This is a genomic window from Micromonospora mirobrigensis, assembly GCF_900091555.1.
GTDB lineage: Bacteria > Actinomycetota > Actinomycetes > Mycobacteriales > Micromonosporaceae > Micromonospora > Micromonospora mirobrigensis.
The window spans coordinates 114,342-156,854 of record NZ_FMCX01000010.1; the positions used below are offsets into that span (position 1 = coordinate 114,342).

Genomic DNA, 42,513 nt, shown 5'->3' on the forward strand with positions numbered 1-42,513 from the left:
GGCCGGTCGATCGGCTTCGAGCCGTGCCGGTTGAACCACTCGGTTTGCGCCCCACTGGTGTGCAGCACGATCTCGAAGGCCCGCTCCCCCAACGCCAGCTCCGGTGGGTTGGCGCAGGTCAAGTCCTCGTCGATCAGCCCGTAGAGCCGGTAGACCTCCCAGTCCAACTCCTCCTGAAGCGCGATCATCCGCGCCCGCACCGAGTGGTACTCCGCCTCGGCCTCCGCGAGCCGCTGCCGGGTCGGCACCCCCGAGGCGGCAACCGCCGCCGGGGTCAAGCTCGCCAGCCGCTGCGCCAGCCCATCCAACTCCCGCGCCCTCTCCAACGGGTACGTCTGCGGCAGCGGAACCCGTTGGACGTTTGATGCATTGAAGGCGAACCGATCATGCCACCGTTCAGCACTGACCCGCGCTCCCTCTTTACCAATCGGATCCCCACCTTTTGGATAACACGTCTGCTTCAGCCAAAAGCATACGGTTGAGCTGTTCAAGACGCCAAGCAACTTTAGGTGGTCATCTACGGATGCACCCGCCGGCAGTTTCATGACAGGCGCGGTACGGTTGAAAACCCTCCCTCCATGGTCCAGCACGAAATGGTTATGTGTCGCCACCTCGCCCATACCAATTCCGAGGGAAACGCGAAAACGTTCGGGGTGCCAGCGGCTCCACTCGAACCAGGTAAGACCTATCTCTTCATGCGTTCCTCCGGGCTCGCGCCGCTGTGCAAGCAGAGCAGCAGTGAGCCAGAGAATCCGCCGAACTGGCTCACTGCGCAACGACGCGCGAAGTTCAGCATCGTAAGGAAACAAGGCTTCCGTTTCAGGCACGATGAGCCAATCCCGAACGGTCTCACCTGCGACGAGGGAAACCGTCGACGAATGATCAACGCCGAAACGCTTCCAAGTCCCAATCGGCGCGAAGTAACTATCATCCATGCCGGTATGCGTTACTCGCCCAATCACCGTGACAACGTCATCAACCATTGCGTGGGCATCGCGTGCAATTTGCTCCAAAAGATCCGCAGCGCCGCCGCCGCTCAAGCTCCACGGGTGGGCGGTGAACTGAACGCGCGGAAGATCGGTAACGCTAACCCAGTCCGACTCCGAACCTGGATACTGGATCTGCTTAATGATTGCCTGCCATACCGATCCACGAGCAGGACTGCGCGGAACAGACGCTTCCCCTCTAATACCGAGGACCGCACGCAGCTTGTGCGATCGTCGGCGCTTATTGGCGCGACCGACCAAGATTACTGTAGGCGTGCCATGTCCGGGTATGTATGCGCCTGAGGTATCGATCACTTCAGTCAACTCGACCTCGTGACTAAAATACCTCTCGATTAGATGTTTGCCGAACTCTCGCTTCATAAAGGCATTGCCGGTAATCTGGCCGACGTGACCAGCGGCCTCGCCGTACTCGTCAGACCATTTGGCGAGGTCAAAAAAGCGCTTGGCGAAAGGCACCGTCAACTGATACTGCCGGTGACACACGGTCGGATAAATGCTGCGGTAGAGCCGACTACGAGCAGGGTCTGACACGGTGATGTAGGGCGGGTTGCCGACCACCACCGTGTACTGATTCTCGGCCAGGTAGTCCTTGAGCAGGTCGGCGTCTTCGCTCTCGTACGCGAAGACTTCCTTGCCCTCAATGGCGGCGAGCAGGTCGCCTTGGGCGCGCGAGCGGAACCGGTCCCACGGCAGCAGCGAGTCGCCGGTTGCCACCCGGATCGGCCACTCCGGCGTGCGTTCCAGCTTGGACAGTCCGCACACCTTCATGGCGGCGATCAGCAGCCGGAAGCGGGCGATCGCCACCGCGAACGGGTTGATGTCGACGCCGGTCACCTGGCCGAGCGCCCGCTCCGCCAGGACCCGCACGTCGGTCCCCGGCTCCCGGTCCTGCCACTTGCGGACCAGCCGGTGGAACGCGCCGAGCAGGAAGTGACCGGAGCCGCAGGTCGGGTCGATGACGCTGGTCGCCGCCAGGCCGAACTCCTTGACCGCAGGCTCGAAGGTCCGGTCGAGGATGAACTCTTCCACGAACTCCGGCGTCTGCAACAGCGCGTACGTCCTCTTCGCGTGCGTTGACAGGTCCTGGTAGAGGTCGCCCAGGAAGCGGGTGTTCAGGTCGTCGCGGCGCAGCGACTCCTTGCCGGCGCCCCGGCGGAAGAAGTCGCTCAGCTCCTCGGCGGCCGGGCCGGAGATGTCGAACCGCCAGACCGGGTTGTGCCGGTCGAAGATCTTGCCGGTGGCCTTCAGCTCGGCCAGGTAGCCGAACGCCTCCCGCAGCCAGTGCCGGTCGTTGTGCCGGGGGTGGGCGATCAGGTACGCCTGCCGGTGCTGCACCGCCCGCTCGGCCGGCGCGGCCGGGTCGGCGCCGCCGATCCACAGCTTGTCGACCAGCTCGTTGTCCTCGCAGAACCGGACGAACACGCAGCCCAGCAACCAGGCCACCGCCGCCTGGTCGAGCACGTCCTCCAGCCACGTCTCGAAGCTCGCCCCGACCCGCTCGGCTGCCTTCGCCTGGGCGTGCTCCTGGCGCAGCTCGGCACGCAGGCCCGGCGCCTCCGCGACCTGGCCGCGCAGATCTTCCACCAGCGTCTTGACCTGCGCCTGAAGCGCCTTCAGCTCGATCACCGCCAGATTCTACGGCTAAGTGCTTCGGTCACTGCTACTCCGCGTCGTCGTCAGTCAAGCCTTCAAGGTTGTCGCCCAGCGACACTCCGATGCCCTCCGCGAACGTTCGCAGCCGCTCCGTCAGGTAGTCGTGTCGGTCAGCAACGAAGAGTTCCTTGTTGCCGTCGCAGAGCCGACGCCACGCCTTTGTGGGGATGCCGTGACTACGCAGCACTTGCTCAGTGGGCGATGGGGGGGCTTCGGTCAGGATCCCCAGCTCTTCTAGCACTGGCCCCCAAGGGTCCGGCTCAGACTCGTTGAACTGGATTCGTCCCACTGACAGATCCAGATTTTTCAAGGCGTCGAGGAGGCGAACATCGGGCCGGGTCGGCATCACGAGCCGGTTGGCGGGGCGCTTGTCGCCCAGTACCACTCGGCGGTAGCTCTGCGCCTCCCCAGAGGCCAGCACCTTGACCACGTCGAACGGCTGACCCATGACATCGAGCCGGCGGGGAAAGGTCAACAACTCCCAGATCACGTACGCCCTGGTCCTGGCGCTGTTCAGATTGAAGTCATCCGGCATCGGCTGCACCAGGCCGGGGCCGATCGGCAGCACCCCGGCCCCCAGGGCATAGGCCCGCATGTCCTGCAGGACCCGCCTCAACTGGGTGGAGGTGGCCCCTCCGAACGCACTGGTCCAGGATGTCACCCAGAACCAGGTACGCAGCGTGTCGACCTGCGCCGCAGTGGGTTCTGGCCGATGGTGGAAGAACATCGCCAACAGTACGAGTTGATGCGAGTAGGGCAGCAGCCTGGCCAGCGGCACGCCGACCTGCTCTTGAAGGAACCGTACTGAGAGCTTCACCGCGCGTGCGGTGTCCGGAAGGGCGTTGTGCAGTTTGTTCTGCACGTCGCGCGCCACTACCTCCCAGCGGGGCGACAGGATGTCCGTCTCACCAGCCATCGCCAGCATCGTCCGGAAGACCGCCAGCCGAGGAAGCTCCCCGAAGCCGGTCTCGGCAATCGACGTGACGATCTCGTCGATACGCTCGGCCACTGACGCTCGCTCACGCCGGTAGGTCAACGCGGAAACCATCTGATCCGGGTCCATGCGGGTACCCGTCCGGTTCAGTCGGGCATAGACGTTGACCGCCTGACTGAGACTGGCCCCCTGAAGGCGGACCATTGTCAGCTTGTATCCCTTGATCCGCTGGGTGACCGCCTCAGCCTCCCGGATCAGCGAATCCACCTGACGAGTGTCCTTGACCTCCACCTCCACCCGTTGGAAGTGCCGGAGAAAGTCCCGGGTCCGCATCACCGCGGCCAGCGGCAGCAGGTGCGGCGTGAACTTGCCCGACCGCTGGTGGCGGTAGCGGTCCGAGCCGAGGGGATCGGGGCGCAGGTCCCGATAGATCTGCCAGATCCACTCGCTCTCCTCGGGCGGTCCCTGGCGCAGCGAATGGTTGAGCACACCGAACAGCGTCGAGACCCGCTGGTGCCCATCGAGCAGGTAGGAAGCCTGGCGATGTTCGGGCGGTGGCGGAACCGGCAGGCCACCGATGCGATCCAGTGAGGGCACGCGTTCGTCCGTCGGCCAGAGCAACAGGCTGCCGATCGGGTAGCCGCGCTCGATGCTGTCGAACAGCTCCAGCATCTGGTTGGGTCGCCAGACGAACGGACGCTGGAATGCCGGCACCCTGATCTCGCCCCGCGCGATATCGACCAGGAGATCGTCGACCAGCGCGATGGTCGGGTCGGGGCGGATCTCGGCCTCGTCGCTGCGCATGACGCCAGTCTCCTACAGGATCCGGTGGATCATCGCGAGCAACTCCCGCAGCTCCGCGACGGCCTCCGGCCCCAACTCGGCGAAATCCTTCTCGGTCAGGCAGGTGTGCTCCGCGATCAGCGGCTTCGGCATGTCGCCGAAGTGCCTCTTGACGTCGAGGTAGCGCCGCTCTTCGATGCTCTTGCTCCGCAGGCCGTCCACCTTCGGCATCCGCGTCGGCAGGCTCTCCTCCCAGGCCCGGCAGGGGATGTAGTTCTCCATCTCCCGGCACTTCCACAGGTGCAGCTCGACCCCGTCGATCGCGCGGATCTTCTCGGCGTACGTGTCGTTGCGGGTCCGTTGCCCGGCGTACTTGCGGTCGCTGTCCATCAACGCCGCCAGGCGGACCAGAACGACGAACGAACGCCGACGGCGCTCGACGAACTGCTGCATGCGGTCCTTGCCGCCAGCATGCCCGATGGTCAGCCAGCCGGCCCGGACGGCGTCCACGATGCGCTGCTCGCCGAACGCCTCGGCGAGCGCGAGCAGGAAGCACTCTTCGGAGATCTCGTCTTCGACGACCAGCACGGCCGGCCGGCTCAGGTCCGCCACCAGGTCCTTCAGCTCAGCGGCGGTGATCCGGGCACGCCGCCCGGACGGTGCGGCAACGGTGTTCGCGGCCTCGGTGAAGGCCGCCTCGACGAACACCTTCACCCCGTCGATCGGAAGGGTGTCGGCGAAGCGAGCCGCACTCGCCGCTGTCTGGCTGTCCGGTCGCCACTCGTGCCGCTCCTGCATTAGCAACGCGAGGAGGTTGACCACCGCCATCTTGTCGCCCTGGACGAACACCTCGGGCCTGATGTCAAGATGCATAACCACTCCGGCTCAACTGCGCGGTGGCCAGCGCCCGGGCCTCCTGGTAGTCCTGCGAGAAGTAGCCGTCCGGCCAGCCGGCGCCGAGGTTGCCCAGCTCGTCGATCGCCACCCGCTGCGCGGTCGATACCCCGTCCTGCTGGTCCACCACGTACACCGCCACGGCGCCGGGCTCGCAGGTCCCCTCGGCGATGCGGCGTCGCAACCGCAGCAACAGCGTCTCGCTGTGACTCTCGATGAGGAAGTGGGTGCCGGTCGCGCGGACGGTGTCCAGGTAGAGGTCCGCCAGCGCGGCGTGGGCGGCGGGATGCAGATGCATCTCCGGCTCCTCGATGATCTGCAATGGCTTGAGGTCGTCCCCACGTAGCTCGTCGAGGACGCACTGCACCAGAATCGGCAGCACCTGCGCCAGCCCCGTGCCGGCGTCGGCCAGGTTGACCCGGACCGAGCTGCCTCGACGGGTGAGCACCGTCGACCACAAGGGACCGGCCTGGATCTCCTCGATCCGCCAGTCGGGCACGATGCCGCTGAGCAGCTCGTTGACCCGCTGGATCAGCTCACCGCTCCGTCGGGCCTCGTCGTCGGCGAGGATGCCGTACACCCCCTGGCCCTGCTCTCCTACCTCGCGCGGGGTGCCGAACGGCAGGCGGTGCTGCCGCTCGGGACGATCGCGGTACGCGCTGAGGAAGCGGATCGGCCCCAGCGACGGTCGCCAGAGGTATCTGCCAGGCGTGGCGCGCCGAGCATCGAAGAAAGCGGGCAGCAGGCCCCGGAAGACGACCGGCTCGGTGCTCTGTTCCGCCCCCCGGCGAATGTCGTAGATCGGTCCCGCCTCGGTGACCTCGATGGTCGGCTGCAACCGGTACTCGACGGACTCCCCCTCCGAGGCGAGGCGAAGGTGGGAGACGTAGGCGGCCCGGTCCTCGTCGACGTATCGGATGCCCGCCTCCATAGCGAAGGCGTCTCGACCATCGACCTCGACTCCCAGCGTGAAGCGACCGTGAGTGCTCTGCTCGAAGATCAGGTCTGGAAAGCCGTCCACCGGCAGCGGATGCAACCGGTCCAGTTCGAGCGGTGCGGTGCTGCTGGTGCCGAAGCCGGTCGCGATGACCAGCGGGGCGCGGGTGAGCACGCTCTTGCCGGAGTTGTTCTTGCCGAGCACTACCGTCACCGGCGCCAGCTCAATCTCTTGGCGGTCCCGGAAGCAGCGGTAGTTCTCAAGCACGATCTTGCGCAGGGGCATTCACACGTTTCTACCAGGACACCCGGGCAGGAATCACCCCCGGAGGTGTCCGCAAAACGACAGTCAGCGCGTGGTCGCTCCACTGAGGTCGCCGGTGATCCAGTCACCGGCGAGCCACAACGACTGACTCGCCGGCGAGGTGAGCGGCAATTGAACTCCGTCCAGCACCGCCGGGTCCGGCCGGCGCGCCGGCACCAGCAGCAGCCGCGCCGCCGGCCGGGGCCGGGTCGGGTCGGCCAGCTCCTGGAGCAACCCGAGCTGCCCGTACCGAGCCAGCGGCGCCGCCTCGGTGAGCAGCACCGGCCCGTCGACGGCGGCGACGGCTTCGCCGACCGCCGGCACCACCTGGTGCCGGACCAGGTCCACCAGGCTGCGGAAGTCGGCGTCCTGCGGGTTGCCGTTGTCGGCGGCGACGATCGCCTCCCACGGGAAGCCGAGCGCGCGCAGCCGGTCGAGCAGGATCGCCGTGACGTCCACCTCGGTCAGCGGCAGCCGGGCCAGCAGCGCCCGCCGGGCCGGGCCGACCCGGCGCCACGGCGCCAGCACCGCGAGGAAGGCCCGCCGCTCGATCGCCGCGGCGAGCCGGTCGCCCACCTCGTCGGCGGCGGTGAGCCCCAGCAGCGGCGTGTGGGTGGTGGCCATCCGGGTGCCGGTCACCGCCGTGTTGATCGTCGGAGGCGCGTACACCTGCTCGTGGGAGTGCCAGGTCAGCGGCACCTCCGCCGCGGCCAGCAGGTCGGTCAGCGCCGGCCGGTCCGGCACCCGCTCCGCCCGGGGGAAGCGGCTGTGCACCCGGTCGCGGATCTGCCGGGGGCCGAGCCGCTGACCGATCAGGGTGCCCACCGACAGTCGCAGCGCACGCTCCGCCGGCATGCCCACCGGATAGAGCTGGCCCTGGGCGTTGACGTCGACCCGGTCGTTGCTGCCGATTGCGGCGAGCTGCAACAGGCGCAGGTCGGCCACGGCCGGCAGCCCGGCCGGCACCGCCACTCGGCGCAGCTCGTCCACCGCCCGTTGCCGAGTCGGCAGCGGGTCCGCGTCCGCCAGCTCGGCCGCCCGGCCGCCCAGCTCCACCACGTACGCGAGGAAGTCGGCGGCCGTGACGTCGGACGCGGGGTCGTCCGGCTCCCGGCCGACCAGGACGACGCCGGAGCTGCGGAAGCGGTACGTGTCGACCCGGGCGTCGCCGCCGGTGCTCAGCTCGGCCTCGACGGCGGCGCGGACCAGGCCCATCGCCTGCGGCAGCCGCTTCGGCTCCGACGTGTAGGAGCCACGGGCGGCGATCAGCGCCTGCGCCAACTCCTCGGCGGACATCACCGCGCCACGGGCGTCGAGCAGCGCCACGATCTCGTTGCGCACCGCCTCCAGCGCCGGATCGGCCAGCCACACCTTGGCCTGGCCGGCGAGCAGCTTGGAGATCTGCGGCTGGCTGCGCTCGGTGACCCGGGCCGCCTCGCTCTGCGCCGGCCAACGCAGGAAGACGCCGCCGTCGGTGGGCGCCTGCCCGAGCAGCACCGCCAGCACCCGGTGGTTGCGGGACGACTTCGCCGGCAGCAGGCTCACGCAGAGCGCCTCCACGCCCTGCGCGACCGGCCGGTCGTCGGCCACGGCCGGTTCGTCGCCGCCGGGCAGCACCGCCCGCAGCGCCCGCCCCTGGGCCAGGATCTCCTTACGCGTGGCGTCCGGCACGCCCTTCGCGCGGGTCAGCGCCGACGGCTCGGCGTCGAGCAGCTCACCGACGGTGTGCATGCCGAGCCGCTCCAGCGCCGAGCGGGCCCGGGCGGTCAGTTCCGTGGCCGCCAACGGGGACTCGCGGGTCAGCCCGACCACCGCCGGCAGCGGGCCGACCGGCGTCACCGCCGGCTGCGGGACCTGCTGGAAGATGGCCCGCCAGGCGTCGGTCATCTCGTCGACCGTGTCGAAGCGGGCCGCCGCCTCGCGGGCCAGTGCCCGGCGGAAGAACTCCACCAGCCGGTCGGCGACCGCCGGGTCGAACGCGGCCGGGTCCAGGGTCACCTCGTCGCTCACCACGGCCGGGTTCGCGTTGTCGCCCCACCGGGGCAGCGTGCCGGTGGCCATCTCGTAGAGCACCACGGCCGCCGCAAAGCGCTCGGCCGCCGCGTCGTACCGCAGCCGGCGTGGCGGACCGAGGAACGGGTCGAGGTAGCCGACGGTGCCCGCGCCCAGCTGGCCGGCGGGCGTCGACGACAGCGAGAAGTCGAAGACGCACAGGTGTGGCTGCTTGTCCTTGGGCCGCGGGCGGGCGGCCAGGTTCGCCGGCTTCAGGTCGCGGTGCCAGACGGCCTGCCCGTCGAGGTAGTTGACGATGTCCAGCAGGTCCCGCCCGTACCGCTCCAGCAGGTCCAGGGCGAGCCGGCCACCGCGCAGCTCCTCGGCGAGGGTCTGCTGCCCGGCACTCTCCATCAGCAGGGCGGTCCGGCCGCCGACCCGTACCGGGCCCTCGACCAGCGCGGCGACCTGATGGTGGTTCAGCTTCCCGAGGGTCTGCGCCTCCGCGGTCAGCCGTTCCTCGTGCTGCTCGTCGCGGGCCACCTTCAGGACCAGGTCACGGGACTCCCCCGCCCGCCTGACCAGCAGCGCTACGGCGGTGGCTCCCGAACCGAGCCGGTCCTTCACCTCCAACCCGCCGTCGAGGAGGTCTCCCCGGTGGGCGGAGAGCGGGTCGGTCACCGGCTCGGGCTCCGGCGCGGTCAGCTCGTCCCAGACCTTCTCCAGGTCGCTGCGGAACCGCGACACGCTGGGCAGCCGCTGCCCCGGGTCGCCGCGAGTCGCGTCGTAGACCAGCTGGACCAGCTCGGACGGCATCCCGTCGACCACGGCGTCCAGGTGCAGCCCGCCGTCGCGCACCGCGCTGGCCAGGTCCTCGGCGGTGGCGGCGGGCGCGGCCCCCGCGAAGATCCGGTAGGCCAGCGCACCGAGCGAGAACACATCGAGCCGATGGCCCGGCATCCCGGCCGCCCGGTCCGCCTCCGGCGCTTGATAACGGCGGACCTCGTCGTCGAAGAACAACTCCAGGCTGGCCGGATCGCTCGACGGCCCGAGCCGGGTGAGTTGCGTCGTGCCCGCGAGCCGGCCACCGGTCTGCCAGTCGGTCACCACCAGCGTCGGGCGTGGGCCGTCGGCGTCACCGACGTAGACCGCGCGGGGCGAGAGCGCCCGGTGGGCCAGCCGTCGGGAGTGGGCGTAGTCAATGATCTCGGCGAGATCCTGCACCAGCTGCAAGCGCTGGGCGAGGGTGAGGGCGTCTCCCCGGCGCAGCAGCCACTGGTCGAGGCGTACCCAGTCCTGCTGGTGGTCGAAGACGACCGCGGGGCCCCACGCGTGCTCGACCAGGTCGTGCGCTCGCGCCACGCCCGGGTGGTGGATGCCCTGGAGGAGCCGGAACTCCCGCTCCGCCGCCTTGCGGATCGTCGGCACCTCGTGCTCGGCGGCCCGACTGGTCAGATAGAACCGGACCCGGCGCACCAGCGACGTGTCGAGCGTGTGCCCGGCCAAGAAGTCCTGCCAGCCCAGTCCCTCGGCGAACGGCTTCGGGTGCAGCAGCAGCTGGCCGACCTTGCGGTCCGCCACCGACGGCCGGATCTTGGCACCGCGGACCAGCTCGACGATCTGCCGGGCCCTCGCCTCGTCGACAAGGTGGCCCGGGTTGCGTGGCAGGGCCAGCAGGAACGTCTTCAGGCTCGCCAGGTTGGCCTCGGGATGCCCGTCCAACCCATAGACGTGCTGGCTGCCGATCGCGTCGAGGTCCGCCCGCATCGCTCTGGCGTGCAGGAACACCCCAGCCCCGATGTACGGCGTGTCGTGCTGCCGTCCCTGCTGCTTGGCGTAGTGGCGGATCAGGCTGGCCAGCCGCTTCGCCTTACGGTTGGCCAAGATGTACGGGTTGTCCTCCGGGATGAGGCGGGAGTTGGGTGCACGGCGCACCCACTGCGTCCCGTCGCCCCGGATCTCGCCCTGCCAATGCTTCAACTCGAGCACGTAGAGACCACTGGGGGTGAGCACCAGAGCGTCGACCTCGTTGATCGAGCCGTCGGCGCCGACGAACTCGACGTTGGCCCAGACGTGGTAGGGCTCTGCATCCGGCAGGTAACTGGCCAGCTCACGCAGGCCATCCTGTTCCCAGGCGTAGGAGCTCGCGTTGATCTGCTCCCAGCGCGGGGAATCGTCCCGCATGCGCCGCCCCCTTCACCCCGGCCGTCGCCGTCCCGACCTCAGCCTTCGCACCCTACCGGGCGGACGTCCGCGCAATGGAGCACCACTGCTGCCGCACCAGGCTGAATACTTTCCGCACTTGTGTCGCCACTTTCCGCATCAATAGACTCCAATCAAGGCACTTTCCCGCCCCTCCGGGAGGTCACCTTGGGCACCTCGACGCGTCTACTCGGCCCCAAGAACGCCGGGTGGACGAGCGCCAAGCGCCAATTGAGTGAGTGGGTGCCCGACCATGACGGCACGCCGGGCTCACTCGGCGAGGACGACCAGCGTGCCGCCGAGGAAGTGGCGACACAGTTTCGCCGCGCACTACGTGACGCACTGCGTGACGACCCCACGCGGTTCGGACTCCGCGACACGGCCCTCGACGTCGGGCAGCGGCTCGTCACCGTTCTGGACGACCTTCGGCAGCCCGACCCAGCGATCCTTCGTGACCTCCCGCAACAGGACACGCCGGCCGCCACCGACGAGTTCGTCCGACGATTCGTCACCGAGGTCGGCGGGGACGGCCGCCTCATCGTTGACGCCATCGCTCGACGGGCGGCACGCGGCGCCGCCGAACGTCTCGTCGCGCCGGCCGGCCCGTTGGCCGATCCGGCTCGTCCGCAACGAATCACCGGTGAACTGTTCTGCGCGATCTACCGGCTGTTCTTCGGCGAACTGATCGGCGAGTTCGTGCATGTCCTGATCGCGGAGAACATCAAGCTCGCGGTGCCGGCGCTGGTGGTGCTCGACCCGACGGACACGGTGGCCGGCTTCGTCGCGGGCCAGGTCGTCAGGCTGCTTCCCGACCCATGTGATGCGGCCACGGCACGTGAACCGGAAAGACCACGGCTGGCCGAGGTCGCCCGGGAACTGCTCACCGACACCGTCACCGAGGCGCTCGGCCTCGGTGAGACCGGGCTGGACCTGGCGGCATGACAGCGGCCGGGCACGCCTACCACTACACCACTTACGGCCGACCGTCCTTCGAGCGCCACCGGAGGTCTATCGACCGGAAGCTGCTGGCGCAGGCAGATGTGCAGCTCCAACGGCTGGCCGAGGTGCCCCAAGATCGGCCGATCTGGGCACAGGACCTCTTGCAGGTCGCCCGTGCGGTATTCCTGGCTGACAAGCTGTCGCTGCGCAGTGGCAGCGCCGACAGGTGGACACGGCGGATCGATCTCTCCGTGCAGGTGGCGGAGTTCGACAGATGGACGGACCGAGCGCTTCGTCTGCTGACGGAGCTGACAGAAGCCCTTACCTCGGATAAGTGGCACATCCGGGTACACCCCGGCGCCACCGCCTGGCCCCACCAGAACCGAATCCACAGCCCACAGGCAGCCGAAGAAGTGGCCCTCTTCTCCGGCGGTCTCGACTCGTCCGCTTACGCCGCTGAGCGGGCGAGGGCTTCAGGTGGCGAACTTCTGCTGGTTTCCTACTACGAGCCGCAGTGGGCGAGCCAGCAGGAGGCCGTTCTCGCCGCGATCCATGAGCTGTCCAGCCGGGCCGTCCGCCAGTCCAGGTCGCCCCAGCAGATCAAGGCTCGGCAGGAACTTGAACCCTCGGCACGCAGCCGAGGGCTGCTCTACACGGCGACGGCCGTCTACCTCGCGGCCGCGCACGGCGTGGCACAGGTCGCCGTGCCGGAAAACGGGCAACTGGCGCTGAACCCGGCGCTGACGCCAGCCCGTGTCGCCGCCTGTTCCACCCGATCCGTGCATCCGTACACCTTGAGCCTGCTCAACGCGCTGATCCACGAGGTCGGTGGGTCGGTCACCGTGGTCAACCCGTACCTGCACCTGACCAAGGGCGAAGTCTGCGAGCGAGCGCTGGCGGCGGGACTGACACCTACGACGTTGACCCACGCCACCATGAGTTGCGGTCGCCCACCGCGGAACCAGCCCGAGCTGCAATGCGGGCACTGCTATCCGTGCCTGGTCCGCCGATCCGGTCTCCTCGCCGCCTTGGGCAGCGACGGGACGCCGTACGCGAAGAATGTCTGGGCGGTGGCAGACCGTTCGGATGCGGCGGCGGACCGACGGGCTCTGCATCGCTGGTTGACCCATCCTTTCGGTGTCCGTGACCTGTTCACGGACATGCCGTTGCCGGAGGGGACGAACCTGGGTCCACTCGTCGGTGTCGTTCAGCGCGGACGCGAGGAGATGGCGAGGATGTTCGCTGACGCCGGGGTTACCACTGCCCCAGCCGCAGCAGTGGCTTTCTGGCCTGGCATGGGTGCGGGCTGCCGGGGTATGCCGGAGCCATGAGGGCGAGCTTCCGGCTTGGCCGGATCGCGGGTGTTCCCGTCGGCGTCAACTGGAGCGTCCTGGTCATCTTCCTGCTGATCGCCTGGGGGCTGTCGGCGAGTCAGTTCCCGCGCGCCTACCCGGATCGGCCGGTGATCGCGTACTGGCTGGCCGGGCTGGCCGCGGCGGTGGTCTTCTTCCTCGGCCTACTGGCCCACGAGGTGTCCCACTCGGTGGTGGCGAAACGCAACGGCATCGAGGTCGAGGGGATCACCCTCTGGCTCTTCGGCGGGGTGTCCGAGCTCAAGGGCGAGGCCCGCGACCCGGGTGCCGAGCTGCGGATCGCCGGGGTCGGGCCGCTGGTCAGCCTGCTCATCGGGCTCTTCTTCGGCGCCATCGCGGTGCTGCTCACCCTGGCCGGGGTGCACGGCCTGCTGCTCGGGGCGCTGGCCTGGCTGGCCGGCATCAACATCCTGCTGGCGATCTTCAACGTGCTGCCGGCGGCGCCGCTGGACGGCGGCCGGTTGCTGCGCGCCGCCGTCTGGAAGGCCACCGGTGACCGGACGAGGGCCTCCGTGGTGGCCGCCCGGGCCGGCTGGGTGCTCGGCGCGGTGCTGATCGGGCTGGGGCTGTGGCAGTTCCTGGTCGGCGCCGGGGTCGGCGGGCTCTGGCTGGCGCTGATCGGCTGGTTCCTGATCGGGGCCGCCGGCATGGAGGAACGCCAGGCCCGGATGGGCAGCGCGTTGCGTGGCATCCGGGTCGCCGACGTGATGACCCCGCAGCCGCAGACCGCCGCCGGGACGATGACCGTCGCCGACTTCGTCGACCACTACCTCTTCGCGTACCGGCACTCGGCGCTGCCGCTGACCGAGGAGGGCCGCCCGGTCGGCCTGGTGACGCTGGACCGGGTACGCCACATCCCGGCCGACCGGCGGGCCTCGACGACGCTGGCCGAGGTGGCCTGCCGGGCCGACGAGCTGGTGCTGGCCCGGCCGGACGAGGAGCTCACCGACCTGCTCCCCCGGCTCAGCGAGTGCGCGGACGGCCGGGCGCTGGTCGTCACCGACCAGGGGCTGGTCGGGATCGTCTCGCCCAGCGACATCAGCCGGGCGGTGCAGCGGGGCAGCCTCCGCGAGCAGCCGACCGGCGCTCAGTCCCGGGGGAAGTAGCGGTCCAGCTGCGCGGTGCGGAACGTGCCGGCCGGGTCCAGGTCGCGGAGCAGGGTCAGGAAGTCGCCGTGCCGGGGATGGACGGCGGCCACCTCGGTCGGGTCGAGGGTGAAGACCTTGCCCCAGTGCGGGCGCGGCGCGAACGGCGCCAGCCGCCGCTCCACCTCGGCCAGCACCGGCGCCACCGCCGCCTCGTCGGCGATCCAGGTGAAGTGCACCGCCACGGTGTCCCGGTCGTGGTTCGGGCTGAGCCACAGCTCGTCGGCGGCGACCGTACGCAGCTCGCAGACCTGGGTCACCGGGGCGAGCCGGTCCCGGATGTCGGCCAGGGTGGCGAACGCGTCGGCCAGGGCGGCCCGGGGCAGGTGGTACTCCGACTGGAGCTCGTCGCCGGCGCTCGGGGTGAAGCCGAGCCGGAAGTGGGGCAGCCGCTCGTGCCAGGGGCCGGGCTCGCCGAGCTGCGCGGTGGCGTGTTCCGCCGGCATGCCGCGTACCGGGTGGACCGGCTCGCGCGCCGCGGTGGCGCCGAGCCAGTCGGCGGGCGGGGGAGCCTGGTCCGCGCGCTGCTTGCGCCAGAGCAGGTCGATCCGGTCCGAACGCCACCAGGTGAAGGCGCTGACGCTGTACGCCGAGCCGAACGCCTCGTCCAGCGCCGCCGCCGGCAGCTCGCGGTGCACGTACTGCCGGATGTCGAAGGCCGGTACGACGTCCAGGGTGACCCGGGTGACCGCGCCGAGCGCGCCCAGCGCCACCACCATGCCGGCGAACCGGTCGTCGGCGCGGTCGACGGTCAGCAGGTCACCGTCGGCGGTGACCAGCTCCAGCCCGGCGACCGCGGCGGCGAGGTTGCGGTTGCCGTCGCCGCTGCCGTGGGTGCCGGTGGCCACCGCGCCGGCGACCGAGATGTGTGGCAGTGACGCCAGGTTGGCCAGGGCCAGCCCCTGCGCGTGCAGCCGGGTGGCCAGGTCTCCGTAGCGGATGGCCCCGGAGACGGTGACCGCGCCCCGGTCCCGGTCGATCTCGACGGTGTCCGGCAGCCCGACCAGCGAGACCAGGTCGCCGGTGGTGTCGCCGAACCGGTTGAACGAGTGGCCGGTGCCGACCACCCGCAGCCGGTCGCTGGCGGCGACCAGGCGGCGCAGCTCGTCGACCGAGGACGGCCGGTGCCGGCGGGCCGCCGCGTACGTGATGTTGCCGGCCCAGTTGCGGGTCGCCACCGTCACCGCGCACCTCCCCCACCCGGACGGCCGGCCCGGTCGGGCGCGGTTGTCACCGCCGCTGTCGGGGAACCATACGCCGATGAGCAGCTACCGCGACCCGAGCCTCCGCGGCGACGTGTACCCGTCGGAGGAGGAGATCGACCCGACCGGCGTCGGCCCGGACCCGACCTACCCGCTGTCGACCGCTCCGGTGCCCGACCCCACCCCGGAGCCGGAGCCCGCGCCGCCGCCGGGCCCCGGACCGGCGCCGCGTACGCCCTGACCGGCCGACCGCCGCACGCGACGCCGCGGCCGCCCGTGCGCGTCGACGGGTGACCGCGGCGGTCCCGGCTCAGCTGCGCCGGGTCATCACCTTCATCGTGACCGCCAGACCGAAGGCGCACCAGGCCGCCAGCACCAGGAAGGGCGTGGCGCTGAGCCCGCCCGGCGGCACCACCAGGGTCTGCCGGATCGCCTCCGCCATGTACTGGATGGGCAGCACCTGGTGCACCGCCTGCAACCACCCGGGCAGCCGGTCGGCCGGGAAGTTGACCGGCGAGAACATCAGGGCGAAGAAGACGATCACCTGGGAGACGAGGCTCGCCAGGGCTGGCGGCGCCGCGTACGCGATCGCGTAGCCGATCGCGGTGGCGGTGACCGCCACCAGCAGCACCGCCGGTACGACCAGCGCGCTCACCCGGAGCGTGAGGTCGAACCGCAGCGCGGCCACGATGAGCGAGAGCACCAGGCCGGGCAGCGAGGTGAGCAGCCAGATGCTCAGGTCGGCGGCGAGGATGGCGCTGCGCGGCACCGGCATCGTCCGGTTGTACTCGAAGGTGCCGCTGGTCTTGGTCTCGGCGACCATCTGGGGCGCGAGCACCATGCCGACGACGATCAGGCCGAGCGCCGGTGCCCCGGTGGAGAGGTAGAGCGCGGTCTGCTGGTCGATCCCGGGCAACAGGAACGCGAAGCCGACGACGATCCCCACCGCGAGCAGGGTCTGCACGATCAGCATCAGCGGCAGGACGAACTTCAACCGCACGGCGCTCCACCGCACCAGCAGTCCGTAGCTACGCAGCCACGTCATGGCGCTCCTCCTTCTGCTCGGCGGTGAGCTGGATGTAGACGTCCTCGAGGGTCACCGGGCTGAGGGCGAACTCGTCCACCAGACCCTCGGTGCGCAGCTGCGCGGCCCAGCCGACCGCCTCCTGGGTGTACTCCGCCGGGACCGGGATGCTCGTCCGGTTGCCGTTGGTGGCCTGCGGACCGGCCCAGGCGGGCGCCACCAGGGCGGGAGCCTGGGGGTTCACGGTCAGCTCCAGGCGCAGCTCGCCGGGGACGGCCCGGCGCAGCTCGGTGGGGGTGCCGAGGGCGACGACCCGGCCCTCGTCGAGCACCACCACCCGGTCGACGCCGCGCTCGGCCTCGCCCAGGCTGTGCGTGACGACGATGACGGCCCGGCCGTCGTCGGCCAGGCGGCGCACCTCCGCCCAGAGCAGCCGCCTGCGGACCGGGTCGACGTCGTTGGTCGGCTCGTCGAGCAGGACCAGGCTGCCCGGCTCGACGGCCGCCATGCAGAAGCTGGTCAACCGCCGGATGCCGCCGGAGAGACGCTGGCCCGGCAGGTCCGCCGAATCGGTCATCTCCAGCGCGGCGAACAGCTCCTCGGTGCGCCGCCGCACCTGGTCCCGGCGGCCGCCGCGGATGCGGCCCAGCATCTCCACCGCCTGCCGGGGCGTCACGCCGTTGAGCGGGGCGTGCGCCTGCGGCTGGATGGAGCAGGCGGAGCGGGCGAAGGCGGGCTCGCGCACCGGATCGCGGCCGGCCAGCGAGATGCTGCCACTGGTCGGCCGGACGAGCCCGGCCACCTGGTTTACCAGCGTGGTCTTGCCGGCGCCGTTGTGGCCGAGCAGGCCGAGCACCTCGCCCGCCGCGACCTCGAAGGAGATGTCGTCGTTGGCCTTCCTGCCCTTGAGATATTCCTTGGTCAATGACTCCACGCGTAGCACCACGGCGGCCTCACATACCGATCGGTCTTTGGATACCAAACCGTATTCAGATACCGATTGGTACGTCAAGCCCGACGCGCATGGCAGAATGGGCCTCATGGCCGTCCGACTCACCCGCGCCCAGAAGCAGCAGCAGACCCGTGAGCAACTCCTGGCGGCAGCCGAGGCGCTCTTCGCCGAGCGGGGGATCCACCGGACCAGCCTCGACGACGTCGCGGCCGAGGCGGGCCTGTCCAAGGGCGCGGTCTACGCCAACTTCGACAGCAAGTCCGGCCTGCTGCTGGCGTTGTTGCAGCGGCTCAACGACGCCGGCGACCAGTGCGAGGACGGCCAGCGGGCGACCGACCCGCAGGCCTGGCAGCGCCGCCTGGGTGAGAGCTTCGAGGCGAACGTGGCCACGGCCGAGAGCCGGCGGTTCACCATGGCGTTCGCCGAGTTCTGGCTCTACGGCATGCGCAACGCCGAGGCCGGCAGGGTGCTCAGTGACGCGTTGGAGGCGGGCCGCCGGGCGAACGCCGCCGAGGCGAGCGCCAAGGCCAACCGCGACGTGCCGACGGACCGGCTGGCCGCGCTGGTCATGGCCCTGGACATCGGCATCGGGCTCCAGCACCTGATCGACCCGGAGCGGGTGCCCGCGGAGCTGTTCACCGCCGGGCTGGAGATGCTGCTGCGGGGCGCGGCCGAGACCACGCCCCGCTGAGCCCGGCCGACCGGGCGCCGCCCGCTCAGAGCTGCGGCAGCACCTCGGCGGCGACCAGTTCGAGGTGGTCCAGGTCGGCCAGGTCGAGCAGCTGGAGATAGATCCGCTCGCTGCCGATCTCGGCGAACCGGCCGATCCGGTCGACCACCTCGGCCGGGGTGCCGGCCAGCCCGTTCTCCCGCAGTTCGGCCGGCTCCCGGCCGATGGCGGCGGCCCGGCGGGCGATCTCGGCCTCGTCCCGCCCGCAGCAGAGCACCAGGGCGTTGGACCAGCGCATGGTGGCCGGGTCGCGGCCGACGGCGGGGCACGCCTCGCGGACCCGGCCGAACTGCGCGGCCGAGTCCTCGACCGAGGCGAACGGCAGGTTGAACTCGTCGGCGTACCGGGCGGCGAGCCGGGGCGTACGCCTCGGACCCATCCCGCCGAGCAGGATCGGGGGACGGGGCTGCTGCACCGGCTTGGGCAGGGCCGGCGAGTCGCTGACCGGGTAGTACGTGCCGGCGAAGTCGAACGTCTTGCCCACCGGCGTCTCCCACAGGCCGGTGACGACGGCGAGCTGCTCCTCCAGCCGGTCGAAGCGCTCCCCCAGCGCCGGGAACGGGATGCCGTACGCGGTGTGCTCCTCGGCGTACCAGCCGGTGCCGATGCCCAGCTCGACCCGGCCACCACTCATCTGGTCGACCTGGGCGACGGTGATCGCCAGCGGACCGGGCAGCCGGAAGGTGGCCGCGGTCATCAGGGTGCCCAGCCGGATCCGGGAGGTGTCCCGGGCCAGGCCGGCCAGGGTGGTCCAGGCGTCGGTCGGTCCGGGGTCGCCGCTGACCGAGCCCATCTTCAGGTAGTGGTCGGAGCGGAAGAAGGCGCCGTAGCCGGCGTCCTCCGCGGCGCGGGCCACGGCGAGCAGCTGGTCGTAGCTGGCCCCCTGCTGGGGTTCGGTGAAGATCCGCAGTTCCATCACCCGAGCATAGGGACCGGGCGGGTCCGCCGCGGCCTGCCGTACCCCCCGCGACCCCCGTCGCGCTGACCGCCCCCTGGCGCTGAAGCGCAAGCAGGGGCCCCCTGTTAACGCCTGAGGTATAGCAGGGGGCCCCTGTTAACACCCAACCAGCATGCATTCCTTGACAGGCATATGACCAGTGGAGCATATTCGGATGGTGTCCGTCGACGCCTTCGCCGTACTCGCCGAGCCGACCCGACGCCGCATCCTCGACACGCTGCGCGGCGCCGAGGAGCAGAGCGTCGGTGAGCTCGTCGACCTGCTCGGGCTCAGCCAGCCCACCGTCTCCAAGCACCTGCGGGTGCTCCGCGAGGCCGGCTTCGTCACCTGCCGTACGGCGGCCCAGCAGCGTATCTACCGCATCGACGTACGCCCGTTCCAGGCCGTCGACGGCTGGCTCGCGCCCTACCGGCGGATGTGGACGGACCACCTGGACGCGCTGGAACGCCATCTCGACCGTCAGGAGTAAGTGACATGGACAGGAAAGACTTCCGCCCCGGTCCGCTCGCCGAGGTGACCCGGATCCCCGCCGACGACCGGTGGGACCTGGTCCTCACCCGCGACCTGCGCCACCCACCCGAGAAGGTCTGGTCGGCGCTGACCGAGCCGGGCCAGCTCGCCCAGTGGGCGCCCTTCCTGGCCAGCCGTGACCTCGGCAGCCCCGGCGAGGCCACGCTCGGCACCGTGGACGGCGACCGGACCGTCGACGCGCCGGCCACCGTCCGGCGCGCCGACCGGCCCAGCCTGCTGGAGTACACCTGGGGTGACAGCCTGCTCCGCTGGGAGCTGGCGCCGGCCGGCACCGGCACCCGGCTGACCCTGCGGCAGCGGATCGACCGGCCCGAGCAGGCGGCGATGGTGGCCGCCGGCTGGCACCTCTGCCTGGACGTCGCCGGGCACCTGCTCGACGGCGACCCGGTCGGCCCGATCCGCGGCGCCGAGGCGAAGGACTTCGGTTGGGCGGAGCTGCGCGACGCGTACGCCGAACGGCTGGACTGAGCGCGGACCGGGCCGGGGCCGCGCAGCCGGCCCGGCCCCGGCCCGGCCCCTCGGTTCGACGCGCGAAGGCGCGGCAACCGGCTCGGAGACGACGTTCCGGCGGGCCCGACGGTCAGAGCTGGCCGAGACCGGCTTGGCGGGCGCGTTGGATGGCCTGGCTCCGGTCGGCCACCTGGAGCTTGGACAACACGTTTGACAGGTGATTGCGCACGGTCTTCGGGCTCAGCGTCAGCCGGCGGGCGATGACCAGGTTGCTCAGCCCCTGCGCGACCAGGTCGAGCACCTCCCGTTCCCGGTCGGTCAGCTCGGGGAAGGGCGCGGCCCCGCCGGCCCTGGCACCGGACAGGAAGCTCACCGCCCGGCTCGCGACCACCGGGCCGAGCAGCACCTCGCCGTTGGCGACGGCGCGTACCGCGCGCTCCACCTCGGCGGGTGCCGCCCCCTTGAGCAGATAGCCCCGGGCCCCCGCGCGCAGCGCGGCGAAGACCCAGTCGTCGTCGTCCAACATGGTCACCACCAGCACGCCGATGCCCGGGTGCCGGGCGACGATCTCCCGGGTGGCCTCCACTCCGGACCGGCCCCCGAGATGCAGATCCATGATGATCACGTCGGGTGTGCGGAGTTCGGCGACCCGCAACGCCCCGTCGGCGTCGGGGGCCTCGCCGACCACCTCCAGCCCGACGGTCGACGCCAGCAGGGCGGTCATGCCGAGCCGGAACACCGGGTGGTCGTCCACCACCGCGACGCGGATCACCTGACCGGTCACGGCCCCACCACCGCCGGCTGCGCCGCCGAGGCGGCCGGGTCGACAGCGGCCAGGACGGCCGGCGGCGGCGCCTGCCCGGGTACGACCGGCGCACCGGCCCGGGCCGGTAACCGCTCCGCCGGCAGCCGCACCGTGACGGCGGTGCCGCCGTCCCGACCGGGCCCGACCACGCACACCCCGCCGATCCCCTCGGCCCGTTCGCGCATCGACCGCATCCCCACCCCGGCCGGCGCGTCCGGCGGCACGCCCCGACCGGCGTCAGTGACCCGGACGGTCAACCCGTCCGCGCCGCGCACGAGGCTCACCGCGCAGGTCGCCGCGCCGGAGTGCCGGTGCACGTTGCGGACCGCCTCGGCGACGATGCCGTAGATGGCGGTGGCCACCGGCTCGGGCAGGGGCAGTGGCACCGCCTCCACCCGCACGGTCAGCCCGGACGGTTCGTACCGCTGGGCCAGCTCGTGCAGGGCCGGGACCAGGCCGCGCTCACCCAGCACCGGCGGCAGCAGGGCGCGGGCGATGTCCCGGATCTGCTCGACCCGCTGGTCGGCCTCCGCACGCAACAGGTCCAGCAGCCGCCCCGCGGCCGGTGGGTCGACGGTCAGCAGGTTACGGGCCGCCTGGAGGCCGAGCGCCACCCCGGCCAACGCCGGACCGAGCCCGTCGTGCAGGTCGCGGCGCAACGCCCGCCGCTCCTCCTCGCGGGCCTCGGCCAGCCGGGACCGGGAGCCGGCGAGGGCCCGGCTGGTGGCGGCGAGACTGGCCGCCGAGGAGACCAGCGGCACGAGATCCAGCAGCGCGGCCCGGGTCCGCCCGTCCAACCGCTCCCCCGCCCGGGCCCAGGCCACCAGCCGGCCGATCTCGGTGTCCGCCCGGCGCAGCGGCAGCACCAGCGGCTCCCCGCGCGGGCCGGCCGCGTCCCACCGGCCGGCGCAGGACTCCGGACCGTCCACCTCGATCCCGCACCCGCCGAGCCGGAGCAGGTCGGTGAGGCTCTGCGCCACTGCGGTGAGCACCTCCACCGGGTCGTCGGAGGCGCTGATCCGGTCTCCGACGCCGCGTACCACGCCGAGCGGCTCGACCGCCTCGCCGTGGATCAGCCGGTCGACGCCGCGCTGCACCCGGGAGCGGGCCGGGTGCACGCCCGCCGCGACCAGCGCGGTGACCAGCACGCCAGGCACGGCGGACGAGGTGGGCAGCGCCGCGTCCAGGACGGTCACCCCGGAGACGTACGCGGCGACCAGCAGGAAGGTCAGCAGGAACCAGACCAGCGTGCGGCGGACCGCCATCTCGATCCCCCACAGCCGCTGCCGGAGCACCACGGCCAGCACGGCGGCCGGAAAGAACGCCTGGGAGGCGAGCATCGCGGCCGGTGCCAGCCACTCCGGGATCCGCCGGGACGCGTCCGGGCCGAAGCCGACCGGCGCGAAGCTCAACGCGAGCAGCACGGTGCCGACCGCCAGCCAGCCCAGCCCGACCCGCTCCCTCGGCACCCCGGTACGCCACCGGCGGCCCACCCCGGCCGCGGCCACCAGCCCGAGCAGCGGCACCGTGGCGAAGAGCAGCGGCTCGGCCCGTTCGATCAGCTCGGCCCAGGTCGCGCTGGGGATCGGCAGCGGCGCTCCCGAGGGCTGGCCGGGCCGGCCGGGCCAGGTCAGCTGGCACACCTCGATCGTGGCGACCACCAGGGCACCCACGGCCACCGCGAGCCGGGCCGGCACCGGCAACCGGCCCTCGCGGACCAGCCAGGGCAGCACGACGATCAGCGAGAGCATGCCGGGCGCCCAGGCCCAGTGTCGGGCCGAGGTGAGCCAGACCGGATCGGGCAGCGCCGGGTGTACCCGGAGCAGGGCGACCCACTGCGCGCCGAACGCGGACAGGCCGCCGCCCACTCCGGTCGCGGCGAGCAGCCAGGCGACCGGGTGGCCGCGGCGCCACAGGACCAGCGCGGCCACCATGCCGTAGACGGCGCAGTCGGTGAAGTCGACCAGGAAGTAGAGCTCGGACAGGCCCCACGGCCGGCGGGCGAGCAGCCAGCAGCAGGTCGTACCGACCAGGAGCAGGGCGCAGGCGACCGCCACCGACCCGGCGGCGACCGGCCGGCGATGGTCGTCCCCGGCCGCCGGCGGTCGGTCCGCGACGGGGAGCAGGTCGGCAGGCATGACCCGATCCTGACAGTCGCCGGTTCAGTTGCCGAGACCCCGGCGCTCCACGGCGAATGTCAGTCCGGCGACAGTGGCCCAGAGCGCGGCCGGGGCCAGCGCCAGGTACTGCAACGGCACCGCCTGGGTCACCGCGACCAGCGCGGCCATCAGCAGGCTGAACACCGCCAGCCAGCGGCTCACCGAGCGGCGGCGCAGGCCGGCGACGGCGACCGCGCCGGCGCTGAGCCCGGCGCCCGCCCAGACCCACGGGAAGGTGTCGTAGCCGGCGGCCAGGGCGGCCACCGTGTCGGCGTCGGTCTCGCCCAGGTGACCGAGGTCCCAGTACAGCTCGGTGGAGACCCCGCCGCCGACCAGCAGCATCGCCGCGACCAGCAGCAGCCCACCGGCCGCGACGTCCGGCAGGAGGCCGCCGGCGGGCTCCCGGGCCGCGAGCCGGCGCCGCAGCCCGGCGGCGAACACCGCGAGGCAGCCGGCGCCGAGCGCGGTGAGCACCTGGAAGACCCAGACGTACGCCTCCCGGCCCGCCATCGCCGCGCTGAGCCGCCCGTTGTCGGCGAACAGCGCCCGGTCGACGTCGGTCAGCCGCGGGCCGATCTGGAACAGGGCGATGCCGGTGGCCCCGGCGAGGACCCCGGCCACGGCCCAGCCGCGTCGCGTCGGTGCGGTCGGGGTGCTCGGGGTGGCGGCGTCGAGGGCGGCGCTCATCGGGACGGACATGGTTCCTCCTGCGGGACCTCACGGGCGACCCGGCGGATCGCCGCGGATCGCAGCCTGCCCGTCCCGCCGTCCCGGGCGCACGGGTGCGGCGTCCCGCCCGGCCGGGCGGTTCCGTCGGGCGGCTCGGCGGGCGTCCCGTCCGGTCGGTGCCGGTGTCCCTGGCGGCCGGGACGGTGGGCCGGCCACGGTGGACCGGCCCGATAGGACCGAGCTGGGAGGCCCCTCGATGCCCGAGCAACACGCCGACGACCTGATCCGTGCCGTCCAGGACCTCACCCCGGAGCTCACCGCGCGGGCCGGCGAGATCGAGCGGGAGCGGGAGATCCCGGCCGACCTGCTCGACCGGTTGCGCGCCGCCGGCTGCTTCCGCATGTTCGTGCCGCGCAGCCACGGCGGGTACGAGGTGGACCTGCGCACCGGCATGGCGGTACTGGAGACTCTGGCCCGGGCCGACGGCTCCACCGGTTGGACGGTGATGATCGGCGCGGAGAGCCCGCACCTGCTGGCGATGCTGCCCCGCGAGCGGTTCGACAAGCTCTACGCGGCCGGCCCGGACGTGGTGGTGGCGGGCGGCTTCGCGCCCCAGGGACGGGCGGAGCTGGCCGACGGCGGCTACCAGGTCGCCGGCCGGTGGCCCTTCGCCAGCGGCTGCCGGCACGCCGACTGGATCTTCGGCAACTGCCTGCTCACCTGGGAGGGAAAGTCGCTGCCCGGGCCGGCCGGCCAGCCGCCGGAGACCCGCTCGATGCTCTTCCCGGCCGACCGGGTCACGGTGGTCGACACCTGGCACGTGCTGGGCCTGCGCGGCACCGGCAGCCACGACGTGCAGGTCGACCCCGTCTTCTGCCCGGCGGAGGAGACCTTCGACCTGTTCACCGGCACGCCCTGCGTGCCCGGCCCGGGGTTCGTCGCGCCGCTGGTGCACTTCGTGCTGCACCTCGGCGCGGTGGCGGTCGGCATCGCCCAGGGTGCGCTGGACGACCTGACGGCGCTGCTCGGAGACGGCCGGCAGCGCCTCTACGCCCGGCAGCCGCTGGCCGACTCGCCCGCCTTCCGGATCCAGCTCGGCCGGGCCGAGCTGCAGGTACGCGCGGCTCGGGCGCTGCTGCACAGCCTCGCCGACGAGCTGTGGACGGCCTGCGCCGAGAACCCGGCGGCAGTCGCCGAGCTGCACCCGACGATCTCGGCCAGCCTGCCCTGGGTGACCGAGCTGACCACCGCCGCGGTGGACACCTGCTACCGGGCGGCGGGCGGCGAGGCGACCCGGGACTCGTCGCCGATCCAGCGCCGGTTCCGCGACATCCACACCTTCGGCCAGCACGCGGCGGCGGCCGAGGGCTGGCTGGGCAACAACGGCGCCCGGCTGCTGGGCCGCCCGGTGCAACTGGCGTACTGAGCCGGCCGCCGGCCGGCCGGGGGGGGTCCGGCCGGCGGCCCCGCCGGGGCATCAGGCTGTCCGGGTCAGCCCAGTTGCGGGGCCACCTCGCGGGCGAACAGCCGCATCGAGTCCGGGTCGGTGGGCTCGTGGAAGTAGAGCATGAAGTACTGGATGCCGGCGTCGACCAGCCGGCCGAAGACCTCGACGAGCTCGGCGGGCGTGCCGACGGCGCTGCCGGTCGCCGTCTCCGCCCGGTCCCGTCCGGCCAGCCGGGCGGTCACCTCGGCGTCGGTGGCGCCGGTGAACACCGACAGCGCCGCCGTACGCAGGATGCCGTCGTAGTCCCGCCCGACCTCGGCGCAGTGCCGGGCGAGGACGTCCAGCTTGTGCCGGTAGAAGGCCGGGTCGGTGTGGTCGGTGAGGTTGCAGGCGTCGGCGTACCTGGCGACCGTGCGCAGGGTGCGCTTCTCGCCGCTGCCACCGATCATCAGCGGGATGTGCGGGCGCTGCACCCCGGTCGGCACGTTCTGCGCCCCGGTCACCCGGTGGAAGCGGCCGTCGACGGTGGCCACCGGCTCCCGCATCGCGGTGATCACCCGGGCGGCCTCGTCCAGCCGGGTCAGCCGCTCGCCGGTCGACGGGTACGGCTGGTCGAACCCGTACGCGTCGTACTCCCGCTGGTCCCAGCCGCCGCCGAGGCCGAGGAAGGCCCGGCCGCCGCTGGCCACGTCGAGGGTGGCCGCCATCTTGGCCACCAGGGCGGGGTTGCGGAAGCTGTTGCAGGTGACGATCTGCCCGAGCCGCACCCGGCGGGTCTCCCGGGCGATGGCCGACAGGCTGGTCCAGCACTCGAAGGTGGTCTCCGGCTCGCCGCTGAACGCCTGCACGTGGTCGTAGAGCCAGACCGAGTCGTAGCCCAGGTCGTCGGCCTCCCGGGCCACCCCGACCATCGCCTCGAACTGCGCGACCGGGTCGGCCAGGTGGGTGAGGTCGGACCGCCAGCCCTGCGGCAGCACCACCCCGAACCGGATCCCGCTCATTGCCCGCCCCTCGTCGTCGACAGCGCGGGTCAGGGTACGCGGGGCGGGGGCCGCGGCCCGGGGACCGACCCCCGGGTGGGTGGCGTCGCGCACAACCCGCCCGGTGGCCTCCCTCGGAGGATCAGACGTACGGCGGGACCGCGTACGCGGCGCGCAGCGCGGCCAGCCCGGTCGCCTTCGGGGTGAGGGTCCCCCAGCCGGAGTTGAAGTAGTTCGTCCGGGCGATCCGGGGCCGGACCTCGGCGTTGAGCGTGGCGATGGCCGGTGGCACGGTGGCGATCCAGCCGGCCTGGTTCGGGATCTCGGCGACCCGGACCCCCCATTCACCGATCAGCACCGGCCGGGACAGCGCGATCGGGCCGAGGTCGGCCACCGCCCAGTCCTTGGTGCGGCGGAACCGGGCCAGCGCGGTGTCGGTCGGGCTGGTGGCGTAGACGTTCCAGTGCAGGAAGTCCAGCTTGGCCATCAGCGACTCGGGGTGGGTGCGCTGGTAGGAGGCCCGGTCCCAGCCGCCGACGCCGACCGAGAAGGTGGTGCCGCCGGGCAGGCTGCGGGCCTTGAACCAGTTGACGATGTAGGTCACCGCCTGCACCGCCCGGGCGTCGGACTGGGCCCAGGTGTAGGCGACCCCGGCCTCGGTGGTGCCGAACTCGTGGTCGGTGTCGAGCTCGGAGGCGAGTTGGATGTTCACGCCGAACCCCATCGTGCGGTACTGGGACAGGGCGCGGGCGAACAGGCCGTCGCACTGCCCGGCGAGCACCTGGCCGTAGCCGTACGCCTTGGGCCAGGTCGTGCCGGGTCGCTGCTGGATGGTCATCGCGGGTGCCGGGACGGTGTAGGTGACCCCGTCCACGGTGAAGGTCTGCGCTCCGGTGCTGGAGCTGCCGTAGTGCTTCAGCTCCAGCACCATGTTGATCTTGATGCCGGACTGGCCGAGCGTGATCAGCCACGGCCGGTTGTAGCCGGGAAAGATGTACGCGTCGGCGAAGCTGCGGTACTGGGTCAACGAGCGGAAGTTCCCGCCCGCCATGTCGGCCGTCGGGTCGGCGCCACCGGAGAGGTAGTAGCCGCCGAGGACCGGCGCGGCGAGCGCGTAGTCGACGCTGGTGGTCGCGGCATTGCCGCTTCGATCACGCACGGTGACAGTCACCCTGGGCATCACGCCACCGCCCGGAAGACGGCGACCGAACCGGTGTCCGACACCCGGGCCCAGGTGCGGCCGGAGTCGTCCGAGACGGTGACGGTCAGCGGATCGATGACCGCGTTGACCTTGACCGGGTTGCTGCTGTTGCCCTTCGAGTCGGTGACCACGACAGTCACGGTCACCTGCTGGGTGTCGGGGTCACTGTAGGTGACGGTGAGGAGCATCTGCTCCCCCGGCGAGAAGGTGGTCGCGTTCAGGGAGGCGGACGCGCTGGGAGCGGCCATGACGGGCCTTCTTTCGGGCTCGGGCGCCGAGCCCGGCTCGGCGCTGGCTCAGCGGGAGGGGATGGTCCCGCTGTCCGAGGGGTGGGACGTGGCCCGCCGTCCTGCGCCTCTGATCTGCCTCAACACTGCTCCCACCAGGGGCTTCGCGTCCTGTCCGGTATCCGATGGCGATACCGCCGTCCGGCTGACTGCGCCGGACACCGGCAAAGCGGATAATTTTGGGGTTGGCCCTCGGCCGGCGCGCCGCCGGGCGCTCGTCGGCCGGGCGGCGAAGACCGCCCCGTCACCTCCCGTGGCGACCACGGGCGACCGTCCACCGCCGTCCGGAACGCCCGCCGCTCGACGACGGGCGCGATCACCCGGCCGCCGAGCGCGCTGCCCAGCAGCACGTACCGCCCGCCCACGGCCGCCGCGAGACCGGCGAATCGGGGCACGGCCACCCCGGGCCCGTCACCGACCGCCACCGGCGGCACGCCCAGCAGCGCCAGGTCCGCGCGGAGCAGGTCGGCCGCCGCGCCCAGGCGCGGATCCAGACCCAACCCGTCCCAGCCGTACGCCGAGCCGAGCCGCTCGGGCCTGCTTTTCCGCTGGCCCGGATCCGCCGGATGCACTAGGAAGACAGTCATGATCGACGCTGACGTGACGACCGCCGACGAGGTGCACAGCGTGCTGGACGCCCTGGCCGCGGTCGGCTGCGCCGCCTGGATCAGCGGTGGCTGGGGGGTCGACGCGTTGGCGGGTACGCAGACCCGCCCGCACCGCGACCTGGACCTGGCCATCCCAGCCGAGCACGAGGCCGCGGCGCTGGCCGCCCTCGGCCGGCTCGGTTACGTGGTCGAGACCGACTGGCGTCCGGTCCGCGTCGAGGTCGTCGCCGCCGGGCGCGGCCGGGTGGACCTGCACCCGCTGGCCTTCGACGAGGACGGTCACGGCCACCAGGCCGGCCTCGACGGGTCGACCTTCCGCTGGCCGCGGGAGTGCTTCACCACCGGCGCCGTCGCCGGCCGCCCGGTCGGCTGCATCTCGATCGCGCAGCAGCAGCTGTTCCACAGCGGGTACGACCCGCGCGACGTCGACCGCGCCGACCTGGCCGTGCTGCACGACCTGGCCTCCCGGGCCGGGTGACCGGCGGTGCCGGCCACGCTCTTCCTGACGTGCGGCCTCCAGGGCAGCGGCAAGACCACCCTGGCCCGCCGCCTCGCGGAGGAACACGCCGCCCTGCGCTCACCGCCGACGAGTGGCTGCCCGGATCACCGACGAGCAGTTCGACCGGGCCTGGGAACTCTTCCAGCGGGAGCGTCCCACCCCGGACGAGCTGCGCCTCTTCGACCCGATGCCCTGACCGGGGTCGCTTCCGGCGCGGCCGGTCGCCAGGATGGACGGATGGACCCGGACGCCGCCCCGCTGGAACGACCGACGATGCTCCTCGTGCACAGCCCGCTCCTCACGCCGGCGAGCTGGGACGCGCTGTTGCCGTACCTGACAGCGGCGGGGTGGCGGGTGGTCGTACCCGATCTGCGTCCGCTGGTGGAGGCGCCGTCCTTCCACGCGGCCGTCCGCGCGGCGGCCGTCGCCGGCGTCGCGCCCGGCGCACCCACCGTGGTCGTCGGCCACAGCCGGGCGGGCGCCTACCTGCCCGGCATCGTCGACGCGGTCGGTGGCCGGGACGTGGTCTTCCTGGACGCCCGGCTGCCGCATCCGGGCGCCAGCTGGCTCGGGTCGTCGCCGCCCGAGCGGGCCGCGTGGTTGCGGGAGCGGTCGACGTCGGGTCGGCTCCCGAGGTGGGACACCTGGTTCCCGGCCGACTCCATGGCGGAACTCCTGCCCGACCCCGGGCAGCGGCGCCACGTGCTGGCCGACCTGCCGGAGCTGCCGTGGCAGGTCGTCGCCGAGATACTGCCGCCGGCCGGGGCGGGGTGGGAGTCGGCCCGACGCGGCTACCTGCGGCTGAGCCGCGGATACGAGCCCACGGCAGCCGAGGCGGAAGGATCCGGCTACCGGGTGCGGCGGGTGGAGACCGACCACCTGGCGATGGTGAGCCGACCCGAGCTGGTCGCGGAGCTCATCCTCTCGACCGTCGGGGCCGGTGCCCGGTGACCGGCGAGGTCCCGCTGAGCCCGGACGACCTGCGGGAGGTCGCCCGCTATGCCGCGCAGTGCGCCCAGGAGGTGCTGTCGATCTTCGAGGCGACCCACCCCGGCGATCGGCGGCCCCGGGCCGCCGTCGAGGCCGCCTGGACCTTCGCCCACGGCGCGAGGCGGACGAACCTCCAGCGTACGACCGCCTGGGCCGCCCACCGGGCCGCGCAGGAGGCGGCCACCGAGGCGGCCCGGGAGGCGGCCCGCGCGGCCGGTCACGCCGCCGGCGCGGCCTACCTGCACCCGCTGGCGAAGGCCACCCAGGTCGGACACATCCTCGGCGCCGGCGCGTACGCGGCGCGCGCGGCGGAGCTGGCCGCCAGCGGGGACCGGACCGTCGGCGAACGGTGGATCGAGCAGGCCCGCCGACGGGCGACGCCGGCGCTGGTGGCCGTGCTCGGCCGCTACCCCGCCGCTCCGGTGGGCGGGGGTCGGGTGGCCGAGCTGATGAGCGCGCTGGACGCCTCGCTACGGCCGAGCTGAGCCCTCGCCGGAGTGCCGGCCGTCGGAACCGCGGCGGCGCCGGTAGGTAGCAGCCCGCGTTCGTCACCCGCCGAGTGCCCACCCGACGGCGGCGACGGCCGTGCGATCGGCGATGCTGGGCGGATGACCGGTCCTGTCATCGCCGCCGGACGTCGACACTCGTTGGGGCTACGGGCCGACGGCACCGTGGTCGCGGCCGGCACGGGGACGGCCGGCGAGTGCCGGGTCGAGGGCTGGACCGAGGTGGTCGCCGTGGCGGCGGGCAACGTGCACACCGCGTCGAACACCGGGCGGTCCCACAGCGTCGGGCTGCGAGTGGACGGCACCGTGACGGCGACCGGCTGGAACGGCGACGGCCAGTGCGCGGTGACGTCCTGGCACGGCGTCACTCTCGTCGCCGCCGGCTGGCGCCGCACCCTCGGGCTGCTCGGTGACGGCACCGTGCTGGCCACGGGCCGGCGCCGTGAGGGCGCGTGCGACGTGGAACGGTGGCGGGACATGGTCGGGCTGGCGTGCGGCGACTGGCATTCGGTGGGCCTGCGGGCCGACGGGACCGTCGTCGCCGTGGGGAACGACCGCCGCGGGCAGTGCGCCGTCGACGCCTGGCGCGACGTCGTGGCCGTGGCCGCCGGCCACCTCCACACGGTCGGCCGCACCACCGGCGGGCGCGTCCTCGCGGTCGGGGATCGGTCGACGGGCGCCTGCGACGTCGGCGACTGGCGGGACGTCGTGGCGGTGACGGCCGGCAGCTACCACACCGTCGGGGTCACCGCGGCCGGTCGGGTCCTGGCCGTGGGCGGGAACGACTTCGGGCAGTGCGACGTGGCCGGCTGGCGCCGGATCGTCGCGGTGGCGGCCGGATCCACCCACACCCTGGGGGTACGCGCGGACGGGACGGTCGTCACCGCCGGCAACAACGAGAGCCACCAGTGCGATGTCACCGGCTGGGACGCGATCCGCCCGCCCGGCTAGGCGCCGTCGTCCGTCGGTCCGCGCGCCCCTACCGACGGCCGGCCCTACCTCTCTGCCGGCAGGTCGTGGTGGCCAGGGCGACACCGATGAGAACCATGGCCAGACCCATGACGATGGCCGCCACGAAGCGCCACACCGACATCCGACCTCCCTGACGGGTCGCCGATCATCCGCGGGCCTGTCTCGCGGGTCCGATCCATTGTCGACCGGTGCCGGTCCGTCCCGTTGCCCCGTCGGCGGACCCGCAGGCGTGGGAGGGTCGGCCCGGCTATACGAATGTTCGTGCATGCCTCGCGGTTACGATGCCCCGGTGGCGACGGACAAGTGGGCGCAGTGGCTCCTGACCCGCCGGGACGGCGACAGCGAGGACCTGCGCGCCCGCTACGCCCTGGATCTGGCAGCGTTCCGTGACGGCGTCCTCGACGGAGCCGGCCTGGCGGCCGACGACGTGCTCCTCGACGTGGGCTGCGGGACGGGACTGATCGGGTTCGGCGCGCTGGAACGACTCGGCCCGGACGGTCGGGTCATCTTCAGCGACGTCTCACGGGATGTGCTCGACGAGTGCCGGCGCACCGCCGGTGGCGACGGGCGGTGCAGCTTCGTGGTCGCGTCGGCCGATGATCTCGCCGGAATCGCCGACGCCTCCGTCGACGTGGTGACCACCCGGTCGGTGCTCATCTACTCCGATCGCAAGGCCGCCGCCTTCGCGGAGTTCATCCGGGTCCTGCGGCCGGGCGGACGGATCTCCCTGTTCGAGCCGATCAACCGCTTCGCGGAGCAGCTCCGCCCCGATGACCTGTTCGGCATCGGCGACTCGCCCGTGGACGACCTGATCGCCAAGGTCCGCGAGGCCTACCGGGGCGCCACCGAGCAAGCCATGCGACCGATGATGGACTTCGACGAGCGTGACCTCGTCGGCTGGGCGGTGACCGCCGGCTTCGAGGCGGTGGAGCTGGACTACCGCGCCCAGGTCGACGTGCCCGCCGACCCGGTCGGGGACTGGGAAACACTCAAGCGCGTGGCGCCCAACCCCCTGGTCCCCACGTACGGCGAAGCGATCGCCGCCGCCCTGACCGACGAGGAATCCAAGCGTCTCGACACGTACATGACCGCCCTGGCCGCCACCGGCACGCCGACGCGGCGCACGATGGCCTCGGCGTTCCTCCGCGCGCGGCGTCCGCACCGGAACCGCTGAGGACGTAGCGCGCCACCCCGCACCCACCGACGCACCGTCGGCCGCGGCTGTCAGGGGAACCGCCTCCAGTGCCCTTCGGAGACGACCTCGACGGCGCCGTCGGCCACCTTGATGGCCGTCTCGTCGTCGATCGCGTACGCCGGGCCCGCGATCTCGGCCGCCCACCTCTCGGCACCGGCCATGGTGTTGTCCGGCTCGAGCCCCAGGTGCGGGAAGATCGAGAAGTCGACGACCCCCAGCGTGCGGTCGTCGGGCGCGGACTGCCCCTCGACGAAGTCCGCACCGATCCGGGGAGTCAGCACCATGCTCCCCGCACTCAACCCCACCCATACGGTGTCCCGCAGCGACGGCAGGAGGTCCGCGAGCCCGGACTGCCGCATCCAGTGGCACAGGTACGTCGTGTCGCCGCCGGCCACGAGCAGGACGTCAGCTTCCCGGACCCAGGGGACCCACCGCTGCGCGCCGATGCTGGGCAGCGCTGTCAGCTCGAGGACGCCCAGGGACTTCCAGCCCAGACCGCACATGGGCAGCGGCGACCGACCGGTGATGAAGCGCCAGGCCGAGGCCGGCCCGCCCATGGGGTGGACCGCCGTAGAGATGCAGAGGGCACTGGATTCGGCGATCGGCCTGCCCAGCAGGTCGACCAACGCATCGCGGATGCTCGGGTTCGCGACGCCCGCGGACGTGAGAAGAAGCTTCACGCCTGCCTCCGGTACGCAGCACTCACGACGCCCTCCTCGAGAGTCGGAAGAATCGGGTGTACGGGAACACAGACTGGACACCGCGCGGAAACTCATCGCCGTTGCGACCCCTCGAGCCGTCCGCACCACATCGGCGGCACGAGGGCCGGCACCGGCGTGACCGGGCAGGAAAACGGTTGGTGGGGCGGAGGTATCACCATGCGAACCGCGCCGCCACGATCGCAGGCGATCCGCTGGCCCTGAAGTTGCCCGGCTGGCCTGGAGTTCGTCGACCTCACTGATCGGCGAACAGGCAGCCCGGATCACGCCAAGAGCTAGAAATGTAGAACATCTAGTTCTACACTCGTGGCCATGGAACGCATCGGTGTCCGGGAGCTGAACCAGAACACGAGCCAGGTGTTGGCTCGGGTGAGTGGCGGCGAGACCGTCGAGATCACCGATCGCGGGCACCCGATTGCCCGACTTGTTCCGGTAGGCGACGACAGATCGGTGCTGGCCAAGTTGGTAGCGGCAGGGCGAGCCGTCGCCCCCACCGGCGGCGGCTCTGTGCCACTTCCACCGAAGCTCGGTGACGAAAATGTGGACGTGGCCGCCTCGCTCGCCGCGATGCGCGACGAGGAGCGCTGGTGATCTATCTCGATTCAGCTGCCGTCGTCAAGCTGGTTCGGCAGGAGATGTGCAGCGCCGACCTTGTCTCCTGGCTCAACAAGCATGACGACGTGCCGCTGGTCTCCTCCGCTCTCGTCGAGGTGGAAGTGCCCAGAGCGCTGCGCCGATCAGCTCCGCAGGCGTTGATCGGAGTGCCGGCCGCCGTCGGGCGGCTGTTCCGACTGGAGATCGACAGCACGATCCGTGCGACCGCAGCCGCGTTCGCCGAGCCGACGCTGCGCAGCCTCGACGCCATCCACCTGGCCACCGCCCAAGTGCTGACCAACGAGTCCGGCACGGCACTGACCGCCTTCGTCACCTACGACCGGCGGCTACTCGAATGCGCGAAAGAAGCAGGACTACCCGTAGCAAGCCCTGGCCAGAACTGACCCACGGATCCACCACCTGGTGCAAGGTCCGGCCGCCGCCCGGCAGTGCGGCCGCGGCATCGGCCGTGGCCCGCGTTTCTGCCACCTGCACCCGTCCGTTTGGGTATCCGTTTCGGTGGGCCAGAGGTACCACCATGCGAACCACTGCGCCACGATCGCCGGCGATCCGCTGCCAGTCGGTTTGCCCAGTTCACGGTTGCCGAACGGTGCTCTATGACCTCGGCTTGACCGACCGGCGACGCGGTTCGCGGAAACGACTGGCCCCGTCGTCCACGATGTCGCTACTCGCGGGGGTCAGGCGATCTGCCGGAGGTCGCTGCCGTAGTCGAAGATGATCCGCATCCGGGCGCCCAGTGCTCGCGCGTACCTGCTGAGGGTCGCCACCTCGTTGGCGTCCAGGTCGCCGTTCTCGATCTGGCTCACCCTGCCGGGCGTGACTCCCATCAGCTCGGCCACCTGCCGTTGGGTGAGACCGAGTCTCTTGCGCTCCTCGGCGAGGTGGAACGCGCCGATCCACGCCTCGGTGCGGGCACGTTCCGTATCGAGCGCGTTGTCGTCCCCATCGTGCAACTCGGCGCGGATGTCTTCCCAGTCATGGAAGTCGACCATCAACCTTCCCTCCGTTTTCTCTCGAAGGCGAGCCAACCCTCGTAGGCGACCTCGGCGATCGGGATCGCGTTCTCGTACCACCGCGTCCAGTCTCCGGCCTTGTTGCCAGCGACCAACAGCACCGCCGGCGACCAGGGGTCGAAGACGAACAAAAGCCGGATAGCGACGTCGCGGCCAGATCTCGGCCGCAACTCCTTGAGGTTGCTGATGCTCGAACCCCGGAGAGTGTCGACCAGCGGACGTCCCAGACCCGACCGGTCTCGGCGAGCATGTCGATCGCCACGTTCACGGACCGGTACGTCGCGGGATCGGTCTGACGCAGGGCGCGCAACCAGTCGCGCACATCGCCTGTCGTCCTGATCGCCCAGCGATGGGCTGGCCATTGGTCACGGGACAACTATAGCCCAAGCTATACATCGCCGATCTCAGTGACGTGACGACCGATTCAGCAAAGCGGCCGAAACTCGCACTTGCCAGCCTGCGCTTCGGCCATGCGAACCACGGAAGCGCAGGTCAGCAACGAGATCACGGCATGTGGTGGGCCGGAGGTACCACCATGCGAACCGAACGGCGACCATTGCCGGTGCCCCGTTACCCCTGTCGCGAACGGGAACGCTGGCAGGTAGGGCTGCGTCGTGACGAACTATCGGGTGCGGCGCGTCGGAGGACGCCGCTCAGGCCGTCCGCCCGCAACACTTCTTGTACTTGGCTGTCGATCCGCACCAGCATGGGGAGTTCCGCGGTGGCGGCCAGGCGATGGTGTGCTCCTCGGGAAGAGTCTCGCTGTAGCGGACCTTGAGCGCTGGGTCAAGAGGCGATTCGCCGGTCCGGTCTGCGAACTCACAGAGATCGGCGACAGTTGCCGGCACCACCCGGATGGCTGGCACACCGCCGTTCGCCAACTCACGCCACCGGCGCTCGGCAGCCTGATAGTGCTCGTCGTCGGTCATGTCGTGTTCCTGGGGCCACCGCCGTCGCGCCTCGGCCCGCTCCTGGCGTTGAAAGATCAGCGTCCGCACCTGTCGTGGAACTCGTCCAGAGGCCACGGCGTCCCGCACACCATCCGCGTCGACAAGCCGCTGCCGCTGTGGCGGCGCGGCCGGAGCCAGCTCATCGGTGACATCCGGCGCCAGGCCCAACTCGCGACGGACCTCCCGACGGCCGCGAATCATCACCGAGGACATCTGCATCCAACCATCCGCGCCGCCAAGCGCCTGCAACTCCTCAGCCGACAGGCAGGCCACCGCCCGGTCGTACCAGCGCAACGCACCATGCAGATCGCCTCGCTCGGCGAGCAGCTCGGCGACCAACGTGCAGTGACCGTCATCCATCGCTGCGTCGTGAGCCAGGCCATCCAGCACGACATACGCCTCATCGACGTCGCCCTGCTCGAATCGCACCTCAGCGAGCTGCACCATCGCGTAGCAGCCGTCCCCACCGCCGTCAGCGATCAGCCCGGTCAGCAGGTCGGCTGCTCGGTCGAACCGCCCCGCCCGGCGCCATGCGTCGGCAGCCTCGAGCAGGATCTCACCCCGCTCGTCCGGATACTGCTCCACCTCAGCCTCAAGGGCCGCAGCCTCGTCAGCCACACTCATCGACACGGCACCCACCGTACTGAATGCCTTGACGCCATCGGGCACGGAGAGCCAGGGGCGTCACGAGCGGTACACATCCCTTCGATGATCAACGTCCACAACAGTCACGATGCGGTTGTCGTCGTCGATGCGGTAGATGATCCGGTAGGTGCCTCGCCGGGCGCTGAACCGATCCGACAACGGCGGCAACAAACGCTTCCCTACCCGGTAGGGCTCTCGCACCAATGGCCCAGTCATGAACTCGTACGCGGCTACAGCGACGGCCTCCGGCAACCGTTCGGCGAGCGCTCGACGGACGGTCGGCGTGGTGCGCAGCGTGTACGGATCTTCCGGTAGCCGGGGGCTCACGCGGCCGAGGCGCGACGGGCGCGAATGGTCTCCGCAAGCTGGTCGGCAGACACCTCTTCACCTCGGGCCAGTTCCGCGTCGGAGTCGGCCAGCCGCCGCAGGGTGCCCGCATCCCCGAGAACCGCCACGGTTTCCTCCAGACGCTCCAAGTCCTCCACCGACACCAGCACGGCGGACGGCCGACCATGCACGGTTACGGTCACCCGTTCGTGGTGGTCGTGCACCCGCCCCACCAGCTCAGAGAGCCGAGTCTTCACTTCCCCCAACGGCAGCGTCGTCATGGTCACAAGTATGACCAAAATTCGCTGGGGCGTCCACCGTTCCTCCGAACACCACGCCGATGGTTCGCATGGTGAACACGCGCCGCCAGGAAACGACAGGTCAGAAAACTGCGTGGGCCGGAGGTACCACTATGCGAACCGCACCGCCACGATCGCCGGCAATCCGCTCCACTGAGTTTGCCCAGCCCGAGGGCATCGGGCAGGGCCAGATGAGCCGGGCTCGACCGACCGCCGGCACGTTCCGCCGACGCGGAGGAGATCAACCCGTTTCAGGTGGCGCCGGGCCATTGCCGCGACACATGGTCGGGCGATCGGCGGATCAAGCGATCGCGGGTTCCTTCCCGGCGTCGACGAGGCCGACGGCGACGGCCTGCAAGAGGCGGGTCAGGCGTGGTTCGAAGTCGACGGCGAGCCCGCACCAGCGGGGGTTCTCGACGTAGAGCTCGCGCAGGGTCTCGGTGGGGTTGGCGAGTTGCCAGAAATAGGACGCCAGCGCCGAGGCCGCGACGATCAGGTCGTTGACCTGGGCGGCGGTCATCGTGCCGCTGGTGGTGAGCGCCTCTACGATGACGTCGAAGGCGGCGAATGCGTTCGTCTTGTACTCCCGGGCGCGGTCGATGCCAGCTTCTCCCTCCAGGCTGAGCGGCACGTGCGTGAGCAGGTCGCAGAACAGCGGCTGGGCCGCGAGGGTGCGGGCCACGATGGCAGCGGTCTGCGCCGGGGCGAGCCCGTGCGCGCCTGCGGTTTCGCCGAGGACCGCCTCACGCCATTGGCTGTAGCCGCGTTCGGCCAGTCCGAGCAGCAGGTCTTCCTTACTGTCGAAGTATCGGCGCACGGCCGAGGGGTGGAGGCCCGCAGCCTCGGTGACGGCCGCGAGCGTGACATGGCGGACTCCGCCGAGCGCGAGTGCCAGGTCACTGGCGGCCTGGAGCAGGTCTTCGGTGCGGCGGAGTTTTGCCTCCGGGGAGTAGGCGCGGCGATTCATCCCCTCAGCATAACGCAATGAACGTGCGTTGCTCCCGTGATCCGCGCCGCAACGCAATCGGGTTGCGTTGCGGGCGGAGCGGCTCCTAGAGTGGCCGTAACGCAATTGGGTTGCGTTATATGGATCGGGTAGAGCACCCGACCATGGAGAGGAGAAGGCGATGTATGCCGCAGTCGTCACCCGTTTCGGAGGCCCTGAGGTCCTCCAACTGCAGGAACTGCCGGACCCGACGCCCGGCCCCGGCCAGGTCGCGATCGACGTCAGCCACGCCGCAGTCGGCTTGATCGACGCCTACATCCGGCAGGGCCGGTTCGAGAACCAGCCCGGCATGCCGACCCCACCCTTCGTGCCGGGCCTGGAAGTAGCCGGCACCGTCCGTGCCCTCGGCGAAGGCGTCAGCGGGCTGCGCGTCGGCGAGCCGGTCGTCACGCTGACCGGCGCGGGCGGCGGCCAGGACGGCTACGCCTCGATCGCCGTGGTCGACGCGGCGCTGGCCGTGAGCCTGGACGGGCTCGGGGTGGACCCGGCGGCCGCGGTGGCGGCCCTGCCCAACGCCGCGAGCGCGTGGGCGTCGCTCACCCAGTTGGCGCACATCAAGGAAGGCGATCGTCTGCTGGTGCACGGCGCGCTCGGTGGGCTGGCCTCGGCGTTCCCCGGTGTGGCCAAGAGCCTGGGGGCCGGGCGCGTGGTCGGCACCGCCCGCCGATCCTCGCTGGAGGGGGCCCGCGCCTCCGCCCTGCCCTACGACGAGGTCGTCGCGGGCGAAGAGCTGATCGAGGCGGTCGGCGAGACGCGCTTCGAGATTGTGGTCGACCCGGTCGGCGGCCAGGTCCGCACCGACTCACTGCAGGTGATGGCACCGTTCGGCCGGATGCTGCTGGTGGGCAACGCCGCCGGCGACTGGGAGCACAGCGTGCGCACGAACGACCTGTGGCTGAGGAACCTCGCGCTGTACGGCTTCTCGGGCGGCGTCTACTTCCCGACCCACCCGGAGCAGGTCCGTCCCGCTGCGCAGGGCGCCATCGCGGCCATCACGCAGGGCCTGGTCGACATCCGCACCGAGTCCATCCCGGCGGCGGAGGCCGCCGAAGCCCACCGCCGGGTCGAGAAGGGCGGCATCGGCGGCCGCATCGTCCTGACCTTCTAACCCCCGCCAGTTCCGCCGTTCCCATCCTGCGCGCCGGATCACCAACGCACGAACCGGCAGACCCGCGAACCAGCACATCCTCCGGGAGATAACCCGTCATGAACGCCATCACCACCGTCAACCAGCACTTCATCAACGGACAGTTCGTCGACTCGCACGGCCAGGAGGCCATCGACGTCTACAGTCCGGTCACCGGGGAGCTGATCGGCCACACGCTGCTCGGCGACGAGGTCGATGCCGAGCGCGCCATCGTCGCGGCCCACGAGGCCTTCCCCGCGTGGTCGAAGACCTCGCTCGCCGAACGCGGGCAGTACCTGCAGAAGATCGCGGACGCGCTCGAGGAGCGCATGGACGAGTTGATCTCGGTCACTGTCGCCGAGTACGGCGCGCTCCGCACGTTCTCGACCATGTTCAACGAGCAGGCGCGCCAGTTCTTCCTGCTGGCCAAGGACCTGCTGCGGCCCGAGAACTTCGTCGAGCGCAACGGCGACGCCACCGTCACCAAGGTCCCGGTCGGCGTTGCCGGGCTGCTCACTCCGTGGAACGGCAGCCCCTGGTTCATCGCCGGCAAGGCTGCCTCGGCGCTCGCGGCCGGAGCCACCGTGGTGATCAAGCCCAGCCAGAACAGCACGCTGCAGAGCAGGGTCCTGATGGAAGCCTTCGCCGCTGCCGAGTTGCCGCCCGGCGTGGTGAACATCGTCAACGGCAGCGGCACGGCCGTGGGCAACACCATCACCCGCAGCCCGCTGGTGCAGAAGATCTCCTTCACCGGATCCACCCGGATCGGCAAGCAGATCGGCCGCGACGCGATCGAGACGATGAAGCGCGTCACCCTCGAGCTCGGCGGGAAGTCCCCGACGGTCATCCTGGACGACGCCGACATGGGCAAGGCCGTCCAGTTCGCCCTGACCGCCGGCCTCCTGAACACCGGTCAGGCGTGTATCGCCGGAACCCGCATCCTCGTTCCCGAGCACCGGCTCGAGGAGGCCAAGGCCGCGCTCAAGGCCGGCGTCGAGGCCCTGCCGATCGGCGACCCGAACGACCCGACCACCCTGATCCAGCCCATGGTTTCGGCGAGCCACTACGAGCGGGTGCAAGGCTTCATCCGCAAGGGCATCGAGGAGGGCGCCGAGGTGCTCGTCGGCGGCGAAGGCAAGCCCGAGGGCTTCGAGGCGGGCAACTACGTCAAGCCGACCATCTTCGTCGGAGTCACCAACGACATGACGATCGCCCAGGAGGAGATCTTCGGCCCGGTCCTGTCGGTGATCACCTACCGCGACGAGGAGGAGGCCGTCGCGATCGCCAACGACGTCGAATACGGTCTGCACGGCTACGTCTACGGCAACGACGTCGAGCGCGCCCACGCCGTCGCCGACCGGATCCAGGCGGGCCGGGTCATGGTCAACCAGTTCTTCGACGACCCGGTCAACCCGTTCGGCGGATTCAAGATGTCCGGCTACGGGCGCGAGTTCGGCATCTACGGCATGAACGCCTACCTTGAGACCAAGACCGTCCTCGCCGCGTAGGCACTATCCGCACCGGCCGGGCCGCACCGGCCGGGCCGCACCCGACGGCCCGGCCGGTGCGCCCACCGGCACCGGTCTTTCCGGCCAGGGCGCGAACGCGTTGGGCGTGCGCACGGACACCCAACACCGGCCGCACCCGAGCCGACTGAACCAGCCGCATCCGGCCGCCGGTTGTCCTCGCCCGGCGGCCCCACGCCGGGGAGAAACGACATGCGCCGCAGCCATACGAGAAGCCTCTCGCCGCGGCGTAACCAGCAGATCAGGGGCCGCTCGTGACGGTTGCGCCCGGTGGGTCGTCGGGTGCCCTGCGGATCGACGGCACTTGCTGGCGTTCACCGGCACCCATGCCCGCGAGCATCGCGTGGCCGCCGCACTTGCTGACCGGATCAGGCCAGCGGCAGTTCCTCCAGCGTCTGGCGCACCCACGCCTCGCACTGGTCGTAGTCCCATCCGTGCTCGGTGACGAGCTGCACGTATGCGTCGATGGAACTGATCACCGACGGCGACCTGTTCGAGGGCGACCTGGACTAGGGCCTGTTTCAGAAGTACGGGACTGGGGTTCAGCCTGGTTGGTTGGGGTACTGGCGGTCGGCCAGCCAGATGGTGAGGTCCTTGGCGATGTGGCCGCGGTCGGTCTCGGTGGTGAGGTCGTGGATGCGCTGGTGAGCGTCACGGCGTTCGACTTCGTAGGTGTCGTCGTCGAGCAGTGAGATCGAGGCGTACCAGGCTGGGTCGTCGTCGGCGGGGTTGATCGTGACGAAGGTGTTGTCGTTGTGGTTCAGCTCGTCGATCAGCATGAGCAGGGCGTCTTCGGAGGGGTCGTCGACGTGGTCGCCGTTCTCCGCGTCGGCGTAGTAGTAGTCGGCGGCCATTCGATGTCTCCCTGCTCTGCTGGTCGGCCGGCTCAGCTTCGCATGAGGTGATGCCTGGCTGGTCAGAGCCATTCGTTGATCGCAGCGACGAGCACGGCAGCCTCGAAGCGGACGGCGAGTTTGTCGTAGCGGGTGGCCACGGCCCGATGGCGTTTGAGTCGGTTGATGCCGCACTCCACGGCGTGGCGGGCCTTGTAGTCCTCGACGTCGAACAGCGGTGGCCTGCCGCCGGCTGCGCCGCGCCTCTTACGATTCTGGGCCTGGTCAGCGGGCTCGGCGATGGTGGCCTTGATGCCGCGGTGGCGCAGGTAGTCCCGGTTGGCCCGCGACGAATACGCCTTGTCCCCACGCACCCGATCCGGCCGTTGGCGTGGTCGGCCTGGTCCGAGCCGGGGCACCCGGATGCCCCGCAGGACCGGCACGAACTGCGGCGAATCCCCGCGCTGGCCGGCGGTGACCAGAATCGACAGCGGCTTTTGGCCCTGCTCACAGGCCAGGTGGATCTTCGTCGTCAGGCCACCCCGGGACCGGCCGAGCCCGTGATCGGCCGGCTCAGACACCGCCCCACCGGCCGGCTCCCGCTGGGCGTCGCCGTCGTGTCGGGCGCCGGCGGCATGCTGATGAGCCCGGCAGATCGTCGAGTCGACGTTGACCTCCCAGCGGATCAAGCCGGCCGCGTCCGCCCTGGCCTGCAACGCGGTGAGGATCTGCAACCACACACCCGAGCGCTGCCACCGGCGGAACAGCCCATACACCGTCTGCCACGGCCCGTACTCCGGCGGCAGATCACGCCACGGGCACCCAGTCCGCACCCGCCACCTGATCCCATTGATCAGCAGCCGACGCGACCACACCGCTGGCCGACCACGCCCCACCGACGCGGGGAGCAGCGGCTCCAACACCGCCCACTGCTCATCGGTCAGATCACCACGACCCACCACAAGATCATTGATGGAACCGGGGCCGTGGATCAACTTCTGAAACAGGCCCTAGTCAGACTCTCCGGCTCGGAGGGCGGCGAGCATAGGCGGGTGCAGCTTTGGCCCGGCCACCAAGATGCTCGTCGCTCCCAGGCGCCACGGCGCTCCGGCGGCATCGGTGACCGT

The 42,513-nt window shown here is 71.2% G+C and carries 40 protein-coding genes and 1 pseudogene (1 of these 41 cut by a window edge); 17 read left to right on the forward strand and 24 right to left on the reverse strand.

Annotated elements, in window-relative coordinates; translation table 11 throughout:
• From pglX to pglW, 5 genes are all read right to left on the reverse strand, one after another.
• Positions 1-2,633: the 5' portion of a BREX-2 system adenine-specific DNA-methyltransferase PglX gene (gene pglX / locus GA0070564_RS25945; protein WP_091614570.1), read on the reverse strand. The gene continues 874 nt to the left of window position 1, outside the view; the window shows 2,633 of its 3,507 coding nt (coding positions 1-2,633); it begins with the start codon at positions 2,631-2,633; the stop codon falls past the left edge of the window.
• A 34-nt stretch (positions 2,634-2,667) separates the two neighbouring features.
• The gene (locus tag GA0070564_RS25950; protein ID WP_091614573.1) at positions 2,668-4,398 is read right to left on the reverse strand and encodes a DUF262 domain-containing protein; all 1,731 of its coding nucleotides are present in this window, start codon (positions 4,396-4,398) and stop codon (positions 2,668-2,670) included.
• A 12-nt stretch (positions 4,399-4,410) separates the two neighbouring features.
• On the reverse strand, positions 4,411-5,250 hold the full coding sequence (locus GA0070564_RS25955; protein ID WP_141714870.1) for a hypothetical protein: 840 nt from the start codon (positions 5,248-5,250) through the stop codon (positions 4,411-4,413).
• Entirely contained in the window at positions 5,240-6,493 is a 1,254-nt protein-coding gene (locus tag GA0070564_RS25960) for an AAA family ATPase (protein WP_091614579.1), read from the reverse strand. The genes GA0070564_RS25955 and GA0070564_RS25960 overlap by 11 nt, the downstream gene beginning before the upstream one ends.
• Positions 6,494-6,556: 63 nt before the next feature.
• Positions 6,557-10,687 carry a BREX system serine/threonine kinase PglW gene (gene pglW / locus GA0070564_RS25965; protein WP_091614584.1) on the reverse strand — a complete coding sequence of 1,377 codons (4,131 nt, stop codon included), beginning with the start codon at positions 10,685-10,687 and terminating at the stop codon, positions 6,557-6,559.
• A 261-nt stretch (positions 10,688-10,948) separates the two neighbouring features.
• Here pglW and GA0070564_RS25970 point away from each other — a divergent pair, with 261 nt between their 5' ends.
• Genes GA0070564_RS25970 through GA0070564_RS25980 form a run of 3 tightly spaced genes read left to right on the forward strand, consistent with a single transcriptional unit; the run spans position 10,949 to position 14,123 of the window.
• On the forward strand, positions 10,949-11,647 hold the full coding sequence (locus tag GA0070564_RS25970) for a hypothetical protein (protein ID WP_091614588.1): 699 nt from the start codon (positions 10,949-10,951) through the stop codon (positions 11,645-11,647).
• On the forward strand, positions 11,644-12,975 hold the full coding sequence (locus tag GA0070564_RS25975) for a 7-cyano-7-deazaguanine synthase (RefSeq protein ID WP_091614592.1): 1,332 nt from the start codon (positions 11,644-11,646) through the stop codon (positions 12,973-12,975). The genes GA0070564_RS25970 and GA0070564_RS25975 overlap by 4 nt, the downstream gene beginning before the upstream one ends.
• On the forward strand, positions 12,972-14,123 hold the full coding sequence (locus GA0070564_RS25980) for a site-2 protease family protein (RefSeq protein ID WP_091614595.1): 1,152 nt from the start codon (positions 12,972-12,974) through the stop codon (positions 14,121-14,123). Before GA0070564_RS25975 ends, GA0070564_RS25980 begins: the two co-directional genes overlap by 4 nt.
• Here GA0070564_RS25980 and GA0070564_RS25985 read toward each other — a convergent pair.
• Positions 14,105-15,340: an FAD-binding protein gene (locus GA0070564_RS25985; protein ID WP_091614736.1), complete on the reverse strand. Its 1,236-nt coding sequence runs from the start codon at positions 15,338-15,340 to the stop codon at positions 14,105-14,107. The genes GA0070564_RS25980 and GA0070564_RS25985 overlap by 19 nt on opposite strands.
• An 82-nt stretch (positions 15,341-15,422) precedes the next feature.
• Between GA0070564_RS25985 and GA0070564_RS25990 the strand changes: the two genes are divergently transcribed.
• On the forward strand, positions 15,423-15,605 hold the full coding sequence (locus tag GA0070564_RS25990) for a hypothetical protein (RefSeq protein ID WP_091614598.1): 183 nt from the start codon (positions 15,423-15,425) through the stop codon (positions 15,603-15,605).
• Between the two features lie 69 nt (positions 15,606-15,674).
• Here the strand turns inward: GA0070564_RS25990 and GA0070564_RS25995 are convergent, their stop codons facing one another.
• Both GA0070564_RS25995 and GA0070564_RS26000 read right to left on the reverse strand, forming a co-directional pair.
• Positions 15,675-16,409 carry an ABC transporter permease gene (locus GA0070564_RS25995; RefSeq protein WP_091614603.1) on the reverse strand — a complete coding sequence of 245 codons (735 nt, stop codon included), beginning with the start codon at positions 16,407-16,409 and terminating at the stop codon, positions 15,675-15,677.
• Complete coding sequence (locus GA0070564_RS26000) at positions 16,393-17,331, reverse strand: ATP-binding cassette domain-containing protein (protein ID WP_091614739.1); 939 nt, start codon at positions 17,329-17,331, stop codon at positions 16,393-16,395. Before GA0070564_RS26000 ends, GA0070564_RS25995 begins: the two co-directional genes overlap by 17 nt.
• A 97-nt stretch (positions 17,332-17,428) precedes the next feature.
• Here GA0070564_RS26000 and GA0070564_RS26005 point away from each other — a divergent pair, with 97 nt between their 5' ends.
• On the forward strand, positions 17,429-18,031 hold the full coding sequence (locus GA0070564_RS26005) for a TetR/AcrR family transcriptional regulator (protein ID WP_091614742.1): 603 nt from the start codon (positions 17,429-17,431) through the stop codon (positions 18,029-18,031).
• Positions 18,032-18,056: 25 nt separating this feature from the next.
• Here the strand turns inward: GA0070564_RS26005 and GA0070564_RS26010 are convergent, their stop codons facing one another.
• Complete coding sequence (locus GA0070564_RS26010; RefSeq protein WP_091614608.1) at positions 18,057-18,986, reverse strand: LLM class F420-dependent oxidoreductase; 930 nt, start codon at positions 18,984-18,986, stop codon at positions 18,057-18,059.
• 196 nt (positions 18,987-19,182) lie between these two features.
• Here GA0070564_RS26010 and GA0070564_RS26015 point away from each other — a divergent pair, with 196 nt between their 5' ends.
• Positions 19,183-19,497, forward strand: coding sequence for an ArsR/SmtB family transcription factor (locus tag GA0070564_RS26015; RefSeq protein ID WP_091614613.1), 315 nt, complete (start codon positions 19,183-19,185; stop codon positions 19,495-19,497).
• 5 nt (positions 19,498-19,502) lie between these two features.
• Positions 19,503-20,027: an SRPBCC family protein gene (locus GA0070564_RS26020; RefSeq protein WP_091614617.1), complete on the forward strand. Its 525-nt coding sequence runs from the start codon at positions 19,503-19,505 to the stop codon at positions 20,025-20,027.
• A gap of 112 nt (positions 20,028-20,139) precedes the next feature.
• Here the strand turns inward: GA0070564_RS26020 and GA0070564_RS26025 are convergent, their stop codons facing one another.
• The 3 genes from GA0070564_RS26025 to GA0070564_RS26035 are packed head-to-tail and all read right to left on the reverse strand — an operon-like array spanning position 20,140 to position 23,672.
• On the reverse strand, positions 20,140-20,793 hold the full coding sequence (locus GA0070564_RS26025; RefSeq protein ID WP_245670262.1) for a response regulator transcription factor: 654 nt from the start codon (positions 20,791-20,793) through the stop codon (positions 20,140-20,142).
• Complete coding sequence (locus GA0070564_RS30280) at positions 20,790-22,952, reverse strand: sensor histidine kinase (protein WP_091614620.1); 2,163 nt, start codon at positions 22,950-22,952, stop codon at positions 20,790-20,792. The genes GA0070564_RS26025 and GA0070564_RS30280 overlap by 4 nt, the downstream gene beginning before the upstream one ends.
• 24 nt (positions 22,953-22,976) lie before the next feature.
• On the reverse strand, positions 22,977-23,672 hold the full coding sequence (locus GA0070564_RS26035) for a hypothetical protein (protein WP_091614624.1): 696 nt from the start codon (positions 23,670-23,672) through the stop codon (positions 22,977-22,979).
• A 226-nt stretch (positions 23,673-23,898) separates the two neighbouring features.
• Between GA0070564_RS26035 and GA0070564_RS26040 the strand changes: the two genes are divergently transcribed.
• Positions 23,899-25,068 carry an acyl-CoA dehydrogenase family protein gene (locus tag GA0070564_RS26040; RefSeq protein WP_091614628.1) on the forward strand — a complete coding sequence of 390 codons (1,170 nt, stop codon included), beginning with the start codon at positions 23,899-23,901 and terminating at the stop codon, positions 25,066-25,068.
• 65 nt (positions 25,069-25,133) lie between these two features.
• Here the strand turns inward: GA0070564_RS26040 and GA0070564_RS26045 are convergent, their stop codons facing one another.
• From GA0070564_RS26045 to GA0070564_RS26055, 3 genes are all read right to left on the reverse strand, one after another.
• Positions 25,134-26,090: a TIGR03560 family F420-dependent LLM class oxidoreductase gene (locus GA0070564_RS26045; RefSeq protein ID WP_218105001.1), complete on the reverse strand. Its 957-nt coding sequence runs from the start codon at positions 26,088-26,090 to the stop codon at positions 25,134-25,136.
• Positions 26,091-26,211: 121 nt separating this feature from the next.
• Positions 26,212-27,249: a hypothetical protein gene (locus GA0070564_RS26050; protein WP_091614633.1), complete on the reverse strand. Its 1,038-nt coding sequence runs from the start codon at positions 27,247-27,249 to the stop codon at positions 26,212-26,214.
• Complete coding sequence (locus tag GA0070564_RS26055; RefSeq protein WP_091614637.1) at positions 27,249-27,518, reverse strand: hypothetical protein; 270 nt, start codon at positions 27,516-27,518, stop codon at positions 27,249-27,251. The genes GA0070564_RS26050 and GA0070564_RS26055 overlap by 1 nt, the downstream gene beginning before the upstream one ends.
• Positions 27,519-28,142: 624 nt before the next feature.
• Here GA0070564_RS26055 and GA0070564_RS26060 point away from each other — a divergent pair.
• The 5 genes from GA0070564_RS26060 to GA0070564_RS26080 all read left to right on the forward strand — a co-directional run bounded on the left by GA0070564_RS26060 (position 28,143) and on the right by GA0070564_RS26080 (position 32,306).
• Positions 28,143-28,643: a nucleotidyltransferase domain-containing protein gene (locus GA0070564_RS26060; protein WP_091614640.1), complete on the forward strand. Its 501-nt coding sequence runs from the start codon at positions 28,143-28,145 to the stop codon at positions 28,641-28,643.
• A 258-nt stretch (positions 28,644-28,901) separates the two neighbouring features.
• On the forward strand, positions 28,902-29,615 hold the full coding sequence (locus tag GA0070564_RS26065; protein WP_091614644.1) for an alpha/beta fold hydrolase: 714 nt from the start codon (positions 28,902-28,904) through the stop codon (positions 29,613-29,615).
• The gene (locus tag GA0070564_RS26070; RefSeq protein ID WP_091614649.1) at positions 29,612-30,139 is read left to right on the forward strand and encodes a putative immunity protein; all 528 of its coding nucleotides are present in this window, start codon (positions 29,612-29,614) and stop codon (positions 30,137-30,139) included. The genes GA0070564_RS26065 and GA0070564_RS26070 overlap by 4 nt, the downstream gene beginning before the upstream one ends.
• Before the next feature lie 123 nt (positions 30,140-30,262).
• Positions 30,263-31,111: an RCC1 domain-containing protein gene (locus GA0070564_RS26075; protein WP_091614653.1), complete on the forward strand. Its 849-nt coding sequence runs from the start codon at positions 30,263-30,265 to the stop codon at positions 31,109-31,111.
• 310 nt (positions 31,112-31,421) lie between these two features.
• On the forward strand, positions 31,422-32,306 hold the full coding sequence (locus tag GA0070564_RS26080) for a class I SAM-dependent methyltransferase (protein WP_176730842.1): 885 nt from the start codon (positions 31,422-31,424) through the stop codon (positions 32,304-32,306).
• A gap of 50 nt (positions 32,307-32,356) precedes the next feature.
• On the opposite strand, the gene GA0070564_RS26085 is transcribed toward GA0070564_RS26080, so the two are convergent.
• On the reverse strand, positions 32,357-33,007 hold the full coding sequence (locus tag GA0070564_RS26085; protein ID WP_091614659.1) for a Type 1 glutamine amidotransferase-like domain-containing protein: 651 nt from the start codon (positions 33,005-33,007) through the stop codon (positions 32,357-32,359).
• 351 nt (positions 33,008-33,358) lie between these two features.
• Between GA0070564_RS26085 and GA0070564_RS26090 the strand changes: the two genes are divergently transcribed.
• Positions 33,359-33,637 carry a type II toxin-antitoxin system Phd/YefM family antitoxin gene (locus GA0070564_RS26090; protein ID WP_218105002.1) on the forward strand — a complete coding sequence of 93 codons (279 nt, stop codon included), beginning with the start codon at positions 33,359-33,361 and terminating at the stop codon, positions 33,635-33,637.
• Positions 33,634-34,044 carry a type II toxin-antitoxin system VapC family toxin gene (locus GA0070564_RS26095; protein ID WP_091614667.1) on the forward strand — a complete coding sequence of 137 codons (411 nt, stop codon included), beginning with the start codon at positions 33,634-33,636 and terminating at the stop codon, positions 34,042-34,044. The genes GA0070564_RS26090 and GA0070564_RS26095 overlap by 4 nt, the downstream gene beginning before the upstream one ends.
• Before the next feature lie 294 nt (positions 34,045-34,338).
• Here GA0070564_RS26095 and GA0070564_RS26105 read toward each other — a convergent pair whose 3' ends face one another.
• From GA0070564_RS26105 to GA0070564_RS26130, 6 genes and pseudogenes are all read right to left on the reverse strand, one after another.
• Positions 34,339-34,653: a transcriptional regulator gene (locus GA0070564_RS26105; RefSeq protein ID WP_091614676.1), complete on the reverse strand. Its 315-nt coding sequence runs from the start codon at positions 34,651-34,653 to the stop codon at positions 34,339-34,341.
• Positions 34,653-35,050, reverse strand: a pseudogene (locus GA0070564_RS26110) (type II toxin-antitoxin system RelE/ParE family toxin). Before GA0070564_RS26110 ends, GA0070564_RS26105 begins: the two are co-directional and overlap by 1 nt.
• 277 nt (positions 35,051-35,327) lie before the next feature.
• Positions 35,328-36,248 carry an SEC-C metal-binding domain-containing protein gene (locus tag GA0070564_RS26115; RefSeq protein ID WP_425412539.1) on the reverse strand — a complete coding sequence of 307 codons (921 nt, stop codon included), beginning with the start codon at positions 36,246-36,248 and terminating at the stop codon, positions 35,328-35,330.
• A gap of 60 nt (positions 36,249-36,308) precedes the next feature.
• Entirely contained in the window at positions 36,309-36,596 is a 288-nt protein-coding gene (locus GA0070564_RS30050; RefSeq protein ID WP_245670263.1) for a type II toxin-antitoxin system RelE family toxin, read from the reverse strand.
• Positions 36,593-36,877 (reverse strand): type II toxin-antitoxin system Phd/YefM family antitoxin, encoded by a 285-nt coding sequence (locus tag GA0070564_RS26125; RefSeq protein WP_091614758.1) that lies wholly within the window; start codon positions 36,875-36,877, stop codon positions 36,593-36,595. Before GA0070564_RS26125 ends, GA0070564_RS30050 begins: the two co-directional genes overlap by 4 nt.
• A gap of 319 nt (positions 36,878-37,196) precedes the next feature.
• Positions 37,197-37,862 (reverse strand): TetR/AcrR family transcriptional regulator, encoded by a 666-nt coding sequence (locus GA0070564_RS26130; protein ID WP_091614682.1) that lies wholly within the window; start codon positions 37,860-37,862, stop codon positions 37,197-37,199.
• A gap of 160 nt (positions 37,863-38,022) precedes the next feature.
• Between GA0070564_RS26130 and GA0070564_RS26135 the strand changes: the two genes are divergently transcribed.
• Both GA0070564_RS26135 and GA0070564_RS26140 read left to right on the forward strand, forming a co-directional pair.
• Positions 38,023-39,009, forward strand: coding sequence for a quinone oxidoreductase family protein (locus GA0070564_RS26135; RefSeq protein ID WP_091614685.1), 987 nt, complete (start codon positions 38,023-38,025; stop codon positions 39,007-39,009).
• A gap of 98 nt (positions 39,010-39,107) precedes the next feature.
• Positions 39,108-40,535 carry an aldehyde dehydrogenase family protein gene (locus GA0070564_RS26140; RefSeq protein ID WP_218105003.1) on the forward strand — a complete coding sequence of 476 codons (1,428 nt, stop codon included), beginning with the start codon at positions 39,108-39,110 and terminating at the stop codon, positions 40,533-40,535.
• 560 nt (positions 40,536-41,095) lie between these two features.
• Here the strand turns inward: GA0070564_RS26140 and GA0070564_RS26145 are convergent.
• Together GA0070564_RS26145 and GA0070564_RS26150 are read right to left on the reverse strand one after the other, a co-directional pair.
• A complete protein-coding gene (locus GA0070564_RS26145; protein ID WP_091614689.1) occupies positions 41,096-41,407 on the reverse strand; it encodes a hypothetical protein in 312 nt (103 codons plus the stop codon).
• Between the two features lie 62 nt (positions 41,408-41,469).
• Positions 41,470-42,345, reverse strand: a complete 876-nt coding sequence (locus GA0070564_RS26150; RefSeq protein ID WP_091614767.1) for an IS5 family transposase — start codon at positions 42,343-42,345, stop codon at positions 41,470-41,472.
• Positions 42,346-42,513 lie beyond the last annotated feature (168 nt).

What these genes read in the sequence shown, in the direction of transcription:
- GA0070564_RS26005 (WP_091614742.1), top strand. Translation starts at nt 17,429, where the DNA reads ATGGCCGTCCGACTCACCCGCGCCCAGAAGCAGCAGCAGACCCGTGAG.
- GA0070564_RS26145 (WP_091614689.1), bottom strand. Translation starts at nt 41,407, where the DNA reads ATGGCCGCCGACTACTACTACGCCGACGCGGAGAACGGCGACCACGTC.
- GA0070564_RS25950 (WP_091614573.1), bottom strand. Translation starts at nt 4,398, where the DNA reads ATGCGCAGCGACGAGGCCGAGATCCGCCCCGACCCGACCATCGCGCTG.
- GA0070564_RS26055 (WP_091614637.1), bottom strand. Translation starts at nt 27,518, where the DNA reads ATGGCCGCTCCCAGCGCGTCCGCCTCCCTGAACGCGACCACCTTCTCG.
- GA0070564_RS26105 (WP_091614676.1), bottom strand. Translation starts at nt 34,653, where the DNA reads ATGGTCGACTTCCATGACTGGGAAGACATCCGCGCCGAGTTGCACGAT.
- GA0070564_RS25955 (WP_141714870.1), bottom strand. Translation starts at nt 5,250, where the DNA reads ATGCATCTTGACATCAGGCCCGAGGTGTTCGTCCAGGGCGACAAGATG.
- GA0070564_RS30280 (WP_091614620.1), bottom strand. Translation starts at nt 22,952, where the DNA reads ATGCCTGCCGACCTGCTCCCCGTCGCGGACCGACCGCCGGCGGCCGGG.
- GA0070564_RS26060 (WP_091614640.1), top strand. Translation starts at nt 28,143, where the DNA reads ATGATCGACGCTGACGTGACGACCGCCGACGAGGTGCACAGCGTGCTG.
- GA0070564_RS26130 (WP_091614682.1), bottom strand. Translation starts at nt 37,862, where the DNA reads ATGAATCGCCGCGCCTACTCCCCGGAGGCAAAACTCCGCCGCACCGAA.
- GA0070564_RS26050 (WP_091614633.1), bottom strand. Translation starts at nt 27,249, where the DNA reads ATGCCCAGGGTGACTGTCACCGTGCGTGATCGAAGCGGCAATGCCGCG.
- GA0070564_RS26125 (WP_091614758.1), bottom strand. Translation starts at nt 36,877, where the DNA reads ATGACGACGCTGCCGTTGGGGGAAGTGAAGACTCGGCTCTCTGAGCTG.
- GA0070564_RS26090 (WP_218105002.1), top strand. Translation starts at nt 33,359, where the DNA reads ATGGAACGCATCGGTGTCCGGGAGCTGAACCAGAACACGAGCCAGGTG.
- GA0070564_RS25980 (WP_091614595.1), top strand. Translation starts at nt 12,972, where the DNA reads ATGAGGGCGAGCTTCCGGCTTGGCCGGATCGCGGGTGTTCCCGTCGGC.
- GA0070564_RS26040 (WP_091614628.1), top strand. Translation starts at nt 23,899, where the DNA reads ATGCCCGAGCAACACGCCGACGACCTGATCCGTGCCGTCCAGGACCTC.
- GA0070564_RS26045 (WP_218105001.1), bottom strand. Translation starts at nt 26,090, where the DNA reads ATGAGCGGGATCCGGTTCGGGGTGGTGCTGCCGCAGGGCTGGCGGTCC.
- GA0070564_RS26020 (WP_091614617.1), top strand. Translation starts at nt 19,503, where the DNA reads ATGGACAGGAAAGACTTCCGCCCCGGTCCGCTCGCCGAGGTGACCCGG.
- GA0070564_RS25995 (WP_091614603.1), bottom strand. Translation starts at nt 16,409, where the DNA reads ATGACGTGGCTGCGTAGCTACGGACTGCTGGTGCGGTGGAGCGCCGTG.
- pglW (WP_091614584.1), bottom strand. Translation starts at nt 10,687, where the DNA reads ATGCGGGACGATTCCCCGCGCTGGGAGCAGATCAACGCGAGCTCCTAC.
- GA0070564_RS26135 (WP_091614685.1), top strand. Translation starts at nt 38,023, where the DNA reads ATGTATGCCGCAGTCGTCACCCGTTTCGGAGGCCCTGAGGTCCTCCAA.
- GA0070564_RS26140 (WP_218105003.1), top strand. Translation starts at nt 39,108, where the DNA reads ATGAACGCCATCACCACCGTCAACCAGCACTTCATCAACGGACAGTTC.
- GA0070564_RS26010 (WP_091614608.1), bottom strand. Translation starts at nt 18,986, where the DNA reads ATGGAACTGCGGATCTTCACCGAACCCCAGCAGGGGGCCAGCTACGAC.
- GA0070564_RS26035 (WP_091614624.1), bottom strand. Translation starts at nt 23,672, where the DNA reads ATGTCCGTCCCGATGAGCGCCGCCCTCGACGCCGCCACCCCGAGCACC.
- GA0070564_RS25975 (WP_091614592.1), top strand. Translation starts at nt 11,644, where the DNA reads ATGACAGCGGCCGGGCACGCCTACCACTACACCACTTACGGCCGACCG.
- GA0070564_RS26115 (WP_425412539.1), bottom strand. Translation starts at nt 36,248, where the DNA reads ATGAGTGTGGCTGACGAGGCTGCGGCCCTTGAGGCTGAGGTGGAGCAG.
- GA0070564_RS25960 (WP_091614579.1), bottom strand. Translation starts at nt 6,493, where the DNA reads ATGCCCCTGCGCAAGATCGTGCTTGAGAACTACCGCTGCTTCCGGGAC.
- GA0070564_RS26075 (WP_091614653.1), top strand. Translation starts at nt 30,263, where the DNA reads ATGACCGGTCCTGTCATCGCCGCCGGACGTCGACACTCGTTGGGGCTA.
- GA0070564_RS26065 (WP_091614644.1), top strand. Translation starts at nt 28,902, where the DNA reads ATGGACCCGGACGCCGCCCCGCTGGAACGACCGACGATGCTCCTCGTG.
- GA0070564_RS26015 (WP_091614613.1), top strand. Translation starts at nt 19,183, where the DNA reads ATGGTGTCCGTCGACGCCTTCGCCGTACTCGCCGAGCCGACCCGACGC.
- GA0070564_RS25990 (WP_091614598.1), top strand. Translation starts at nt 15,423, where the DNA reads ATGAGCAGCTACCGCGACCCGAGCCTCCGCGGCGACGTGTACCCGTCG.